Below are 57671 nucleotides of genomic sequence, written 5' to 3' on the forward strand. Positions count from 1 at the left end.
CTCTGTCTGGGATTGCCAAAGATCTCAATAAAATGAGCGCTAAAAGCTCAATCAAAATGCTGGTTGCCAGTGGCCAAGAAGGCACCTTGTTTAAATGGGTAGCGATACTAACAGGCTCTAAAAACGCCTTAAAAGGTGTGGGCTTCTTTTTAGGTGGTTTACTTCTCACATTAATGTCGTTTAAAGGCGCAATGCTTGCCATGGCTGCTACTTTGCTGGTGGTGTGGTGTTTTAGTATTTATGCACTTAAAAATGATTTAGGCAAAGCCAAAAACAAACCTAAGTTTAACGAGATATTTTCAAAAAGCAGTTCAATCAATATCTTGTCAGCCGCGAGGTTGTTTTTGTTTGGTGCGCGTGATGTTTGGTTTGTAGTTGCACTACCGGTGTTTTTATCACAAGCCTTTGATTGGGATCATTGGACCGTGGGCGCTTTTATAGCTGCGTGGATCATTGGTTATGGGATAGTGCAATCTTTTGCACCTAAAATCATTAAACTCAATAAGCAAACATCACCAAGTGCAGAAACAGTTAAGTGGGCATCATTGCTTGCTTTAGTCACCTTAGCCATTGCTCTTGCCATTGGTTTTGACTGGGCAGTAAAACCAATGCTGATAGGCGGGTTGATGTTATTTGGTGTGCTATTCGCGATTAACTCATCTTTGCACAGCTACTTAATTGTGAGCATGGCTGATGCTGATGGCGTATCACTTGATGTCGGGTTTTACTATATGGCCAATGCCATGGGTCGCTTAATTGGTACTGTGTTGTCTGGCTTAGTTTTTCAGGTGTATGGCTTAGCAGCGTGTTTAGCTATCTCACTGTTATTTATTGTTATTACCGCCGTTATTTCGACTAAATTACCAAAACAAATTTAGTTAAATCTAAACACGCCCTACAAAGGTAAGCATGCTTTCTTGCTTACCTTTATTCATGCATAGCATCAGAAATAATAAAATCATACCAATTCGCTTAATTAAGTAGTCTATTTTGAGGCAAAGAAACCTCGTTGATAGCAAGGCAAAAATTTCGTTATTTAGTTGTTCTAACTCAGAAATTTTTAACGCAGGTAGCGACAGGTTTAATCCCTCAAAATGATTAAGTATTATTGCTGATTGGTATCAGTCACCTTCAGGCTTGAAAAGCTCTTAGAGCATTGGCTGTGGGTTGTTTAAAAACGCCTTTGTAATTTGGTAATGCTCAGTATCCTCATAATTTATTTGTTCAATACCTTGTGCTCCCACTTGGTAGATCCTCGCACCCGGGTATGCCATTAAAATCGGTGAGTGTGTGGCAATAATGAACTGAGAGTTTTGTTCAATTAGTTGAAACATGCGACTTAAAACTGCCAACTGCCTAGCAGGAGAAAGTGCAGCCTCAGGCTCATCTAAAATATAAAGCCCATTACCGGAAAAGCGGTTTACCATAAGCGCTAAAAACGATTCGCCATGTGATTGGTGATGAAGGGATGTACCACCATAGGCATCTATCAGCTTAGATCCTCCAGAAAATCCCGAATCCAAGTCATCAATATTTGATGCAACGTTATAGAAGCTTTCGGCACGTAAAAAGAATCCATCTTTGTATCTCTTAAACGATTTTGAGAGTAGCAAGTACTTATGAAGCTCTGAATGCGAGTGCTGAGTTTGAAAGTTAAAATTTTTAGAACCACCTTCGGCGTTAAAACCTAAGGCGATAGCAATTGCTTCTAAAAGAGTCGATTTCCCAGAACCATTTTCACCTACAAATATTGTGACATGTTTTGAAAAGTCTATTTCAAAGAGCTGATTAACCGCAGGAATAGAGAATGGATATGTATCAAAAGAGAAAACGTGCTCTCGTTTGAGTGTCACCTTTTGTAGATACGGTAATGCGTCCATACACAATATTCCTAATAAAGACGAACTAGACCCTTAATAGGCTCTGGTAACTTTCTAACTTTAAGTTTTTCACCTGTTTAAAGCAAGCGAAGCGAAACCGCAGTTAAGCAGTGAAAATGGCTGTAATGAGCCTAAAGTTCATTATTCAGGCTCAAGATAGTAATTTAAATTTCTGTGACTTCAGGTAGCTTATATGTTCTGTCTAAAATACTTTCGCCAGGCCTGTAAACTCGCATGAGAAAGTTCCAGCCTTGAGTAATATCAGCTCTATTAGCTTGATCGCCACAAGCTTGTTCTGAGCCGAAAAATGCGGTGAATGTTCCATTTTCGTTTAGGGTAACATTACGATCATTAATTATGTTGTTCGTTGATTTCATGAAGCCATCATCACCATAAACAGTAATAGACCAAAACGCATCATTATCAGGTACTTCGTATGTTGCAGAATAGCACTTACTTGGATCGGCAGGGCCTGTATAGTTTATATAAACAGCGTCTTTTTCAGGAAATAGGCCCCAAGCACCTGCCACTGCTAAGTGGCGGCTTTGTTCGTTAACTTCTCCTTTTTTGCCCATCCAATCAGCTTCGTATTGTGCGAATTTTTGAAACTCTTTTTCATAATCGGCGCGAAGTTTAAGCATTGATGGCTTATCCCAGTCAGGCTTTGGAAAAGTGTCATTACTATTTGTAGAAATGATAATTTTCTTTTGTAATTCATTTACAAGAGCAACATCAGCAGGGTCATTTGGAGCAAGAAGCTGGATCCTTTGAATAACTGCCTGATACTTTGTTGTGTTAGGTAAAGCATGGGTTCCTGATTCATAAAATACCGCTGTTGCGTAGTGATCATTATCAACAACATAGACCGAGAAATATCGATCATCAGGAAACTCAGGAATTGTTACAGTAGCACCTCCTTCAGTATCTACTACAGCGCCTGCATACAGAGTATCTTTATTCATTCTCACTACACTTTGCTGATCCAGTGGCGTTGGTTCAGTGATGTAAAAGAACTCATTGATTTTACCGCCTGCTCTTAGTTGAAAGTCGAAAAATGAAAAGTCATCTTCAGCTCTTATGTAGTTTTCTGGAGTGACTAATTTTTGCGTGCTTTTAATAGTAGAACTTGCAGTTTTTATATCTTCAGAATTTGTTGTTTCTGTTTTATTATCGCCACAGCCAGCAAGGGTAAGACCGGCAATTATAAACATCGATGTATTGAGTATGAGGCGCATTCGATGATCTCCATATTTTGCATAAACTTAAGTAAAGGGATTATTTTTCGAACAAAAAATAATCTAGCAAGTTAATAACTTTAACTCAATGTTTGGGTACAAAGTTGTTAGTTTGTTTGATCGCCATCATGATTTTAGGCTGCCATATTTAGAAGTTTAGCTTCGCTTTTATTATTGTTTTCTTGTAACTTACTTAGCAACAAGAGTGATAAGTAGGTTGTTATGTCTGGGTATGCTTTTATTAGACAACGGAAAAAGCCACTTTTAACTGTGGCTATGGCATTAGTATGCGTAATATTTATTAACAGTTACGACTCTCAAAAAACTGCTCCATTAGCTACCAGTTCAGAACTATCGAATAATAAAATAGCTACGCAGCAAGTTGACGCACAAGTGAGCATGCCCGCTACCAAGCTTGAAACGAGTTTGTTAGCTGATGAATCAGCTGAGCAAGAGAGTGAAGTTAATGACAGCCGTGAACTTATTATCAAAAACACGCCAAATTGGCGTTTTGATGGCGTGTTTCTAGACCATTTTACAGAGCTAAAGCAACGTGCTCAGCAAGGTGATGTGGAGGCTAACTACCTCATCGCGCAAAACCTTAAGTATTGTTTTAATGCGCCTTTAGATGAACAGGTCCTGGAAGTAAAGTTGGCTGAAATCTATGAGTTTAGTGATGCTGGCGAGATACAAAGCCGTGTTTTAGATAAATATGAGTATTGCCAAGGATTAGATTTAGCAACGCGGCGTTCTTTTTACAGTTATTTGGCAGAGGCTGCAGAAAATGGCTCCGCTTATGCGCAGCAAACGTTTGCTGGGCTAACGCCCGAATTTTACATGAAGTCGCAATTTCCTGAGAAGTTGTCACGTGCAGAGTTCATCAAAAATCGTGATAGTTTTAAAGAGCGTAAAACCGTATTTTTAGAGCAAGCAGCGAAGCAGGGTAGTGAACAAGCGCTGATGAGTTTAGCGAGCATGTATTACAGCGAACAAGTTGGTGAGCATAGTGCAGCAAAAGCCTACGCTATAAATCGACTCATTATGGAAATCACGCAAAATAACGATGTGTATAATCGTTATGCGTGGTTTGAGCAAAGGCAATACCCGACACTTTCAGATGAAGAGCTGAGTATTGCGAACAATTTATTTGAACAATGGCTTTTGCAAATAAATAAAAATGGTACGTTATATCTAAAGCACTGAGTACCCAAAGAATTAATAACCCAAAGCAAGGATGGCAATGATGTTTGAACCAAACTATACAAGTTACACTCTTGAAGAGTTGTTAGATTGCAAAGCGAATATAGACGCACAAGCATGGCCCGAACGTCTAAAAAAAATCGAAAATGCGTTGAGTGTTTATGCTAGTCAATCTACTGAGCACGAAAAACAGTACAAACAAGCGGTGTTTGATGCTTATTGCGAGACGTTACGCCACGATCTAACCATCAGTATCGACGATAATATTCTTTGGTTTTTAAGACCGTTTTCTAAGCAAGTTAAAGATATTACCCCTAGTACTTTTATTGGCGAAGTTTGCCCACTTTGCAAAGGAGATATTAGCGCAACCACATGGGCTGCTGGCTGGCAGTTGAGCTGCGAACATTGTGAAGTAACAGGGATTGTTGTTGAAAAGTTTGGCTATTAAAAAGTTAGCTTATTGAAATTGCTGTGTAATTATTCACAGCAATATATAACAATTTTGATAATGCTATCAGGCTTTTTTAACAAATTTAGCGGTAACCATCATTTCACCAACGCCATCAACTTTACAGTCTAATTCGTGGTCTTTCTTATCTAACACGCGGCGGATCACGGCTTTGGTACCAATTTTAATCACTTGTGAGCTGCCTTTAATTTTTAAATCTTTCGCAACAGTCACTTTATCGCCATCGACCAATAAGGTGCCGTTAGCATCTTTCACATTGATCACATCATCGGTATCAACCGCATTAGGATCCCACTCATGAGCGCATTCTGGGCATACTAAATTGTTTTGATCTTCATACACGTATTCAGAGTTACATTGTGGGCAAGGAGGAAAAGACATAAATGGCACCATGGTTGATTTTAAAAGGGTATTTTAATGGCTAAGAGCAAACTATGCGAGTACAAGGCTTTTATTTTATGGCTCAGGCGTTTCGAGCGTTTTGGTAATAGAGAATATTCCTCTTAGATCACCAAGCCGATAGCCTGTGGCTAAATCATTTGGGTAATGTTCGTTGAGTGCTTGTTTTACTTCTGGCGCAATTGTTTGGCCATGACAATTGAGGCAAACTGGCGCGACTTTTATCGCTTTAGCAAAGCGAAATTGACCATCTTTATTGGTTGAAAAAGTCACATTGTCGATGCTCTCAGTGTTTCTGATCATATCGAGCAGCTGGGCGATTTTTTCAGCTTCCCATTCATCGGGTTGATTATTTGGATTACGGTTTTTAGTGCTTTTACGTGCTACCGTCCAACCATCAGTTGATAAGCTATCGCTAATGGCCGGGGCTTGCATTTTGCACACGTTAATTCCTTCGACTAAACCACCTTGCTTGATTGCGGCTCCTAAAGCTGATTTAAGCGTAGTGGCAAATTCAGTTGCTCGCTGCGCTGCTTGAGTTTCTAGAGTCGCTGATTTTGTTTCGGCATAAAGACTAGGTGAAAGTAACACAGTACAAATCACAATTGTTCTGAAGGAAAACATAGTAAAACCTTATATTAGATATATCTAATATAGTAGTTTGTTTTTACTTTACATGCCAATTTAACCTGCAAAAAATAACGATTCTTTGCACAAAGCCTGCTGGAGTGTTGTTGCTAAATTGGTTAAGGTGAAGAAAATATCTTGAGAACAAAAAAATGAAAAAACTAATTTATATCGCCGCTTTGTTATTTTCGGCCCTAACATTTGCAGACACAGCCCCATACAGTGGAGAGATAAGTCGTGATGACTTACTTAAAGACTACTCTTCGTTTAGTGAAGAGTACGATGAATACTCACCGAGCGAAGAAGAGTTAAGCACTATAAAAGCACTGCAAGGTAAGCAGGTTTTGGTGTTCTTGGGCACTTGGTGTCATGATTCAAAACGTGAAGTGCCTCGATTTTTGAAGCTTCTCGATACTGCAAAGGTGCAGTTAGGCTCACTTAAACTAGTGGCCGTTGGCTACGACAAGCTAGACCCTGCAGGGTTAGCAAAACAGCACGACTTAATGTATACACCAACCATTATTGTCAGCGATGGTGAAAAAGAGCTTTCTCGTATGATCGAAAAGCCTAAACAAAGCTTGGCTTTGGATCTTACGCAACCGGGTCAAACGCTATAAAATCATCAATAGATAAGGGCATTGAAATTAAGTAACCTTGAATATAATCAATGCCTTTATCACTCACCAATTGCCACTGCTCTGAGCTTTCGACCCCTTCTGCGGTAATCGTTAAGTCTAGTTGATGGGCTAAATCGCTCATCGTTTGTAAAAATAAACCATCTCGTGGGTTATCCACGCAGTTACAAATAAAGGCACGGTCAATCTTAACGTTATCTAGCGGAAACTGCTGAATTGACGACAGTGATGAATAACCCGTTCCAAAGTCATCAAGTGATAAATTAAAACCTGCTAATTTAAGTTCATGCATTAGGTTTATGGCGTACTGGGTATTTTGAAATAGGGCGGATTCGGTGATCTCAAGATTAATTTTTTGATTAGCCGGAAATAGCTTAGCTTTTTCTTTGCTTAGTCGTTTAACTAAATGCACATCAGAGAACTGTTTACGTGACAGATTGATCGACACTTTAATACTAATATTGTTATCAACCATGCGGTGGCAATCTTCAGCAACCTTAGCAACAATCCAACGAGATAATAAATTAATGAGCTCTGATTGCTCAGCGATGGCAATAAACTCCACTGGTGACACGAACCCTCTAACAGGGTGCTGCCAACGTACAAGCGCTTCACAGCCAATCAGTGTGCCATCTATAGTGTTTACAATTGGCTGATACACCATACTTAGCTGTTCGTTGGCAGCAAGCGCATGACGTAGATCACTTTCGAGGTTACTTTGTGCAATAAGCTTATCTTTCAGAGATTGGCTATAAACAGTAAATGGTTTTTGTGTACGGGGGCATTCATTCATCGCAATGAGAGCTGTATTGATTTGCTCAGCCGCATCGATGTTTTGTAAGTGTGGATAACCCACGCCAATGTATAAGTGGTAAAAATGAGCGCTACCAGCGGTTTCAATAATACCGCCGACCTGATGCTGTAATTTATCTAATAGGGCGGCGAGTTTTTCATCAAAAATGGCTTCTTTTAGTAATATTAAAAAACAGCCAGGTTTTATATGAGCGCAAAACGCTTGATGTAAGTCAGAAAATTCAATTAGCCGGTTAGCTATCGTTGTCTGTAGTTCATTTAAGTAATCTTGACCATAAATATCTTCTAATTGACGATAGCCTTTGATCTCGGCACACAATAAAGTAAGGCCGCTACTGTATTGGTCTTCAGGGCATAAACTAGCGATATATTTTTCGCTGTAATGGCGATTGGCAAGGCCGGTGACCGAGTCAAAATGTGCTTGCTGGTAAAGCTCATGTTGGCGTTGTTTTTCAGCACTTATGTCTTTAATCGTACCAACCAAGGTGTTAGTTTTAGGGTTCCATTCAGCGTGCTCATGAAACCAGCGTTTTTCTCCGTTGAGTTTAATCGTGTACTCAATTTCAGTTGGGCTACTAGGCTTAGTATGAATAAAATTTAAAAACGAATTTTTATAAAAGCTATCGATTTTTTCACAGACATCAGTAATTGATTGCGCTTTGCTTTGTTCTTTGAATAGCGATTTAGCTTGTGATGATAATTGCCTAATGCTTTTATCAGGCGACAGATGCCAACTGCCTACGCCACTGAGTGACTGAGCTTGTTTTAATTCAAGTGCCTGTTCAGACAGCTCTAAGGTTTGCTTTTGCACAAGTTTTTCGAGGTTTTGCTCATGCTCACGTAACCGACAAGTAATCGTAATCAAATAGCAGCTAACCGATGAAAGTAACAGAGCTATGAGTAGTAATACTAAAAATTCAACATGCGCTCGATAAGCAAACTCGTCTTTAATACCCACAACCCAATGTTGATTTTCAACATCGAGGTTGTAAGTTGACCAGTGGCTTTGCTCAAAACTGTGGTTATTTAAAAGCGGCGCGTAGCTATTCGCTGTTTTTTGCCAAACCTCATAGAGGTGAGGGTGTGAAGTAGTCTCAGGGCTCAAATTTGCTATAAATTCTGGAAAACGCAGCACCGCGATTGCAAACCCCCAAAACTCATTTTGATCAAAAATTGGTAATCGAGCGACTAAACCTTGACCACCTTGAGCCAACTCTTTAGGTCCATCGATTTGCATTTTTTGAGTATCAATGGCTGTTTGTAATGACTTTTCAATACTTTGCATCTTGAATAAGTCGACACCAATCACACTCTCGTGACTGGTTAGCGGGTAGCTGTATTGAATAACCCCTTTTGGTGCAAGTTGAATAGTTTGGCTACCATCACTATGAGTTAATATCTCAGTGGCAAGGGTTTCGAATTCAGTTTGTGTGTATGTAAAGTCACGCATCGCGGCGCGAACAAGGTAAGGACCAAGGAGTGCGCTATCAAGTGCTTTTTCAAGGTTACTGCTGTAACTGTTAAGTGCTGCATTTTGCTCAATTTCATGCATTTCTTGTCTATCGTAAAACACTTTTAGTGCGATCGCCGAAAATAAACAGAAACTGAGAAAAAAAGAAGTAAATAACAACGAAAAATATGTAATATTACGCAATGGCGTCTCTGAATTAAGTAGGTATTTAAGTGCTAATCTTGCTTTTAAAAATACTAGTTTAGGGTTAGCTGGTTGTCTAGCGAAGATCTAGAATTTTAGTTGAATTTTTAGCAAGTTAAAAAAATAATTGTACCTAAATACAATGAATTGCAAGCACAAGTAAGATTAAACACTATGTACCAAGCCGTTATAAAAGCGATAGATGCAGCGAATGCTGTCGACCCAAATCGTGTAAAACAAGATGATCAAGAGCTAGCAAAAGAGTCTTTATATGCAATGCGTATGACCGATATGCTAAACCGCTTTAATCCACAAGCCGATGAGTTGATGCATATTGCTGCGCGAGGCCAACATATTGAGCGTTGGCGCTCTCCTCGCAGTGATTTTCCTATGGGTAAGCAAGGTTATTATCAATGGCGTACTGCTTTATATGACTTTCATGCCGAGCGTGTAACAGCCCTTATGAAAACGGCGGGTTACGCGCCGGAAGAATGTGAGCGCGTATACGCAGCCGTTGCTAAAAAGAACATAAAACGAAACCCTGATAGCCAATTGATTGAAGACATTGCAAGCCTTGTGTTTATTGAGCATTACATGCTTGATTTTGCAAGTAGTAAGCATGATTACGATGAGCAAAAATGGTTGGGTATTATTCGTAAAACATGGCAAAAAATGTCAAACGAAGCACATGACTTTGTATTAGCTGGTAACATCAGCTTACCTGAGCCGCTTAAACCGTTAATTACAAAAGCGCTAAATTAATTATAAAACAAGGATGTACTATGTTTTGCCCGCGTACTAAAACAGCCCTTGAAGCAATAAGCATTGGCGACGTTAACGTGTATTTATCAAAAAGCGGTGGGGTATTTTTTGATAACCGACAAATATTTCACTTTAGCGATCCGAATTTAAAACCCGCGCAAGTGTTGGTGGCTCATTTACAAACCCTGCCAACAGAATGTGTTGATTTAGCAAAGCGAATTAATTGCCCGAATTGCCCTGATGTAGTGATGATGCGACGCTTTTTCACCCCACTAAAAGTGGTTGAAATAGACGAATGTCCAAATTGTGCTGCTATTTGGCTTGATCATGGTGAGCTTGAAAAGATCCATGAAAATCATTTAACGCCAAAAGAACGTGAAATGCTGCGTATTGATATGGCCAATAATCATGGTTTTATTCAAGTTAAGATCCCGAAAAGGCGCTACTCAGTTCATGCTGAAAAGCCTGAGTCTAATGCAACGTCATCATTAGAAAAACTAGCAGAACTTGCTTATTTATCGATTTTGAATGACTGAAAATAAGAAGCCTGTACCAATTAAGGTACAGGCTTTATTAGTTATTAAGTGTTAAAGCTTTACCAGCATTTTTCCTTTATTTTTACCTTCGAACAGGCCAAGAAATGCATCAACGGCATTTTCGATGCCATGGTATACCGTTTCTTCAGATTTAATTTTACCTTCGCCGATCCACGCGCCCATTTGTTCAATAAACTCAGGAAATTGATCAAAGTAATCAATCACGATAAAGCCTTGCATGGTGAGCTTTTTCGAGTTGATATAAAACAGGTTGCTTGGCCCAGGTTGTGCAGTGTCGTTATTGTAACCTGAGATCATGCCACATACAGGAATACGGCCGTAATCGTTCATTACATTGAGTGCGGCTTCAAGGTGATCGCCACCTACGTTTTCAAAGTACACATCAATGCCTTGTGGTGCCGCTTTTTCAAGGGCTTCTGTTAGGTTTGCTACCGTTTTGTAATTAATTACTGCATCAACACCCAACGCTTTAACCATTTGTGCTTTTTCGTCAGAGCCAACCGAAGCAATCACTTTACAGCCTTTTAGCTTAGCAATTTGGCAAACAACGCTACCTACAGCGCCTGATGCAGCTGAAACAAACACGGTATCGGTTTCTTTTAGGCTAATTACCTTTGTTAAACCTGCCCATGCAGTTAACCCAGTCATGCCCATAGTACTTAAAAACAGTTGGTCTGGTAATGGTACGTTTGGCAGTAACGTTAAGTCGCTGCCATCGCTAATGTGCATGGTACGCCAGCCGCTAATATGACTTACTTTGCTCCCAACAGGAAAGTCATCATTGCGTGATTCAACTACTTCGCCGATAGCACCGGCTTCCATCACTTCGTTTAAGTTAAATGGCGCGATATATGATTTACGATCAATCATGCGCGGGCGCATATAGGGGTCAACTGACATCCAGGTATTTTTAATTAACACTTCGCCGTCGTTCAAATCAGGAAGTGTTACGTCTACCTGCGCAAAATTAGCCTGTGTTGGTACACCCGTTGGGCGTGAAACTAAATGAATTTGTTGACTTGTCGCCATATAAACCTCGAATCTGCTAGATTAGAATCAATTAATGAGTTGCACAAAACATTTGCGCGCAAACTATTTGCAATCAATTTAATGATCTTTACTATAAAAGGCAATAGATCGTCGGAAAATAATTTGCGCGCAAACTAAATTAAGGCAATAATACGGCTGTATTTCAGTTTAGGGTAGCAGCATGAGCAACAAGTTATCAGACAATGTATGTTTCACTTTATACAGTGCAACAAATGCGTTGATCAGAGCGTTTCGACCAATCCTCGAAGCTTATGACTTAACCTATCCGCAATATATTGTGATGCACTCACTTTGGTATAATAACCAAGTGAGCTTAAAAGCACTTTCTCATGACACGCACCTCGATTCTGGCACCTTAACACCAATAGTTAAGCGCCTAGAAAGCAAAGGTTTATTGACTCGTCAGGTATCAAGTGAAGATGAGCGTAAAAAAGTAATTTCGTTAACAGAGCAGGGCATGCAACTTAAAGTTGATGCTGAAGAATTAACGGCTAAGTTAATGGCACGCTCAAATATGAGTGTGGAGCGAATCGAGTTATTACGCGAGTTAACCCTTGAGCTGCACACTGACCTTACAAAAACGGACCTTACAAAAGGCTAATCTTCTAATAAACACACTAAAGTGCCTTCAATAGCGCGAACATACGCATAATGCTGGGCGTCTTTTTTAGTTGGCGGGCACAATGGCTCAGCACCAGCAAGCACTGCTTTATCGTAACTTTCGACTAAATTATGGCAGCTGAATCTTAGCTCAAAACCAAGAGCAGGTTGCTTAGGATGGGCGCGAATATACCCTTGCTTAAAATATGATTGCGCGTGCGGGTGGGTTGCAAAAGCAAGTTTAACGGAACCTGTAACAAGTTCACCGTATTCGGCATCGTCACTGATATGGTTGGTATTTAAACCAAATGCTTGATAGTAAAAGTCGAGTACTTCTTCTACGTTATCGACGTAAATAACCTGACTTAAAAAGTCCATTTATGCTGCTCTATTTATTGTTCGTTTATTAAATAAAGCATAGTTTCAGCAATAAAAAAACCTTGTAAGTCATACTCACAAGGTTTTTTCAATACTTAAAGCTTAGCTGTAGAAATTACGACTTGTTGCGGTTTTCTTTCGCAAATGCACGAATTTTACGTTTTTGCGATAAAGTCACTTTATTAGTGCGACCCGCGTATGGATTATCGCCTTCTCTAAATTCAATTTTAATCGGCGTACCCATAATACCTAATGCTTTACGGTAGTAGTTCATTAAGTAGCGTTTGTAGCTATCAGGTAAGTCATGAACTTGGTTACCGTGGATCACGATACGTGGTGGGTTATAGCCACCTGCGTGAGCATATTTAAGTTTTACACGACGACCGCGAACAAGTGGCGGTTGGTGATCAGCTTGTGCCATATCCATGATACGACGCAGCATCGCTGTGCTAATACGCTTAGTTGCTGACTCGTATGCTTCGTCTACCGATTCAAATAAGTGACCTACACCTGTGCCATGTAAAGCAGAGATAAAGTGTAAACGTGCGAAATCGATGAAACCTAAACGACGGTCAAGCTCTGACTTAATACGTTCTTTAACGTAATCATCAAGGCCGTCCCATTTGTTAACAGCAACAACCAATGAACGACCTGCGTTCAAGGCAAAACCAAGTAAGCTTAAATCTTGATCAGAAATACCTTCGCGCGCATCAACCACAAGCAATACCACGTTAGCGTCTTCAATCGCTTTAAGGGTTTTGATCACAGAGAATTTTTCTACAACATCGCTTACTTTCTTACGCTTACGAACACCCGCAGTATCAATAAGAATGTACTCTTTGTCGTTACGTGTCATCGGAATATAGATAGAGTCACGGGTTGTACCCGGCATATCGTAAACGATTACACGTTCTTCACCTAAGATACGGTTTGTAAGTGTTGACTTACCAACGTTAGGGCGACCGATAATAGCAAGCTTTACTGGCTTGTCAGCAAAGGCTTGCTGGTTGTCTTCGCCTTCTTCATCTTCGCTGTAAAGATCAACCAATTCGTCATCACTTTCTTCAAGCTCTTCAGCTTCGCCTGCAAGTTCTGCAATAACAGGCTGTAGAGTTGTTTCAAGTAATTGCGTGATACCACGGCCGTGAGCCGCTGCAATGTGATGTACGTCGCCTAAGCTTAACTGGTAGAACTCTGCACAGTATGAATCTGCATCAATGCCATCCACTTTGTTTGCCACAACAAAACATTTCTTTTGTTGTTTACGAAGGTGGTTAGCAATCGCTTGGTCTGCGGCGGTCATACCTGCGCGGGCATCAACTAAAAATAGCACGATATCGGCTTCTTCAATCGCTAGTAGCGATTGCTCAGCCATTTCAGTTTCGATACCTTGCTCAGAACCGTCAATACCACCCGTGTCTACCACGATAAATTCATAGCCATCGTAATCAGCTTGGCCATATTTTCTATCTCGTGTTAAGCCTGGAAAGTCGGCTACGAGGGCGTCACGAGTACGTGTTAAACGGTTAAATAATGTGGATTTGCCCACATTGGGTCGCCCAACAAGAGCGATCACGGGAAGCATAAACTACCTCTTAAAAAAACAACAAAAGGCTTCGCCAAGCGAAGCCTTAGAAAAATAACGTTTACTATTAGTAAGTTAGTTTGGAATTTTAACCGCGCTAACTTCACCATCTCGGGTGTATAAAATTAACTTGTCACCGGCAACAACTGGCTCAATAAAGAAACCTGAGCTGTCAAAGTCTTCGCGCGATACAAGCTCACCCGTTTCTTTGTCTAACCAGTGTAGGTTACCTTCTTGGTCACCTAGTGCTAAATATTTACCAGCCACGGTAGGGCCTGTTAAGTACCAGCCGCGCAGTGCCGGTTGGCTCCAACGCTCAATACCTGATGTTTTATCTAGACCGTAAACAACACCATCGCTATCAACAACATAGATAGACTGGCTATCCATTGATAAATCACGGTAGCTGCTGTACTCACGTTTCCAAACAACATTACCAGAACGAATATCAACGGCTGCTAAGTTACCATTATAGGCGATTGCATAAGCATATGGACCGCTAATTAATGCTTGTGTATCTACATCAACCAAACGTTCAAACTCAGACGCACCTTTTGGAGAAGCAATTTCAGCACTCCACGCAGAGTAACCATTTTCAGAAATTAATACGCTTAATTTACCTGTTTCAAGGCCTAGCAATACACCACCGTTTGCTACAGTTGGTGAACTTTGACCACGTAATGTAAGTGGTGGCACTTCTTGTTCAAAGCTCCAGCGCTCTTCACCTGTATCTGGGTGTACAGCTAATAATTTACCTGAGCCTAGGTTTACAAAAATTAGGCCGTCGCCTGCAGCTGGTTTAGCAAGTACTTCGCCTGGCATCGTTTTACGCCAAACGATTTCACCTGTTTCACGGTCAAGAGCAGTTAAGTAACCATGCTCAGAACCAACGAAAATTTTGCCGTAAGCTTGTAAAATACCGCCCGATAACTTGGCACTTTCTGTGGTTTCCCAAGGCCAGAAGGCTGGGTTTTCACGCACATCGGTTTGCCATAGCGTATCGCCATTTTCAAGCGATAGGGCTTCAACTTCACCTTCGCGGTTTGCTACATACACAACATCGTTATGAATAGCCGGCGTTAAGCGCGAGAAATAGTGCTGAACACCATCACCAATTGATTCTTGCCAAACCACTTCTGTCTCAAATTGATTAACAATTTCAGGCAGTACCAGTTCTTCTTCGTCATCACTTGACGAACACCCAGTCAGGGTTGCGATACACAGAGCAAGTGTTGCCGCTGTTAACTTCTTCATCTTAACCCCTTACGCCGCTGGGCTAGTTTGTGCTAAGTCATCAAGTTTAATTTGTAATAACGGATTGTTTTCAAGGCCGCCATTATCAGCAGCAGCTTGGTATTGGCTGCGAGCTTGGTCTTTGTCGCCTTGTGCAGCATAAACATCGCCTTTTAATTCAGCGACTGCAGCAGCAAATGATGCTGGAAGCTGGGCGTTCAACGTTGTTAGCGCTTGCTCATATTGTTTTTGTGCAAGGTGAACACGAGCAAGGCGCGTTGTTGCCGTTGCTTTAAGCTCAGGGTTTTGCTCGTTGGTGATGATCCAGTTAAGCTTTTCGCTTGCTGCATCAAGGTCATTCTTTTCAACGGCTTCTTTCGCTGCTACAAATGCTGTTAGCGTGCTGTAGCTTGACTCGCCATTGTCTTTAATAAACGCATCCGCTTTTTCTAGCACGGCACCGCTTTCAACAAGTTGTGTGAAAGAGTCAGATGCTTTCTCAGCTGTGGTGATTTGGTTTTGGTTATAAGCTTTCCAACCATATAAACCACCTAAACCTGCAACAATACCAATTGCAAGTGCTAAACCATTTTCACGGAAAAAGCGTTTGATCGCTTCTTCTTGTTGTTCTTCTGTTGAATAAATTTCCATGCTTACCTCTGTTGCTAGCTGGGCTTAAATAAGCTCAGCTAGTAGCGTTTTCGCTTCTTCTAGTTTTAAGGTGACTTGTTCTTTACGTTCACGTAAGTACTTAATTGTCACAACGCCTTGTTCTAATTCATCTTCGCCGATAATAACTGCGACTAGCGCATCGCTTTTATCTGCGCGTTTTAATTGCTTTTTAAAGTTGCCACCGCCTGCGTGCACCATAACACGTAGACCTGCAACATCTTTACGTAATTGAGCGGCAATGATTGGCGCTTGAATGCTGGCTTTATCGCCCATGGCTGCCAAATATACATCAGCACTACGGCGGATGTCACCTACACTTTCTAGCGCTTGAAGTAATAACACTAAACGCTCAAGACCCATTGCAAAACCTACCGCTGGTGTTGCTTTACCGCCTAGTTGTTCAACTAGACCATCGTAACGACCACCGGCACAAACGGTTCCTTGTGCGCCTAGGCTATCGGTTACCCACTCAAAAACAGTGCGGTTATAATAGTCAAGGCCACGTACAAGCTTTTCATTTACCGTGTATTCGACGCCTGCAGCGTCTAAACGTTCACATAAATTTTTAAAATGTTCTTTTGATTCAGCGTCTAAGTGCTCAGATAGTTTAGGCGCATCAGTTAAAATAGCTTGTACATCAGGGTTTTTGCTATCTAACACACGTAAAGGATTAGTGTGCATACGACGCTTAGAGTCTTCATCAAGTACATCGACGTGTTGCTCTAAGTAAGCAACAAGTGCATCGCGGTAGTCTGCACGCGCTTCATTTGAACCTAATGAATTAAGCTCCAGACGAACGTGCTCACTGATACCAAACTCTTTCCATAATTGGGCTGTCAGCAAAATAACTTCTGCATCAATATCAGCAGTGGCAATGCCGAATGTTTCTAAACCAAATTGGTGGAATTGACGGTAACGGCCTTTTTGTGGACGCTCGTGACGGAACATAGGGCCCATGTACCATAAACGTTGTTCTTGGTTATACAGTAAACCGTTTTGATTACCTGCACGCACACATACTGCCGTACCTTCAGGGCGAAGTGTTAAGTTATCGCCATTACGGTCTGCAAAGGTGTACATTTCTTTTTCGACGATATCGGTTACTTCACCGATAGAGCGCTTGAATAGGTCGGTTGATTCAACAATTGGAAAACGAATTTCTTGATAACCAAACGATGAAACTGTTTCACGTAAAATGTCTTCTACTTTCTGCCAAATTTGCGTATCGCCTGGCAGACAATCGTTCATACCACGAACTGCCTGAATTTGTTTTGCCACTGATAAATCCTAAATACTGTACTTGCGCTGAAAAAATCGCGCCTCAAGAAAAACTAAAAAATTGACCCGTCATTATACCGTCTAAGCGGTAAAGGTAAACGGCAAACCCAAGGGTTTGCCGAGTATATGCGAATTATTCAACGATTTTGATGTCGATTGGCGTTTCTTTCTCTTTCTTAGCGATAAAGTCGCGCACATAGCCTTCAAGTTGGTCGACAATATTATCGTTATCGATACGCGCTTTTTGGCGCTCACCATTGATGTATAAGCCAGAGCGACGGTTGGCACCAGCAAGGCCGATATCACTAACCAGCGCTTCGCCAGGTCCATTTACTACACAACCAATCACCGACACTGACATAGGCTCAACCACGTCTTCAAGGCGCTCTTCAAGTTGGTTCATTGTGCTTACCACATCAAACTCTTGGCGTGAGCAGCTAGGGCAGGCAATAAAGTTAATGCCGCGTGAGCGAATGCGTAATGATTTTAAAATATCAAAACCCACTTTGATCTCTTGTACCGGATCGGCAGCAAGTGATACGCGTAGCGTGTCACCAATGCCTTCGGCAAGTAGCATACCTAAACCAACAGCTGATTTAACAGAACCTGAGCGCATACCACCTGCTTCGGTAATACCTAAATGCAGTGGCTGGTCAATTTCTTTGGCAAGTAAACGATACGCACCAACCGCTAAAAATACATCTGACGCTTTAACGGATACTTTGAATTGGTCAAAGTCTAAACGCTGCAAGATCTCAACATGGCGCATAGCTGATTCAAGAAGTGCTTCTGGTGTTGGTTCACCGTATTTTTCTTGTAAGTCGCGCTCTAATGAACCGCCATTAACACCAATACGAATCGGAATGTTATGCTCACGTGCAGAGTCTACAACGGCACGAATACGCTCTTCGCTACCAATGTTACCCGGGTTAATACGTAAACAATCCGCACCATACTGAGCCACTTTTAATGCAATACGGTAATCAAAGTGAATATCTGTTACCAGCGGGATAGTGACTTGTTCTTTAATGCTTTTAAATGCTTCAGCTGCTTCCATGGTTGGTACAGACACACGCACAATATCGGCGCCGGCATCTTGAATAGCTTGAATTTGTGCAACCGTTGCATCGATATCTAGGGTGTTGGTGTTAGTCATCGACTGAACGGCAATTGGCGCACCATCACCAATTGGCACGTTACCTACGTTAATACGGGTCGATTTTCTGCGTTTAATAGGAGATTCTGAAAACATTGCGGTTACTCTGATAACGGTAAAGTAAATTTAGCTAAGCGATTTTTGGCAAAATGTGAGGTATCGACGGCTTGACCTTGAAAAGTGATATCGACTACTTGGTGCTTGCCTAATACTACATTAAACGGCTGTGGGCCGGTTACTGTCATAATGTAACCTGCTTTTTTAACACCAAAAGCGATGCGATCGCCGTTGCCATCGTGAATTTCTACCCAGCTATCTTCATTGAAGTGCATCACCACTTCGCTGTGCTCAGGATCTGCCTTTTCAGTTTGTGGCTGAGCAGCAGATTGGTTTTGTGATGCAGCTTGATTTTGTGCTTCGTTGCTGGTCGTTGGGGCATCAGCTTCAGGCTGAGCGATTTCTTGCTCGCCTTCAGCGAGTGGTTGAATGGTTTCTTCAGCTGGTGCTTCTACAGTTAAGTCAGGTGAAATATCACTGCTTTCAAGTTGATTTGGCATCGCAGTCGTGACCGGCTCTTCGATATTCTGGTTGCTATTTTGCCACCACCAAAACACAGACGAGCCAATGATCACCGCTAAGATAAAGTAGCTAAACAGCATTAAACGGCTGTCATGTGCTTCTTTTTCTGTGCGGCGAGAAAAGCTCTGCATTTTTGACTTTTTCTCAGGCTCAACGTGCTCAGGCAGTAATTCAAGCATGGCTTGGCTATCGATTTTAAGCTCACGGCAATAGCTTCTGATATAACCTTTTACGAAGGTCGCAGGGCCTAGTAGTTCGTGCTCGTCGTTTTCTAGTCGTTGTAACTGTAAAACTGATAACTTTAATGCACCAGCAAGTTGCTCAAGGCTCATTCCTGCGTCTTCGCGGCGCTTTTTTAGCGCTTGGCCAAGCGTTTCTTGTGGTTGTTCTAAATTGTTTTCTTCATTCATAATGCGTATGAGTCTGGATCTACCAATAAGAGTCTATGCCCAGGTTCTAGGGCGACATCTGGGCTCAATTTGTTCCAGCGCATTAACTGATCGATCAATACGCTATGCTGTGTGGCTATGCTAAAGAGTGTGTCGCCATCATTGATGTCGTGATAAATGTTCGGATCGTTCAAATAAATGCGAGTACCGTTTTGTACACGATCCGATTCTTTTAAGCCATTCCACAGCAAAATCTTCTGTAGTTTAACATTGTATCGCACCGAAATGCTAAAGAGGTTTTCACCATTTTCAATAATATGATACGGGATATTCAGCGCCGGTACATTTGCGTTCAGCATGGGTAAGTTAAGCGGCTCGTTTGTCACGCTAAAATCAGTGCTATTTGCGGTTGACGCCGTTGTTTGACTGCCACTAAATACGTTTTCGTCTTTTTCTGCTTCGTAAAACACCACAGTGCTGGCATCATTTTTGGTATTTTGCGAGTTTGCTGGCGTTTGTTGTTGAACGCTTGGCGTTTGCGGTGCACCAAATGACACTATGGTCACTTCATCATTACTTTGCACTGGTGTTTGCGCGTCTGTTTGCTGCTTTGCAATAACTGGAGTTTGTTCAACTTTACGAGAGGAAACTGTTTGGAAACCTTCGTCAGTTTGCTTTGTGAGCGTCTCTGGCGTTGTATCGCTCGTTTGTGAAGAGGCTAAAGTCTCTGTTACGGGCTTTTCTTCGCTGTCTGAGTTTACCTCAGTAGGCACCTGCTTATTACTTTGCGCTACAGTTTGTGGCTCGGGTTGAGTTTTGTTTACAGTTGGCTGCTCAACTAGAGAAGTTTGTTCATAAGTTGTTGGAACATTTGTGGTCTTTACAAGGCTTTGCCCGGTAGCAGCCACTGACGCCTGTGCAACAACAGCTTGTTTAGCAGGCGCTTTTCTTTTCACGATGCGAATTTTTGGCTGATCTTTGCTAACCGTGCTGTTATCGCTTGAAATTTTCAGTTCTTCAAGCTGCGCTTGACGGTATTTTTCTCGTAGAACTTCAAATTCTGAGCGTTTAGTTTGCCCAGATGAAATGGTTTTCGCTTCTACTGAACCTGGATAGGTTTGTAGAATAATACCTGCCGTTGTTTCAGCTTTTTCAATATGGCCCATGCGTTGCTGAATTAAGTAGCTGAGCATGAGTGCTCGAGGTGTTACTCGGCCTAAAGATTCGTATTTTTCAATGATATCTTCAGCTTTATGAAGATCGCTTTTTGCGTAATACAAACCAGCAAGGCTTATCATTGAAGAAGGACGCTGTGAGCTGTGATTTAGTGCTGACTTAAGGTATTTTTCTGCGTTTTCAAAATCATCAAATTCAATCGCGCACAAGGCTAAGTTTTCGTAACTTTCAGCTACACGGATATAGCTAGGAATTGAAATCGCCTTAAGAAGCTCTTCTGCTGCGCGGTCGTATTCGCCAATGCCACACAAAAATACACCGTAGTTATTTAAGGTGTTCGGATCATTAGGGGCGATTTTTAGTGCGCGTTGATAGGCTTTATCTGCTAGCTCAGGTTCATCAACCTGTTGATAGTAATAAGCTAAAGAATAGTGTACTTCAGGAAGGTCAGGGGCAAAGTCTGCGGCACGTTCTAGATTATATTTTGCTTGCGAGTTGTTGCCTGTCTTTAAGTACTGTAACGCAAGGGCGATACGAGTACGAGCAGCACCGGTATTATTAATCTTTTTTTCAACAACGGGTCTGTCGCTACCATTGTAGCTGTTTTCTGTAACACACCCTGTTAATGCTATTGCACTAACAGTAATGGCAAGTATAGAACGCATTACCTAATCTCTTCTTTGATTCCGTATGCCTATCTTACCGAAAAGCCTTTGTGTTGCATCTATTATTTTAAAAATAACGAGTTTGTCACAAAGGCTTATCTTTAAAAGTTACGCTTATGCTTGGTGAACATTTACCGCAATAGCGTTATCTTCGCGCATTTTCTTTTTCGCTAAACGTTTAGTACGGTCTACAACATCACCCACTAATTGCCCACAAGCTGCGTCAATATCATCACCACGGGTACGGCGAACAATACAGGTAATTCCCGCTGCTTGTAATACTTTAGAGAAGCGGTCGATGCGGCTGTTGCTCGAACGGCCATATTCATTACCTGGGAATGGGTTAAACGGAATTAGGTTCACTTTTGAAGGTGTACCTTTAAGAGTTTTAACCAATTCGTGTGCTTGATCTGTGCTGTCGTTTACACCTTGTAGCATAACGTATTCGATAGTCACATCTTTGTTTGCTTTAGAGCCATCAATATAACGACGACACGCCGCTAAGAACTCTTCGATAGGGTACTTTTTATTAATTGGTACCAGTACATCACGTAGTTCGTTGTTTGGCGCGTGAAGTGAAATAGCCAGCGCTACGTCAATTTTCTCTTTTAATAAATCAAGAGCAGGTACCACACCTGAGGTACTTAAAGTAACGCGACGCTTTGATAAACCAAAACCCCAGTCGTCCATCATAAGTTCCATTGCTGGTACTACATTTTTAAGGTTTAGTAATGGCTCACCCATACCCATCATTACCACGTTAGTAACTGGTCGCTTAGTGCTATCGCCATCTAAACCAATGTCTTTTGCAACACGCCATACCTGACCGATGATCTCAGATACTGATAAGTTACGGTTAAAGCCTTGTTGTGCTGTTGAGCAGAAAGTACATTCAAGGGCGCAACCTACTTGTGATGAAACACATAAAGTTGCACGGTCTTTTTCTGGGATCCAAACAGCTTCTACTTCTTGGCCACCTTGTAGCATCAGAGCGTATTTGATGGTGCCATCACTTGCTACTTGCTTAACTGAGATTTCAGGAGCAACAATTTCACATTCAGCTTTTAGTTTTTCTTTTAGCTTTTTGTTGACGTTTGTCATGTCGTCAAAATTGTCTACGCCAAAATGATAAATCCATTTCATCACCTGATCGCCACGGAATGGCTTTTCACCGAATGATACAAAAAGCTCACGCATTGCATCTCGGTTTAAATCTAATAAGTTAATCTTTTTTTCAGTGGTCATGAAACAACCTCAATCAGTGACGGTGGTAAGTAGTTTGGGTGCGCGATTGTACATTATTTAATCGACTTAGTCATTAGCTAAACATATTTACAATAAGCTTAGCTAATGACTAAAAAAGGGCCCGAAAGCCCTTTTTCTTCTGCATCACAGACTTAGCTGTGAACTCGAAATTAACGAGTACGTGGGCAGATTTCTTCGTCAGCGAAGAAGTATGCGATTTCACGTGCAGCTGATTCAACAGCGTCAGAACCGTGAACAGCATTTTCGTCGATGCTGTCTGCGTAGTCAGCACGTAAAGTACCAGCTAGTGCTTCAGCAGGGTTAGTAGCACCCATGATTTCACGGTTTTTAAGAACTGCGTTCTCACCTTCAAGAACAGTAACCATTACTGGACCAGATGTCATGAACTCAACTAAAGCACCGAAGAAAGGACGCTCGCTGTGCTCAGCGTAGAAACCTTCAGCTTTTTCTTTTGAAAGGTGAACCATTTTAGCTGCAACGATTTTAAGACCCGCAGTTTCGAAACGGTTGTAGATAGCACCGATGTGGTTTTTAGCAACTGCATCAGGTTTTACGATTGAAAAAGTACGCTCTAAAGCCATCTTTATGCTCCAATAATTTTAAATTTAAAAGGTTAAATATTAACGGGCGCGAATTATACGCGCTTTACGTGAAAATTCCTAATTTAATTAAATAGTCATTTGATGGCATTTTCATGAACCCTAACCATGTATAGCAACACGGGTATAAAGTGTGAGCGAATTTTAGCAGTTAAGTACTTGTTGTGGTCTATTTTATGGGCAATTATTAACTCAGGAAATGATAAAACTAATAAGGACAATAATGAAAAATCTTTTACTGGTCACTCTACTTGCAAGCTGTTTAGCGGGCTGTAATTCAGACTCAAACGATGAGCTTGAGTGCTCTCCTTACCCCATTGCAATCGATATTAATAATTATGTTGTAACCCCAGAGCAAAGCGAAGCTAATACAGCACTTGCTTATGATGCCTATACCATTAAATTAGGTGGTATTGGTGAAGGTGTTTATAGTGAAGGAAATGAGCCCGACCCTAATAAAGAGTATGCTGAGTGTGCTGAGTGTGCTATCCCTGCAGTGGTACTAGGGAGCGCGAACACCATTACAGCGATTAATATATACTCAAGCGCTGATTACAACAATGAACTCACTGCGGGTATGAGTTTAAATAGTGTGTTTGATATTACGGAAATGTTTGTTACTGATTTTGATTATTACAGTGATGGCAACTATGCCAATGTAGAAGACTTCACGAGCGTATTACCCACTACAGCACCTATATTTATTGAACTAAAACCTAACCAAGCTCCTGAAGTTGAGAGTAGTCATATTTTTTATATCGATATAAGTTTTGCAAATGGCAAAACCTTTGCGCTTGAAACTGAAGAAATTCAGCTGTTTTAGTTTACTATTCTTCACTTAATGTCAGCGGGTTTCTCTGCTGACATACCCAATCTCTACTCGCTTAGAACGTGCTCACTTAGCTAAGCTAATTGCTATTAATTTACCATTTCCATAATGCATCTTAAAAGTGTAAAAACATCAATTGTCATTGTTAACCTTTTGTTCACTTTTGTACGGGTAAGCTAATTTTCGATGATAAATTGGGGGTATTTTAAATCATTTAAAATCAATAATATCTGCTTTTAATTTAAATCTTTAATCTATCTTTTCAGAGAAAAATAGCAACAATAAAACTGTAATCGAAATGTTGAATTTAAGTGTACAAAACGCTACATGTTTTTTCGTGAATTCCTGAACTTATTCAATCATAAAATATTAGTGAATTGATTTTTTATAAACCAAAAATCTTACTTCCATTTTTATTTTGAATAATCAAAGGAGAGAACAATGAAACTACGCAGTGCACTTTCTAAGTTGTCATGCGCGTCAGCTTTTGCACTTGGCACCATGCTGACTTTGAGCCCCGCAGCCAATGCAATGAAACTAAAACAACAAAACTTAAAAGAGATGGCTGTTGAGTCACAGAGCATTATTGCTGGCCAGGTGGTAAGCGTAACAGATGGTTTTGATAATAATCGTCCCTATACCGAAGTGACTATTCAGGTTTCGTCAGATGCAAAAGGCAAGTTAAAAGACGATTCAAATTACACTTTTCGTCAGTTTGGCTTGATCAAGCCCCGCTCTATGGGCAATGGCAAAGTGTATTTAGGTGCAACACCAGAGGGCTTTTCTAAATGGCGTGAAGGCGAACAAGTGATTGCCTTTATGTATAAGCCAGCATCAATCACAGGGTTTCAAACGACCGTTGGTTTAGCTCAAGGTAAATTTGTAGTGCGCAATGGCAAAGTAGAAAACATTTTTGCTAACAAAGGCGTTTTTGAAGGGTTAGATACCAGCAGCTTATCAGCAGAGCAACAAAATCTCTTAACCACACCAGGTGCAGTCGATGTGGGAGTTTTTATGGATTTAGTAGGTGAACTGTCTGGAGTAAAACAATAATGAAATTTTCTAAAATCGCAGCAGCATTAACCCTTGCAACTATTTCGACAGGTGCGTTAGCCGGTGGCCCACTTTATATTCATGAACCGACAATGCAGCCATATAAATGGGACACCTCAAAAGGCAGTATTCCAGTGTGGACAGATGGCGGCCAACTTATCAAAGATAAAGACGGTAACGATGTCGAAACCTTCACTGTACTTGAAAAAGGCACTGTATTTAACGTTGATGTTACCTTACCTGATGGCACAGTGATCCCTGCATACACTGAACTTGACCGAGATTATACGTTTTTAACGATTGAGCAAGCCAACAAAGTAACGGCGAATGCTGTGAAAGAGTGGTCTGATGTAGAAACGTCGACTTTCGAGATGTCAGTACAGGGCACGATTTTTGAGAAAACAGGCATTGCGGATGTGACAGCAGAAAATGTTGATCAAATTTATGGTGTTGAAAACGGTTATGGCTTTTGGGTCAATTACGACACTGATGGTGGCATTTTAGAAAACTATTTTGGTGTGCCAAGAAGCGCTGTTTTAGGTATTGCATTCCCTGAATGGGCCGATGAAGAAACTGGCGAAATTATCGAAGCGACAGCTTTAATGAATGGCTGGTTTGTTGATATCAGTGATACCGATGGCACGCAAGTTGGTGGGGTATTCACCCATGAATTTGGGCATGCGATCAATATGTCTCACTCGCAAGCAAATGGCCATTTAGTGTATATGTCGGCAAGCTATAGTCCGCAATACGACGGTGTACCAGGTTGTGAGGGTGTCACTAAATTTACCAGCTCTAGTATGTTGGATTATTCTGCCATTGAGACCATGTTTCCGTTTATTAATGTGCGCGGCAGTGCTGGTGCAAATCAACACACCATTAATGTGAAAGATGACATCGTTAATATTTCAGATCTCTATCCTACCAGTGAGTACAAATCACAGTTTGGCTCTATTCAAGGTAAGCTTTTAACAAAAGAGGGAGTAGAGTACTCAGGGGTGAATTTAATAGCGCGTAACCTTGATAACCCTTACGAAGATGTGATCAGCCAACAGTCAGGTAACATGACACAAGGCCGTATCGGCCCAGATGGCTCATTTACCATTAATGGCTTAACGCCTGGGGCACGTTATGCTCTTTATACTCAAGAGATCAATGCCGGTGGTTATCCAACTCAGCAAACGAATATTCTTTCTGAAGCTGAATATTGGAATGACAACGAAAGTGCAAACCCGGGAATAGATAATGCCTGTGCGATGACAGAGATAGTTGTTTCAGCGGGTGAAACTAAACAAGTTGAGATGTTCTTCAACGGTTATCAAGATGGTATTCAATATACGCCACTGATTTCAGCGTTTGTAATGGATCACGCTAAAAACGGTAAAAAAGCACTTGGAACAACCTCTTCGGGTATTCCTTTCTTATACGACAGTGCGACTAATTCGTTTGATACTTTAGTAAGCCCTGATGGCTACGCTTTATTAAGCTCTACAAGCACAGCAATGAACAAAACAGCCACTAAAGCTGCTATTACCGCACACTTTAATGATAATGGAGTGATGCAAGGCGGCGTCTGGGATATAAACTCTGGCAAAGTATCAATGCTTGAAGATTTAACGGGGAATAGTTGCTCGCTTTCAAGTCAGCAGGGGCAAAGCTCACATAGCATCTGGGATATGGATGATGATGGTAAATTGATTGTTGGTACAACACGCTTCCCATACGATGGTTCAAATCGCTGTGCTGAAGGCGAAGCTGCGCGTTCAGTTGGTATGCCTACTGTTTGGGATGCAAACACGGGTAAAGCAAGCGTTTTACCTGGCACCCAAATGGTTGACCGTTCTTATGGTAGCGGTAAAGAAATCGCTATTATGAATGGCGATGAGCAAATTCGTCGTACGGCATGGGCACGAGCAGATCGTATCTCTGGTAATGGCGAAACCATTACAGGTTCAACGAATGGCTTTACGCAAATTGCCTGGGTAAATGGCGAGCTTGTTGATACCTACACGGAGTTTGGTGCAATCGACAATTCAGTTATTTCTGAAAATGGTCGTTATGTCGCCTTTGGCGCCATCGAAAACCGTCGTCCTGCTGGCGTTAAAGTATGGGATACAGTAACCAATACAACTCAAAAAATTGGTAGCTTACGTTGGTGTGACAACATTCCTGCGATAAGTTTCTGGACCAACTATTGCGACCTAGGCTACAGCCATGAAGAATTAGTTGAACTAGGATTTGGCTTACCTTCAGTGATGGTTCTTGATGCAAATGAGGACTTATCGATGATCACCGGACGCGCTGGTAGCCCTCTATCTGGCGGTTTTGTTGGCGCTATTTATTTAAAAGGTATTGGCTGGATGTCATCAGCAGAGTTCTTTGCTAAGCAGGGGGTTACTGAAGCAAAAGGCTTGCTTACCGATAACATGTTTGGTCTAAGTGCTGATGGTTCTGAAATCATGGCTGGCATTGCTGGCGCAGTTTTATCAATAGAAATTGACGCGAATAAGGCATTTGTATGTGATAACGGCCGCGACCGTGAACTTAGCTTCCCTAAGCAAGTGGTTGATGCGGTGTCGGCAGGTGCTGAATTTGGCCGCTGCGCACATATTAATGACTAATACCATTTTGTGTTAAGCGCTTAAAGGTCCGGCTAGGTGGCTGGGCCTTTATTTCAATATCTTTGTAACAAAGGCCTGCTAATGTATAAAAGTTCATTAATAACAATAATATGGTTATGTATTCTAAGCTTTATTCCTGATCAAGCTAGTGCGCAAACCCATCAAGCTGCAAGCTCAACCAACAAAGGGTTTAATGTTCCTGAAGAGCTATTGACCACATGGGAGCTAGATGAAGCGGCTTCAATGGAATACGCAAAAAAGTCTGCGCACTGGAATGAACATATCGCTAATTTGATGCCGAAACTAATCGCAACAAATAAACAAATTAAGTACCGCTTTAATCAGGATGAAATGGTCACCATTCAGGCTGCAAAAGAGCACGAGCTTGCCATTAGTTTGATTAAGAAAACACTGACGTCATATAAATTCAAATTCGACGATAAGCCAAAGCAATTGCAAGTAATAAAAGCCGCAGGTGGGCGGATCAATATTCAGGCCGATGGCCTACTTGGTTATCAGTTCTTATTGTGGAAAAAACGCCGAAAACGCTTAACTGGCGTATAAAAATATCAATGTTAAGGGCTTTGCTGTTAACATTAGCAAATCAAAACCAATTACCCTGGATAGTTAATTGAGTTTGATCTAAAAAGGTGGCCATAGGATTGGTCACCTTTTTTCTTTTCTGTATAAGTCCTCACTTAGTTTAATTTCTGTGGTTCTAAAGTGCTAGTTTTTGTCTGTGTTTATAATATTTAAGTGCTTGATTACATTTTGGTACAGACTGATACACTTTTATATTGTGTAAATATGTTTTTAATACATTGTTAATTAAGGTGTTTTTTTACAGTAAATTTAATCGTTTTTCTTGCCATGGTTTTTACCCTTTTTAGTGTGTTGAATTCTCATTTTACTTCCTCTATTACTTGTTTTGTCACTCATAACTAATTGTATAAATTAAATATATTTTATTATTGAGTGGTTTTAGCTGTTTTTAATAAAAACAAACAACAAGGAATTAATATGAAAAAAGCGCAGTTAGGTTTGTTAATCACATCATTCGCTATTATGGGTGGATGTGCAAAGTTAGACGCTCAAGTTAACGCTGGCGGCACTCTTAATTCAAAGGGTGGGGCTGGAAAAGCTGTGTTTACAGCACATGCAGCTCGTTGTGATGGAGAAGTAAGCGGAAAAGTAAATTACAAAGATGTAACTGCATTAGATTGGCAACAATCTGGAGGAGTATCATTTAACGCACAGGTTTATGGTGCAGGCTTATGTAGTGAAGATCCAGTATCACCTGATGGGGCTGAGTCTGGTGATGAGCGATTATTTTGCAAACAAGATATTTGCACTGAGGGGATGTATCAAGTTGAGTTTAATTATAACTCAACCAATCCTAGCCTGCCTGGAGAGGGGGTTGGCTTTGCATGCATGATGGATATTTCTGAAGGTATTAAATCTGGATTTGGTGCAAATGGGTTATTGAATGTGATGTTACTCGAGTCTGGTCCATACCAAGGCTATAACAATGCCGGAACAATAAGTGGCAATGTACAAGTGAAAGATTGCCCAAGTAGCAAAAATGACGACAACGCAGAGTAGAGAAGGAGTTTAATGATGATAAATAAAAAAACAGTTTTAGCGGCAAGCATTGCTCTTGCTTATAGTTTTCCTTCTTTAGCTGATCAATCAATGCGAATTGTTCTAGAAGCAAATAGTAATAAAGCCTCAGCGCTTAAATCTGAGTTGTTATCAAATAATATTAAAATAGAAAAAGAGCTTAGTTCACTAGAAAGTTTTGCAATTTCGATTAATAAAACTCAGTTAGCCAATGTTTCAGGGCTTACAAACCTAAAGACTTTTTACCCTGACGTACCAAGAAAGTTAATGTCTGAAGGCGCTTCGCAATATATTCCGTATGGTTTATCGATGGTTCAAGCTGATCAAGTTCAATATCAAGGCGGACAAAAAGTGTGTGTAATCGATAGCGGTTATGCCTTAGAGCACCCAGATTTGCCGAGTGCTGGTGTTACAGGCTCAGACGATGGTGGTGCTGGTGTGTGGTATCAAGATCCATTTGGTCATGGCACTCACGTTGCTGGCACGATTGCCGCAATCGACAATGAATTTGGTACGACAGGGATTGTCGATGATCATTCCCTTGATATGCACATTGTGCGTGTTTTTGCAGGTAATGGTAGCTGGGCTTACGCTTCGGATTTAGCCGGTGCGATTGATGAGTGCCAGCAAGCCGGTTCAACGGTTATTTCAATGAGCCTTGGTGGAAAATACTCAAGCCCGATTGAAGAAAAAGCGTTAGATAAAGTTGCTCGTGCAAATATATTAATGGTTGCGGCAGCAGGAAATGCTGGTGAAGCTTCACATAGCTACCCTGCCTCTTATGACAGTGTGATTTCAGTTGCAGCGGTTGATAGCACTAAAAATCATGCAAGCTTTTCTCAGCGAAGCAGTCAAATTGAACTATCAGCGCCAGGCGTTAATATTTTCTCAACTGTGCCTGTTGACCGCGCGCGCTTTTCAAAATTTAATGTCACGCAAGATACTGTTAATTTCCAATATTATGGTATGGATGGCTCGCGTTTTGGTACTGTGACAGGGGAGCTCGTTGATTGTGGTTTAGGTACTCAGAGCTGTGGAGATGTAACAGGAAAAATCTGTCTAATCGAACGAGGGGAAATTCCGTTTTATAAAAAAGTAGAGCAGTGTGAAGCGGATGGCGGTGTGGGAGTTATTATTCGTAATAATAACCAAAGCCAGCTAATCGGCACTATTAACCCTACTTCTATGATTGCTGGCTCTGTGACAAGAAATGAGGGTCTTAATTTAATGGACAACCTCGGTAAGAAAACCACAATAACAGTCGCTGAGTTTTCAGATCATGACTTTAAATCAGGTACTTCGATGGCAACCCCTCATGTTTCCGGCGAAGCTGCATTGGTATGGAGTAATTATCCTGAGTGTTCTGCGAATGGTATTCGTTTAGCACTGAGGGCATCTGCCGATGATCAGGGGGATATGGGTTATGATCATGCTTACGGCTGGGGCATAGTGCAAGCCAAAGCGGCTGTTGATTATATCGCTGAAAATGGATGTAAAGCATCTAATAACGTATTACGTGGCGGAGATGGCTCAGCCCACTAACTACTCCCCTATATTGTTGTTATGACCAAAGCGCTTATGGCGCTTTTTTCGTTTGTCACCTACTCAACAATAAGCTCTATGAATCAATCATGATCTAGATCAATAAAATTACTGGGCAGGTTATTATACTGCCGCCATGATCTAGATCAATAAAATTACTGGGCAGGTTATTATACTGCCGCGCTTCATTATCGTATTAATTCATGCAACCGACTTGTACTCGGTTCGATGTGTGGAGCTTTCATGTCGTCACCTATTTTGACCCCTCGTCCTTTTACGCCTGAGTTGTTATCACCTGCGGGTAGTTTAAAGAATATGCGTTATGCCTTTGCTTATGGTGCAGATGCCGTTTACGCTGGCCAACCTCGTTATAGCCTTCGTGTGCGTAACAATGAGTTTGACCTAGATAATCTGCAAGTTGGTATCAACGAAGCCCATGCGCAAAATAAAAAGTTGTATGTGGTGTCGAACATTGCTCCTCATAATGCCAAGGTAAAATCGTATTTACGCGATATTGAGCCAGTCATTGAGATGCAGCCAGATGCGCTGATCATGTCAGATCCTGGGCTTATCATGTTAGTGCGTGAAAAATGGCCAGATATGCCAATTCACTTATCTGTGCAGGCCAATGCGGTGAACTATGCCACAGTGAACTTTTGGGCTCAGCAGGGTATTGAACGAGTCATTTTATCGCGCGAATTATCGCTTGAAGAAATCGCTGAAATTCGTGAACTATGCCCTAATACAGAACTTGAAGTGTTTGTTCACGGTGCACTTTGCATGGCGTATTCTGGCCGTTGTTTGCTATCAGGTTACATTAATAAGCGCGATCCAAATCAAGGAACGTGCACTAATGCATGTCGCTGGAACTACGATGTGAAACCAGGCACCGAAAATGAAACCGGCGAAATGGTACATAAAATTGACCCTAAAGCGGTGATCCCAACCCTAGGTGATGGTGCCCCAAGTAATGAAGTATTTATGCTTGAAGAGCAAGGGCGCCCAGGTGAGTACATGCCTGCTTTTGAAGACGAGCATGGTACTTACATTATGAACTCAAAAGATTTACGTGCCGTTCAATATGTTGATCAACTAACGAAAATGGGCGTGCATAGTTTAAAAATTGAAGGCCGTACCAAGTCTTTCTACTATGTTGCTCGTACTGCACAAGTGTATCGTAAAGCCATTGATGATGCCGTTGCTGGTCGTCCATTTGACGCAAACTTATTTAAAACTCTTGAGAACTTAGCGCACCGGGGCTACACCGAAGGGTTCTTAAAACGCCATGCACATCAAGACTATCAAAACTATGAGTACGGTCATTCGGTATCAGATAAACAGCAGTTTGTCGGTGAAGTATTAGGCCGCAACGATAATGGCTTAGTTGAAATTGATGTGAAAAATAAGTTCTGTACTGGTCATTCACTTGAGCTTATGACACCAAAAGGTAACATCAACTTTAAGTTGGATTTTATGGAAAACAAAAAAGGCGAAGCCATTAGCGATGCAAAAGGCTCAGGTCATATTGTTAAAATTCCTCTGCCAGAAGATATCGATTTAGATCACGCAATTTTGATGCGTAATCTAGATGCCGACCAAGATACCCGTAATCCATTCAATAAAGCCTAATAGAAGATGCGCTAAGTCATACTTAGCGCATTGCTCTCATCTTTTTTTGGTATTTCACTGTCGTTACTAGTTATTTTTACTATCCTTTTTTCTAAGGGTGTTAATTAAACATAGTCAAAAATTATAGTGAAATACGTTGTTCATCCATCACATCAAAAAGAGCTTTTACACACAGTACCTTATGTTGCGGTAGGGGTATTGCTGCTGGCTGTTGTCTTACTACTTGAGCGATTAGGGCTTATTGCTGCTATTCCTTTTTATGTAGCAATGCATACGAGCGTCGAATTATTCTCAGTTGTGATCTCGTTTTTAATTTTTGCAATTGGTTGGAATACTTGGCATTTCACCAATAACTACAAACTGTTACTGCTCTCTTGTGCCATGTTGTGCGTTGCTATTTTTGATTCATTGCATTTCTTGGCTTTTGACAGCATGCATGAAGGCAATGCAGACATGAACTTGGTATTAAGTTTTTGGCTCATTGCTCGGTTATTTAATGGAGCTGCTTTTTTAATTATTGCAGCAGGGATTTGGGTTAAATATAAACCGTTAAATGCGCGCGCTTTACTTACCTCTTTGTTGCTTGGTAGTTTGTTCATCGCAAGCACATTCTTTTACTTTCCTGATTTACTGCCAGAAATACACATCGAAGGAGTAGGCGGTAGCCATATTAAGTTTCTAATTGAGCTACTTGTTTTGGCGCTATACGGTGCCGCTGTTTTGATGTTTTCGACACAACTTCGTAAGCCCAGAACAAATTTAAATATTGCCGGTAAAACATTAGTTTGCCTATTAGCTATTTTAAGTGAGGCCTGTTTTGTGGTGTCTAATGATGTCTCACACACCACCAACACCTTTAATTTTTTTGGGCATGTGTATAAAGGGCTCACCTACTTTTTACTGTATAAAATCCTCTTTGTTGAAACCGTCACTAAACCTTATGCAGCACTCGATAACTCCTCTAATCAGTTAAAAGCAACACTTACCGCACTGCCAGACTCGGTTTTTGAGCTTGAAAAAGACGGTACTTTTCGCGAAGTCTTCAGTGATAACTCCGATAGCCATGTGTTTACTAAAGAGATGGTTGGGCAAAATATTAGCTGTATGTTTGAAAAATCTGATGCGCAAGACTTTATGCGCACGCTAATGGAGGCAAAAAAATCAGCTGTGTGTTTGGTCAATACCTTACCCATTAGCGTAAATGGTTGGGTTATTCATTTTGAATTTTCGATTACCTTGTTTGAGCACGATAATGATGGCCCAACGTATTTAGTGAACGCCCGCGATGTGTCAGAAAAAGTTGGGCGTATGGCGGCACTTGCTCAGCAAAGTAAATTTAATAGGGGTTTATTACAGCTAACCGAAATTTCGTTTCAAGACGATCAAGATGTGTTGTTGAATTATGCTGTTAATCAAGCCCTCGACATTACCAATTGCGATGGCGCAGCCTTGTTTATTTGTAACGAACAAAAGCAACATGATTATCGAGCCGAGAAAGGTAATGTTTTTGATGTGTGCACTGAAAAGTTACAAGGCAAGATAGCGGCTGGGCAAGCTGTCATTGTTAACCGAAAACATGCGAAAGAATACGGGTTACCTGGCGACTCTAACTCATTGTTAGTGGTGCCCGTGATACGCCATAGTCAGTGCCATATGGCTATTATTTTACAGCATCAAACTAAGGTGTTTAGTGTGCAAGATAAAAACATGCTAACGGTTTGGGCTGAGTCAGTGTGGCAATGGTTTCATAAAATTACTCTAAACAAACGCATGCACATACTGTCTCAAGCGGTTGAGCAAAATCCACACCCCATTATGTTTACCAATACAGATGCAAAAATTGAGTATATGAATCGCGCTTACCTCGATATGTGCCAGTACGAGTATGACGAACTAATAGGTCAAAGCCCACATAAAATCAGTGCCGGACAAACTGAACCGGCTGTTTACCAAGCAATGTGGGAGCACTTAAAAAATCGAAAAGCCTGGGTGGGTGCTTTGGTTAACATGACTAAGCACGGTAAAGTGATTGTTGAGCAAACTACCATTTACCCATTAAAGGATCAGCAAGGGAAGGTGAGTAACTACATTTCGTTTCAGCATGATGTAACTAAAGAAGTCGAAAGTGAAACCCTTATACATCAACTTTCTTATTTTGATCAGCTAACGGGGCTTGCAAACCAAGACAAGTTGCAGATGGAATTTGAACAAACTATTAAGCTTCAAGCAGATACTAAAGCAGCCTTTATTTTAATTGGTTTAGACAACTTTAAGATTCTCAATAAAGCATTGGGGATGGCAAGTTGCAACCTAGTGTTACAAAGCTTGAGTGCGCGAATTTGTAACTTTATGGGTGAGGATATTATGGTTGCACGGCTGCAAGGCGACCGCTTTGCATTTATTACGCCTTATACCTCCACCGGCGCTATAAATAAGAGCAGCCACGATTTATTAAAAGTGATCAGTGAGCCACTGACGATTAATGATGAACTCATTGTTGTTACAGCATCGGTCGGGGTTTCCCTGTTTCCGATGGATGGCAAAGAATTTGAGCCGCTATTGCAGATGGCCGAGTCAGCGATGTTTGAGGTTAAAAGGCAGGGTAGAAACAATGCGTTATTCTACGCCGAAGAAATGAATAAATCTGGGCTTAGGCAATTACAAATCATCAATGCCCTTAATTATGCCCTTGAAAATAATGAGCTTTATTTAGTTTTTCAACCACAAATAGATATTGCATCAGGCGCTGTGGTGGCTGTTGAAGTATTAATACGCTGGCACAGCGAAACATTAGGCAATGTATCACCTGCTGAGTTTATACCTATTGCTGAAAGCAGTGGCCGCATTAGTGAAATTGATGACTGGGTATTCGAAAATACCGTTAAAACAATTCGCCAGTGGCAAGACGACAACATGCCACCAATTACCTTTGCAATAAATCTATCTGCAACGAAGTTTGTCAAAAAACAGCTACTTGGCGATTTAATCTCTGTATTACAAACTTACTCTATAGAGCCTGAGTGTATTGAACTTGAATTAACGGAAACCATTGCCATTGGTAATCCTCAGTTTGCTTTAAGTACGATTACAAAACTGCGTGAAGCAGGGTTTAAAATGTCGATTGATGACTTTGGCACAGGCTATTCGTCAATGAATTATTTAAAAGATTTTGCTCTCGATAAGCTCAAAATCGACAAATCATTTATTGATGATTTAGAAAACCCCAGCGACGCTGACAAAGCAATTGTTAAAGCTATGATTGATTTAGCCAGCGCGTTAAATATGGAATCAATTGCTGAAGGCGTTGAAAGCGAGCAGCAACTGAACATACTTAAAGAGCTTGAGTGTTCTCAAGTACAAGGCTATTACTTCAGTAAACCCCTGCCAATTAAAGTGCTGTACGAATTTGTGACCGGTAAACAATCTAATTTGGCTTCAATTAGCAAGTTATAACAAGCTTATTTAAATCTGTTGTTGTCTTAACCTTTGCATATCTTTTTGCGGAGGCAGGCCAAATAAACGGCTGTACTCGCGACTAAATTGCGAAGGGCTTTCGTAACCAACCACACCACTTGCTTGACCAGCATCAAGACCATTGATCAGCATTTGATCGCGAGCTTCTTGTAAGCGTAAGGTTTTTAAATACTGCAATGGGCTGGTGCCAGTAATCGTTTTAAAGTGCTGGCGAAATGTTGATGAGCTCATATGCGCTTGTTTTGCTAACTCTTCAATTTGCACTGGGCGCATAAAGTTGGTTTTAAGCCAGCTCACAACTCTAACTATATGACTACTTGGTGACCCCTCTGATGCCAACTTTCTAAGGTGAGGTCCATGAGGCCCCTGTAAAAGGCGAATAACAATTTCTTTCATGAGTAATGGCTGTAAGCCGTCGCGAAGTGCAGGATTATATTCAAGCTCAAATAACCGAGTGAGTGCATCAGTTAAGCCTGCATCGATATTATGAATAGAAATCGGCTCAAACGTTTCGTTGCGTGATTGTTTTGGCAGCTTAAGCTCTGCGGCCGTTTGCAAAATTAAGTTGTAATCAAGCTTTAGAACCATGGCAACAAATGGCTGGTGGCGTGTTGCTTCGGTCACATGGGATACTACAGGTAAGTCGAAAGTGGTTAACATGGTTTGTCCACCAGAGCAGGGCAGTACACTGTTTTCAACTGAAAGCATTTTTGCACCTTGCAGCACCACCGCAAGGCTTAATGTGTAAATACAATGCAAGGGGTCGGTTGGTGCATTACGAATGTGCAATGTGAGCTCTGGTGTATGAGAGGTAATATCACCCGCTTTATTAGCGAATAACATAATCTTTTGCGCGAGTGGCTTAGCAATCTCTTGATGGTTGGTGTCTATCATGTTTAAAACTCACGGTTAGTTATCTTGGCTGTCAAATTTATCAAGCATATCTTGGCTACTAATTTGAGAGCCCATACGGCCACGATTCACGTACCTGTGAGAAAACGTTTTTGCGCCATTTGCCCGAACCAGCTTTTCAAAATCATCAATAAAATGCTGTTCGAACTTACTATTAAAGGTATTAAATAAAATCACATTTTTACCTGAAAAGTCATTATTTTTTGCAAACTGCCAAATCGGTGGGGCAGGGCTATAAAGCCAAATAGGCGAGCCTAAATAAATGGTGTGATACTTTTCAAGGTTTATATTGCTCGGGGTAATTGTTGCTATGTTGCTTCTGGCATCATTGAGAGCAGCTATCCAACCAGGAATACCTAGTTCGTAATCGGTAGCCGTTATCTCAAACAGCTCCGCGTTATGCTTTTGCGCTATGTGATCTGCTAAAACCCCAGTATTCCCAGAGCGAGAAAAAACCACGACGGCTGTTTTGGCATCAAGCGTGATTCTCGGCTCCGCATTGTGTAGACGTAAGCTGTTTTTAGCATGCTGTAATTTTTCGGTTTGTGTGACCCAAATGGCAAGAGATAAAAGCCCTAATATTACAACTGCGAGTATTATAAATAGCCATTTAATCATTGTGTTAACTCCTAAAATCACAAATTCAAATCAACAACAAAAGTAAGTTAGGCCAAGCATGAGGCCTAACTTCTTTGCTTTATGCATGCTCAGCTTACAAGTGCCTTTTTATAAATGCTTGGTTAAAAAAGGCAGTATTTGCTGCATCGCTAACGCAACTGGTTCAGGCTTATCGTACAGGTCATAGTGCGACCAATCTTCTAGTTCAACGAGTTGTCTGTCTTTTGATGCAAATGATTTTCCGTAAATTTCTTTACCGTCACGGTATGCACCAAATGCCCCTACTTTTTGACCAATTACAGCCATCATAGGTTGAGTCATTAATGTTTCGGCAAACGCGAAAGCATCCCAAGTGAGGGTTTTTTGTGCATGAGAAAATAACATACGTGTTGCGCCACCTTCGCTTTGACCACGCGGTGTTTTGTAGTAATCAGTCGCTTCGAAAACATCACGTTCAGTCAGGCCATTGTCGCGGGCAAACTCAATGCTTGGTGGGAGTAATTCGTTAACTTGTAAATCACCACCAAGTGCTTCAGCAGTTCGTTGTGCCGCCATCGCTTCAAGTGCGCCAAGCGGGTTAAACTCGGTGAATGCTTCTCTAAATAAACGACCTAAATTAACTGGTGTGATGCCGACCACGGCTTTTACGCGTTTTTCAGTCAGTGCAGAGTTAAATACATAAGCACCCCCACCACATACCCCAATGCTACCAATGCGCTCGTTATCGACATAAGGGAGTGTCACCGCATAATCAATAACATGGCTAATATCTTCAACACGTTGTGATGGGTTTTCAATAAAGCGAGGTGTACCGCCAGATTGACCTTGATAGCTGGCATCGAAGGCAATAACCACATAACCCGCTTCAGCAAGTGCTTTACCATATACACTACTTGAGGTTTGTTCTTTACAGCTACCAAATGGGTGAACACTGATCATGGTTGGGTAGGTTTTTGACTCATCAAAATTAGCAGGTGTTAAAACAAGTGCTGAGATAACCCATGCCATATCGTGGTTTTTAATACTAACTGTTTGAATTTTCATGTTTTTCTCCTAAATACCGTTTAGGTTTGAGCCCTGTGTGGGCTCATACGGATTAATAATTACAGGTTGCTTGTAAAGAAAGGGGCTAATACGCTGATGGCTTCAGTGATTTCACTTTCGCCATCGTATAGGTCCATGTGGTTTGCACCTTCAACGATGTACATTTTTTTGCTGCTTGATGCTGCACGTGCCATTAGGTCATCGCTCATCCACTTGCTGCCTGCATTGCTGCCGACGACGGTCAGTAATGGTTGCGTTAAAAATGCCTCAGCTTTAAAGAATGCATCATAAGTGATGATTTGATTTAAGCTGCGTGCAGTCGCAAAACCCGGTGCCGTGCAATAAGCTGCGCGGTCTGTGTGGTAGTATTCCCACGCTTGGCGAAGTTCTTCGTTTGGTGCATCTTCTTCTTTCAGCGGTGCCATTGGGATGGTCGCAATGTCGTTACCACTTGCATCCGATGTGCGAGAATCAGAGCCAGCTTGGATATATGGGATAGCGTCGCTGTCTTTTACATTGTTATCCCAGCCATTACGGAACATTTGGCCAATATTTACCATGCTTACTGTGCCAACGGCTTTAATACGACGGTCGTTAATTGCAGCATTTGCGGTGTAAACCTGCCCCTGCACAGATACCCATTGCGCCAATGCGATCATTATCTACATAAGGTAAGGTCGTTAAGTAATCGATTACTGCACTCACATCCTCGGTACGAACATGTGGGTTTTCAAGTTGGCGTGGCTCGCCAGTGCTTTCACCTTGGTAAGATGCATCGTATGCAATAGCGACAAAACCTTGCTCAGCTAGTTTACGTGCGTAAGTCCCTGCTGTTTGCTCTTTAACACCACCACCTGGGTGCGATACGACAACGGCTGGGTATGTTTTCGTTTCATCAAAATCAGCAGGTAAATTTAATAAGCCAGCGATAGTAATATCTAAACCGTTAGTGTTTGGAAAAGTAACTTTGTTCATGAGCGTAAATCCTCTTTGGGTTAATAAGTAAGGACAGAGACTATTCTCGATTGCAGAGCTGTTTGCTTTGCGTCCTTGATTGAGATTAAGTATAGAAGTCGGCTGAAACGAATGTTTGCCTAAAATGACAGGGTGTTTGTCTAAAATGCCGAAAAAGCCCTATGGCAGGCAATCGGAAAATGACCAGAATAGATTAAGAATTTACTTAATCGCTTGAAATGGTGGGTTTGCGGGGGGGTTAGAGTGCTTGCTCTATATGATGGCAGTGATGGAATTGTATTTCTAAAAACGAAATACTGCTTGCTTTATAAGTAGAAAGCTCGCTATGAAGCTATTATTGCCTATTTTTATTGCTGTAAGCCAATTAATAGGCAGTGTAACGACGTTTATTTTTTAAATTGGCTGGCAAGCTCTGCAAGCGACACTTCAGCAAAACGTTTTAATAACAGTGCTTCTGCATCATCCATTGCGTTTTGCAGGGCGCTGTTCACTGCATGCTCGATAGGGCAGTTGCTGTGCTCATCGGTTAGACCAATTACAAAACAGGTTCTTTTCGCCAAGCGCTTGGTGAATATCAAATAAAGTGATGTCAGTTAAGGGAGTGGCCAGTAAGCCAGCCGCCATTGTGACCTTTGATTGCCGATACATAACCTGCTTGGCGCAGTAACGCCATAGTACGGCGCACAACCACAGGGTTGGTCAATAACATGTTTGCTAATGTCTCTGATGTAACAGGGTGGCTGTAACTGTTTAAATGGATCAGCACATGTAAAACCCGTGATAGTCGGCTGTCTTTTCTCATCTCAAATCGTCAATATGCGTTTTTTGCAGTGTATCACGAACTGCTTAATATTGACCGTTTGAATTACCAAACTAACGCTCACTAAACCAATTCCCAGCCAGCCAATTTGCTGAAATTGCTCATTTAAAATCACAATAGCCAGTACGGTGGCGATAATAGGCTCAAGTAAAGTAATGAGCACGGCTTGGCTAGCCGCTATGGTTCTTAAGCCAATACTAAATAGCCAATAACCGAAAAACATCGGTACTATGGCCATGTAAAGCGCCCACGCTGGTATTGGTAGCTGTGGCAAAAAGCGCATCTCCAGTAATTAATAACGAAGGCAATAGCACACATGCAGCGCCGCCAAATAGGCTTGCCATGGTCGCTCTTGAATGAATGCCGTAGCTAATTAAGCGTTTGGCAACCCATGAATAACCCGCATAGGTAAGTCCTGCAATTAAGCCAAGTAAAATGCCGATGTTTTGGCTAAACAGCCCCTTAGCAGCAAGGTTATGCTCTTTACCTAATGCGATTAAGCCAATGCCAATAGCACCAAAGCAAAAGCTGACTAGCCAGCGAGTTGCAATGGGCTTTTTCTCAATTAAGTATTCTAATAAGACGGTAAATAAAGGCGCGCTGGCAATCGAAACAACAGTGCCAATTGCCACACCTGCGCTATTCATAGAGGTATAAAATGCCAGCGGATAAATAGCAACACAAGCTGAACCTAGTAGGGTTAGGGGGTAGTGCTTTCGCAGTGTACTAGCATTGTTTATTAGCTGTTTTATTGAGGTTAGGCAAAGTAATACGCCGCCAAATCCCATCGCAAACGCACCTATCGCAAAAGGGCTAATGTCTGGTGCAAAGCTTGCGGCTGTGCCTGTTGTGCCCCAAAAAACACTGGCAACTAAAACGGCAATGGTCGCGATGGTATGGTTCATTGATGATTCGCTTTAAATTTAAGATATCAAAAGCATAATCAAAATTGATGTGCAGTTTTTGACAAAAAGGACGGTTTTGTTGGCGTTTAAAACTAAAGTTACTTTTTGAATTTACTCGGTGATAAGCCAAAGTACTTTGAAAAACTGCGGCTAAAAGATGAAAGCTCATTGTAACCAACTAACTCACTAATACGTTGTAACGGATAGTCGGTATGACTGAGTAAGGCTTGGGCTTTTTCCATTCGCTGTTTGGTTACATAGTTCATGACAGTCAATCCGGTTTGTTGCTTAAACAGCAGCTTAAATTGCGTTGGGCTTAAACAGGCAATGCTGGCAAGGTGTTTGATTTGAAGAGGAGTACCTAAGTGACTGTCAATATAAAGCAGGGCCTCGCTAATACGGCTGTCGACCTTAGGCTGCATAATTTGCTCAGCTAACAGCAAATTGAAGGTGTTAAACATGGCAAGTTCTAATTCACGATTAACCGCTTGCTCAAGTTGCTTTGCCACAAACTGCAAAAATGCCCAAAGTGATTGATTAATTGCAAACACGCAGCGCTCAGCAGTGGCTAGGTTACCTGGTAGCTTTGGCATATCGGCCACCACAAATCGCGCCTCTGGCATTGCGGTAAACAGGTGTGTTTGCGAGGCTTTGACAACCACGCATTCACCGGGGGCGACTTTACCTTGAAAATCACCGACACTAATAGCAATCACACCTTTTAAGGGCAGTACAAGTTGATGATAGTCATGGCTATGACTAACAGGCTTAGTACTGTAAGAGCGGATAGATAGATTGCCTTGCATCATTTTGTGATAACCGTTTGCTGAATAACGCTATTATGCCTGTTTGCGAGGGATGATCAATTTTAGGCCATTAACGGGGTTAGCACATGCTCGTAGGCAATCATTAGTGCGACATAAACCAACAAAATAGCCATCAGCTTATTAAACATGTTAAAAACACCCGGCCGTGATACTTGCTTGCCAAGCATTAAGCCCGCTAACGAGTAACTTGTAGGCGCACCAAAGGCAAGAATGGCTAAAATAAGAGACCAAAATACGATTGCAGCGCCGGTAATATCTGCGCTTGGGAACTGAATCGTAGCAATTGGCAAAGTGGCCACCAAGGCTTTTGGATTTAATAGCTGCATAAACAGGCCATCGAAAAAGCTAAGTGAGGCATCCGCTGAGGTATCACTCACCTGTACTTTTGCTTTTGCGACCTTCCAAGCAATATACAAAATATAGCCGCAACCAATTAAGCTCACATAAGGCAAAAACTGCGGGTTGATAACTTGTAAGCCAAGGTAGCCAAGTAGCACAAATAAGATAAACATCGCGCTACCCACGCCAATAAAAAATCCAAGGTGTGAACGAGTTTGTTTATTTAAGCCACTACTTAAGCCGAGCAAATTGATTGGCCCAGGGGTGTACATAATGCCAATAGCATATGCAAAAATATCTGCCATAACAGCTCCAAATCAGTAATTTAGCTCTATCTATGAGCCCATTGCAGTTGAAATTGTTTTGGTGTCATACCGAATACTCGTTTGAAGTTACGATTGAGGTGGCTGGCATCTGCAAAGCCAGATTCAACCGCTACGCTGGTGGCATCGCGGCCAACTTGTAACGCTCTACGGGCATAATTAATACGACAGTTCAAAACATATTGATGTGGAGTAATACCGAAGTGCTCGCGAAAGCGGCGGATAAAATGATACTTCGACATAGTGGCAGCATGGGCAATGTCATCAATAGCAATGTCATTGTCGATATTTGCCAAAATGTAGTCTTTTGCGCGCAGAAGTAAGCTATCAACTCGGGTGCTTAAAGCCGGTAAATCAAGGCTACCGTTTAGCCTTACTAAAGATTGCGCCATTTGCAATACTGCAGCTTCTCGCTCTATTTTGCTGGTGCTATTGGTTTGTAAAAGCCTTGATAAGTGAATCACTTGATTACGCAGTAATGGATCAGCATACAAGGTGTTTGCCATACGTAATGTACAATCTTGCTGATATCCTAGCGCTTTGAACAAAGGCTGAAATTCATCGGGATGAATATACAGCATTAGATACTCTAGGTTTTGCTCAGTGCCAGAGTGACCATCGTGAATATCTTCAGGGTTAAACAAAATAACATTGCCAGGTACGCTTTTATAAAACGCATTACGACAAAAGAAATCTTGCCGCCCCTGTAGAGTAATGCCAATTGAATACTCTTCGTGAGCATGCTTTGCATAGGTAAAATCACTCATAGTCGCAGTCAACATCGAGATGCTCTGATGCTGTTCGTTGTTGATGTACTTAAAGTGATTGTCTTTGCTCACAGATGCTCCAGAAGGTTGTGCGCTTCGTTATTATTCCTACGCCAATATAGCGAAGCAGGCAACCTAAAAACTTGAACAAAATTGCTGATATTTAAAAAAAGAGGTTTATTTTTTGCCTAAATAAAATCAAGCAGTGTCGATTCTTTTCATAATTTTTCAATGGTTTATAAAAAATGACTATCAGAATTTTCTTATATTTTAATTCAGTGTGAATGTTTTTATCCCTAACTGAGGTCTTTTAAACAAGCAGTAGAGAGGGGTTTAAATGAATTTACGTACATCAAATAATTTAGTGATTGCACTTATCACCATCAGTTTTTCGTTATTGGGTTTGTCTTTTATCTTGGGAGCAAACCCCAATGCCATTGGCAGTATTTTTTCGTTCTATAAATTAGACGCTCAGGTGCCAGCTCACATCATGAGTATGATCGCAGGCTTTGCTTTTTGCTTTGTTGGCATTACCAGCCTTCATTCACATTTGGGGTTTATCAATAGAGCGCTTCCGACCATCACTGCATTTGCTATATCAATGCTCTGTTTGATTACGCTGTTTGGCGCTAATCGTTGGCTTGCAAGTGAAGGAGGCTTTCCTGTGATTGGTTCAGGGCAGGGGATCATTAAGTATTTTGCTGTTATTCCACTGTTTTTATTTGTGTTTTACAAAGAGGCTTTAAGTGATAAAGCGCATATTGCTTTAAATTATGCATCGGTGGCATTAGTGTTGGTTTGGATTGGCGCCATGAAGTTTTTTGCTTTTGAAGCGAAGGGGATTGTAACACTTGTCGAAACATCGCCGTTTATGTCGTGGTTATATCAGGTTTTTAGTGTGCAGGGTGCATCGAATGTAATTGGTGTGTTTGATATTGTCAGTGTGCTGTTGCTTTGTGTTGGCTTGTTGATTAAAAACAACAAATTAATAGTATTGGCAGGGCTTGCCTGTTGCGCTGTTTTTATCATGACGCAAACATTTTTAATTACCGCACCGAATGCGCTTAGCAGTTCGACGGTTTTAGCAGGACTTGGTCAATTTGTGATTAAAGATCTGTGGTTTATTGCAAACTTAGTGATTATTTATCACCTAGCTGTAATCAATAATACAGCCAACGAAACAGTCGCATAAAATAAAAAAGGCCTCAGAAGAGGCCTTTTAAATGATCACTAAACAACTACAACGGCTTTTTGCTTTTGAACTTTAGAAAACTCAAGGGCATCGTTGAGATTGTTAAATTCAAAGTCTGTAGGTTCTTCAACATTTAAAGTACCCGACGCAATGTCATTAAGGAGCTTTTCGCCATCACTTACAAGACGTTGCCATTGCTGTGTATCACCATAATCGTGTAATGCACCAAGGGCAATTTCATGATAAGAAATAGTGCGTGTGAATGGCTCATCGACTGGGGTTTCAATACGCCCTAAAATACTGATCACATGACCATTTGCTTGTAGGAGTGGCACTAACTTTTTAGCTTCTTCAGGGCCATTAGCATCAAAGAGTGCAAAGTAGCCACCCTCAGAAGGCGCGTCGCGTAATACTAACTTAACGCCAAGCTTTTCTGCTTGCTCTGAAGTTAAGCTTTTTGATAATGCATGAACTTCAAAGCCACTGTGGTTCAGCATTTGCGTCAGCAGTTTATTAACAGCTCCCATGCCGGTAACTAATACTTTTTCGCCTTTGCGTAGTGGTATTTTGCTAAAGGCTTGCCACGCAGTAAGCAGTGGGCAAGGCAATGCAGCAGCAACATTAGCAGCTAACTCTTTTGGTAATTGCATAACACGTTCAGCATAAAGAACCGAGTGCTTAGCAAAGCTGCCGTTTTCACTTAAGCTATGATGATAAGCGACTGTTTTACCAATTAGTTTGGTATCTACGCCATCGCCTACCTGCTCAACAACCCCAGCACCGTCTACGCCAGGTGTGTGTGTATCTGGCCAATTAATAGGATCAGCTTGAATAAACTTCCAATCAACTGGATTGATACCAATCGCAAGGTTACGAACTAAAATTTGCCCTGCTTTAAGTGCTGGTACAGCTTTTAATTCCAAAGCGAGCGCTTTATCAGCACCTTGAAATTGCCAAGCGCGAGTTGTTTTTACTTCATCATGATCCCAGTCAGGAGCAAAATCCGGGTTTGCTTGCCTGTCGCCGCAGCTAAGGGCATCAATTTGATTAATCTCGTCTTGGCTTAAGCTAAGCGAAAGGGCTTTTAAGTTGGTAGCCATATTTTCGCGTTTGGTCGATGACGGTATCGTCACCATGTCATGCGCTAATTCCCAAGCAATGACCACTTCAGCAGTGCTTACTTGGTGTTTGTTTGCAATCGCTTTAATGGTTGGATCTTTAAGTACTTTACCTACCGCAAATGGCATATAGCCGGTAACGAGAATGTCGTTTTGCGTACAAAAATCACGTACCTTTTGGTTGGTTAGGTAGGGGTGTACTTCTACTTGATTGGTAAATAACGCGCCTTTTGGCAAAATACTTAAGGCTTCTTCCATTTGTGCAATGGTAAAGTTTGAAACACCAATTTCTTTAGTCAAACCAAGCTCTTTTGCTGATTGTAACTCGGTTAAATACTCATCCATGCTTTCGCCATTGGCAGGGCTTGGCCAATGAATAAGCAGTAAATCGACGTAATCTAGTTGTAGTTTAGTCAGGCTCTCTTTTACGCTGTTAATAAAGTCCGTTTTATTTAACTTATCATTCCATACTTTGGTGGTAATAAATAACTCACCACGTGCAACACCACTGTCTTTAATCGCTCGGCCAACAGCTTCTTCATTACCGTATATTTGCGCGGTGTCGATGTGTCTAAAGCCCTCTTCAATAGCTGTTAGCACACTTTGATATGCAACTTCGTCTTGTAATCTAAATGTACCAAAACCCAGTTTTGGCATAATTGATTGTGACATCATAACTCCTTAATTATGGAACTTGGGCAAAACATGTTCGCCGATGTGCTTTAATGCCCATTCGATGGGTAATTCGTTACGTCTAAAGTGCAGGCCAATGTGATTCACACCGGCATTTTTCATTGCCTTTAGTTATGACATGAGTCCGTTAATGCTTGTTTCAACCCCTAAGAAGGGATGATTGAATAGCGATATTATTGCTAGGAAAGTCTTTGCGAAAAACAGCAGGGATAACAAAACACCTTTGTCATTTTTGCAAAGGTGTTTTAATCGTTATGAATTAGCTTCTTCTTTTGAAAGGGTAAAGTATGCGCGAGTGACTGGGTAGGCAATTTGTGAAATCAGTGCTGTGCCCCAAAGTAAGTTGCCAATGAGCGAAGGTACATGGGGTAAAATGAGAATGGTAACTAAAGCGAGTATAACGCCAAACATTCTTACTTTAGCTGTTGCAAAACGATGGGCTACGCGGTGTTCGATCATTAACTGGATCCACAATAAACTCAATAAGTAGCCTGCTAACCCTACACAGCCAATGACACCATATTTAAGTGGGTAAGGTTGCCAAAACCCAGCTTTCACTTCGCCGGCGAGTGCAACGCCAACCATAACTGCACATAACATTAAAAATAGGTGTGCTAACCACCAACTTACGAGTGTCCATTTATGCTGATTTTTAGGTTTACCATTGCCAACAAAGTCAAAGTAAATCCAGCATTGCACAAATACTGCAATACCGCCAAACATAAAGTTAGCTAGTACAGAGGGGTCGACTTTATAAATTCCTTTTTCTGATAAAGTAATCACCAATTTAAAGAAACCTTCGCCTACGACAATGAGCAGTAAAAGGGCAAAGCGCTCAGACATATGCCCAAGGCGTGGTAAAAAACGTTTATTTTCAAGTACACCAATTTTTGGAGCCATATATAAAACTTGGATAGCGGCAATCGCAGTGCCAAATACCCAATAACGATAGGGTGCAGGCATAAAAGCTGTGGTCGCAAAGATAATGGCAAGAGCAAAGTAGTTACGGCTCACAGTGCGTGCTAATTTTGTTGATTCGATCCCCAATTGATTGGTGCGATGAAATAAATACGCTGTAATAAGTCGGTTTGCGGCATAGGCCAATGCAAAATATGTCCAGCCTTTGTCAAGTACATGGGGAATAGAGGCTGCCATAACCATGGCGGTGACAATTTTGGCAGGCCATGATCAGCCGATGTTTTACATCGGTACTGACATAGAGTGAGTTAAAAACGCTGGAGTCAGCCCACGCGAACCATACGGTGATGAATAAACCTGCAAAAGTAAGAAAACCACTTAAATGTAAGTGGTCGCTTAAAAAATTACCTAGCAGAAAAATGATTACCACATGGATAAGGTCATAAAATAATTCAACCCAATGAACATGGTCATGTGAACTTTTTAAATCTAGGTGATGCTTAGGTAAGCGCCACATTGGGTGGTTTTCTAATGCCATAATTGATCCTACCTATTTCCTTTCGACAATAATTGCAGTGATGGTGGTTTCACCCTCATTTTTGACTTGATGAGTCCATGCGTCATGCCACATCACATAGCCATTTGGGATCTCGAGTGTTGTTTGTGACTCTTTAGTACTGATGGTCGCCTTACCACCTGTCTCAAAATAGACAGTTTCGGCATTATGCGTGTGCCAATTATCTTGCTCACCTGGTGCTAAAGTCATACGCAAAACAAGTACTTCACTGTTATCTAGCAATACTTCATAGTGATTAGGTGAAGCAATATGTGCATGGGGAAGCTGTGCTGAAAAAGCATGTGGTGAGCACATCATTATGCTCACCAAGCCAATCAGCAAAGTTGTAAATTTGCTCATGGCTACTCTCTACTTATGCATACCGCGAATTGGATAGTTATTTTTTGGGTCGCGTATCCAGCTAAGCCCACTTACCAAGGTTGCTAAATCAGGTCTTACAAATGGGTTATTAGAATAATCAACCACATGTACATTACCTTGCTCGTTAACCACAAACAGAGCAGGCTCTGCGAAAGGGTGATCTGTTTCTTGCGGTGAACGGGGATCAGATATGTAAGTACCTAATGCTTGCATTTGCTCTGAAGTCAAACCGTAAGCAAGTGGAAATGACACAGATAACTGCTCTAAATGCGCTTCTAACTGCTCTTTGCTATCGCCTGAAACAGCAATTAAATCAACACCCGTTTCTAATAGCGCAGCTTTGTACTGCTCGAGGCTATTTAAATAGCGAGTACATAAAGGGCAATGCTTACCACGATAAACAACAACAAGCTGCCAGCTTGCACCGTGTTGAGGTTGACCAAGAACAGCCTCTTCACCATTCAATAGTGCAGCACTAATACTAGGAAAAGCACTGCCCGGATGAAGTTTATTGCTATAAATAGATTCGTTACTCATGAGTGCTCCTTAAAAGTTCTCGTTTAAGTGTTTTTCAAAGCGCGCAAAGTCGCTGTCGATGTCTGCATTTTTCATCACGTCATAACAGGCGAAAGTAGGTAACGCTTGCATACCGAAAAACTTAAAGTTCATATGCATTGGGAAAACAAGGTCATCAACACTTTTACCTTCAAAAAAGTCAGTGGCATCTGCAAATGATTCTGCAGGTGCATTTAAAGTCAGCGACATCATATATTGAGTGTTATTTAAGGTTCCGCCTTTACCGTAATTGGCTTTTGGATTGTCTTGATGGCGACCATCACCATGGCAAAGCGCTCCACCCATGCCCGCGGTGTACACTTCATCCATGTATTTTTTGAATGACCAAGTCATGCCCATCCAATTAATAGGTGATTGCAAAAAGACGATATCTGCCCATTGATGGTTCTCAAGTTCAGTTTCTACATCAAATTCGTCTTGTGTATTAACCACACGAGTTTGATAGCCTTTTGCTTTAAAAAAAGCGTCGGCTTTTTCGATTAAAGCAGCATTTAACTTACCTTCAGAAAAAGGGTAATAGTGATGTGCGTTAAGAATTAATACGTTTTTCATAGTTGAGTATCCGTTTGCTAATTACTTTATCGTGTTCAAAATGTATTCTGTGGTATATAATAGTAACCTGGATTATTTAATCAACCAGTCACCTTTTTGTAACTAGTCTGAAAAATGCGAGGATGTTTTGGAAAGTTCAGTAGAAACAGATAGTAAGGGTAGAAAAAAAGTTTTAAATGCTTGCATGGAGCCGTGTGCAATTGAAAAAGGCATGCGTTTGATTGGCGGTAAATGGACGGGATCTATTATCTATCATTTAAAAGATGGCCCTGTGCGTTTTAATGATTTAACGCGTATGCTGGGTGGTGCAAGTAAAAAAATGATCGACCAACGTCTAAAAGAGCTTGAAAGTAGAGCGATGATCACCCGTCATGTTATTAGTACGCGTCCGATAGCGGTGACCTATGAGCTTACTGACTTTGGCCGCTCAGCACTGCATATACTCGATGAGTTACGGGTTTGGTCTGAATCAAATGAGATTTAATTAGCTTAGAAAGGGCAGGGAATGCATAAGGCACAATTTGGAGAGGTTGAATCAATTAAAAAGCCACCTCATTATGAGGCGATTCATCAACTTGCGCTTGATATTGTTAATGCTCCAAATAAACAACAAGAGTGGGCGGCGTACAATAAAATAAAAGAAATATGCGACAAGTTTGCAGGCACACCGCTTGATCATCCGTTTCAATGGGAAACACTCGCTGACTTTACCTATCAAAAGCCAGAAGTTGCACTTAGCTATTATTTCAAAGCGCTAAAGCTAGCAATGTTACTCGAACTAGAGGATTATTTAGCGTCGATTAATTTGGCGATTGCAGAGAATTACCTAGAGAAAGCTGATAAGGCCCAAGCGCTAAACTTTGCCAATACAGCTTTAACTTTCGCGGAACAAGCAGCAGATGATGAATTACAGTTAGAAATTAACGAACTGATTCTCGAAGCTAACTCCTTGCCATAAAATTATTTATAAAAAAGCCAGCGCTATGCACTGGCGTTTATCAATTATGGAAAAGAATAGCGCACAATCCGTTTTACAACAGAAAAGTACTGGCGAAAGAAGCCGCCGGTATTGTAGTGAATACCGTGCTCTTTAAAGATAGCTTGCACCTTAGGGGCAATTTCGCGGTAGCGTTTTGCGGGTAAATCAGGGAATAAGTGATGCTCTATTTGATAGCTCAAGTGCCCAGTCATTACATGAAACAGGTTACCCCCTTTGATATTTGATGAACCCAACGCTTGGCGGTAATACCACTGACCTTGTGATTCATTTTCGCAGTCTTGCTGGTTAAATGTTTCAACTTCACCGGTAAAATGCCCGCAAAAGATAATGGTTGAGGTCCACAGGTTACGTAATAAATTAGCCGCTAGGTTGCCCGCCAAAACCCACAAAAATAGAGGCCCAGCAAGCAACGGAAAGAACAGGTAGTCTTTCACTAGCTGGCGTGCACCTTTACTAAAAAAGCGCTTTTTCAGTTCGCTGTGCGGTACTTTGTAATCGCGGTCATCTTTTTTCTTGCCAAAAAATACTCGCTCGGCTGCCATTTCATGGTACGACACACCCCATTGAAACAGCACACTGAGCAATAAGTAAGTGACAAATTGCCACAGGTTTTTTACTCGCCAACGAAAGTCATTCGATAAGCGCAGTAATCCATAACCGAAGTCGCGATCTTTACCAATAATATTGGTATAGGTGTGGTGCTCGTAGTTGTGAACGCGGTTCCAACTAGCCCCATCGCACGCTATATCCCACTCGTAAGACTTTGAATTTATGTATTTATCATTCATCCAGTCGTATTGGCCATGCATCACATTGTGGCCAATTTCCATGTTATCGAGGATTTTTTGCTGTGGCTAAACTAAGCACACCCACGAGCCATAAAACAGGCTGGAATAAAGCCTAGCATTAATAAAATTCGGCCACTCCATTCAAACACTCGCTGGCAAACAATAACGCGGCGAATGTATTTCGCGTCTTGGCTCACCGAGCCTTGATTTTACATCTGCTTTAACACTATCGAGTTGAGCTGCTTAATTTTTCAAAATTGACTGTTTTTGTTGTCTTCATGCTGATAACTCCACGTCACTGACTGGTTGCGATATACAAAGTTGAATTAACTGCTCTGAGCTATCAGAGAGCTCACCGGTGCGAATATCACGTACGATGCCTTGCTTTTTAACGCATTGGCATTGATGGCAAATTCCCATACCACAGCCAACTGTTACAGGTTGCTTATTCGCTTGTAAGTGGGACAGTAAGGTTTGTTGGTTATCAATAGTGAATGTTTTGCCCTGATGATGGAGTGTTAATTCGTGCTTATCAGAGGTTGCTAAAACAGCAGGGACTGCACTGAAATGCTCACTGTCGATAGGCGTATCTAATTGCTTAGCTAAAGCGGCTGCTTGCTTATACAAAGCAGCTGGGCCGCACACTAACCAGTGTTTATGCGCATTTGTTGTCAGCCATGTCCGTCGCATCGCCATCTTTGTTGCGCTCAAGTAAGTGATAATCAAAATTGCTCAGTGATTGCTTTAGTTGCTCAAGCTCATCTTTAAGCCAGTGGCTGTTCGGCTTTGGCATAGTAAAAGCAGGGTTATAGTGTGTTTGCTATCTGCAGGTAAAGATTTTAAGCATGGCTATAAATGGCGTAATGCCTGAGCCACCGGCAAGCATGATTAAAGAGGCGCGCGGTATTTGGTATAACAAACTGGCCTTTAGGCTCAGAAATATTAAGCCATTGCCCTGGCCTCAAATTTATTAGCTTTGATGTAAATGCGCCGAACTCTTGGCTGCGGATCAATAAACGAATTTGTCGCTTCTGCCTTGCCAATTGTGGTTCTCTTGCGATGGTAAATACACGCGTTAGCATTCGACCATTCGTTTGGATTGTTAACGCAATGTGCTGGCCTGCTTGATGAACTGGCCATGATTTTTCTGGCTCAATAATCAACTCAACGCATTGTTCAGCAAACACCTGTACATGTTTTACTTGTGCACGAAAATAGCCTTCGCGCCAACCTGGTTTAAAGCACTGAAGCACAGGCTCCCAGTATCCTGCCCATGACTGATGATGCAATAAATGTTTTGATAATGAATTTAATAACGCTCTCATTTTTCGCCTTTAGCTTACAAGTGTACGCCCATTTGGCGCACAAGTGTAAGCTGAAAAGTGATAATTGCAAGCCTAATTTGAGTATTAGCTCTAAATTAAAAGGGCTTAACCTTGCTTTTAGGGGGTTATATTTAATGAAAAAAGAATGGATTAATTTTCTTTTTTTTATTTAATTCAAGGTTATATGTTTATTTTGTTTAGTTTTAATTGCCATGCATCTAGGGGAGGGAGTTTTGAGCTCTTTTACAAGAAGTATTAAAAGGGCTTGTTAATTTCGGCTAATAATTAAAAATAGCTTTAGCCTTTTTGCTCTGAAGCTCTGCCAACGGCTCTAGTGGCAAAGCTTAATTTACAGTTCGAGGTGTAATATGGGGATATTCGTTGGTTTGTGAGCCAATTTAACCTAGTTAATTCCTAAGCAAACATTATCCCATCTGAATCTTGTTTAAAGTTATTCTGACTTTCAACTTTACGCCACACTTTTTCGTGAAAGTAAAACGCAACAGTGTTTACAGCTGGCTCAACAATAGCAACCAAGCCACCAATTAAAAAACTACCTGTTAAAAAATAAGTCACTGTAAAAGCGATTGCGAAGTGCATCATTGCAAAAGTAACTGTCTTAATCATTTTGAATACCCTAACTCTCATAATTTGATGAGTTTAGTATTGCTCATTATTTTCAGTCTTTAAAATGGAATAAAAAGATTGTATTGATTGGTTAAATAGAATGGCTGTGTGTCAGTGTTGCTTGTTAGTTTTCAACTCAATATGCGCTCCTGACGAAGACGTTTAGAGCAGTTCGCAAATTTACTTCTCTAATGTGGTAATGCGAAAGCGTATTGCCAATGATAATGTAAGGCTCTGAACTAGAAAAAGTGATCTTTTATAATCATCGAGCAGTAAATAAGCTCTTTGTAAACTATGTTTGGAGCTTAGAGTTAACTTACATGGTTTCTAACTTCTCTTTGTACCCATTCATCTTAAATGTACTATTAATAACCAATTATATTTGTATGATGATAAAAATTACTCAAATCTTGAGTTCATAATCCAAAGGAACATACCTAATGTGGTTTACTAATCGCAAACTGTTATCCGAAAATATTTATTTAAAAGAGCAGGCTGCTGAATACGAAAATATAAAGCATGAGCTCAAAGAAGAGATGTTGTATTTTCTGCTGAACAAAAATAGCACCATCATTGAAGTAAATGAGCGATTTGCAGCAGCGCTAGACCTTCAAGCGAATGATCTAGTTGGTAAAAACTTAAATGATTTGCTCTTAAAAAAATCAATTAATAAACCCCACACACAAAAATTACTCTCGGCAATAAATAAGTTAAACCATTGGCACGGCGCCTTACAATTACAAACTAATACAGGTCGTGAACTGTGGCTCAGGAGCATTTTACAACCAATAAATGGCGAACTTGCCGTGTATTCAGCTGAACTGACAAGAACTATATCTCAATCAAGAGAGAAAGAAGATATGCTTACTGCTCTCAGTCGCTCTTCTGCTGTGATTGAATTTAGCCTGGATGGCATAATACTCAATGCTAACGATAACTTTTTGAAAGCCATGGGGTACTCTCAAAATCAAATATTAGGAAAGCACCACAGCATGTTTTGTGATCCACATGAAGTTGAATCGAGTGCTTATAAACAGTTTTGGTCTGAGCTGAAGCAAGGGCGCTTTATTTCAGACCGTTTTAAAAGGATTGATAGCCACGGTAATGAGGTATGGCTTGAAGCCTCATATAACCCAATTCATGACGACAATGGTGATTTATATAAAGTTGCTAAGTTCGCGACTGTCATTACAGAACAAATGAAAAGAGAGCAAGCAATCTCACAGACTGCAGAGATTGCTTACGATATTTCAAAGCAAACAGACGCAGATGCAGAAAACGGTTTAGAAGTTGTTAAGCAAACAATATCAACGATGAAAGCCCTCTCTAAGAAACTCGAAACAGCCAGTGAAGGTATCAATAAATTAGATGTACAGTCAGCTAAAGTAGCTGACTTGGTCGATAGTATTAAAGGTATTGCAGACCAAACTAATCTTCTTGCTCTCAATGCTGCAATAGAAGCTGCAAGAGCTGGAGAGCAAGGACGCGGTTTTTCTGTTGTGGCTGATGAAGTGAGGCAGCTTGCTTCAAGAACGAGTGCCGCTACTGAGCAGATAATAGGTGTCGTGACGGAAAATAAAGTACTAACACAAGATGCGGTAACTCAAATTGAATCTAGTCTAGTAGAAGCAAAAGATGCATTAGAGTTATCTAATAGCGCAGGAAGTGTAATCGATGATATTCAAAAAGGTGCTAAAGAAGTGGTTGAGGCCGTCAGTCAATTTAAAACGAATCTTTAGTAAAGGGTTATCGAATAAAGGAGTAGTTGTTCAGGGGAAGATCACTATAAAATTATATTCACATGAAGGTTTAGGGTGTCTAATCAATGTATAAAAGGATTTTGAAAGGACTCTTGTTTGGCATATTAGGCTACACAAGTACTATGTTTGGAATGTCATATAGAAGTAGTGAGCAGTTCATTTTAGCTCAAAAACGCTGCTTAAATGGCATCTTAGAGTCTTGTTTATCAGATAGTGATAAAGCCACACTACTTGCTAGTTGGTCACCTTATAATTTGTACTATTTAATTGTTTTAATCATTAGCTTTGCAATACTAATATTGCTAGATGACATAATGAAATTTGTGTCACTTGCATATAGCAAGGCAAATCAAAAGCGCTGACAAAACCAGTTGCTTTGTTCTTGCCTGACAAACCGCATGTCACAAAGACTTGAATATCACGTAACTTAAGGAATCTGAACATGGATGACCCTATTGAGAACTTAGATAAAATCGATATCGTTGGAGAAAGAAAAGATGGTGGTGTCGATTTGGTTATTGTATTGTCAAGTGCACTAAGGGATTGTGAGTATCACGAACAACTTCTGAAAACTAAGATTCAAGGCTATACGGATACCATCTTCTCCGATGAGTGGATATCCAAGTATGGTCAGGGTAATAGCGATATTTATATCAAAGCTCAAGTAATGCCTGAGCAAGAAATTATTAATCTAATAGGTGCAATTAAAAAACACCTAAAGGAATTCAATATTGATTTGTGGTTGGAAGTTGCATAACAAATTAAAGCTGCCTATTGCTATAGCCTTTTCGTATTCCGAATAAGCAGAAAAATATGTAACTCGCACGATTAAATTCTTATGCATCTATGGACAGACCAAATGGACGCAGACATTGAACTTAATATCAGCTTCAGATTCTTGGCTCTTTCAGGAGAGTTAGTAAGCGAAGCTAAATTAAGCCTTAAAGTCTCTTCAGTGCTGATATAACAACTAAAGAGTATAAACGTAGTTGCTTTAAATCACCATTTGGGTAAAAGTAGCCCCAAGAATCTAATAAACAAGGACAAAAAACAGTTTGCTGTTTTGGCTCCTCAACATTTAGCAAACAATTTTTAGCCCCTTATCGGCGCGTTGATACTTATGGAAGATTTCTGCACTTGCCTCGAAAATTAAAGTTTGTAACTGCAATATCACAGATGACTGAAAATGGTGCTTCCATTTATGGTGGTTTTAATCATTTCAGAGGTGAGGCTATATTCACGTCCACTTTGAATACCTGTTATTTCGAAGACAAAACTCTCGTAAAGGTCAAAGGCGGGGGGGTAAATGGTAGCAACTATAAATGCTCTAGTACTGGTGAGTTTTACAGAGTAATGAAATTTGATAGGTTGTACTAAACACGTACTTAACAAAAAAATTATGCCGCCCGCAAGCTGATTAGGACACAAGGAAAGTATGAAGATTGTTTTTAAGTTTATTGGATTGATTTGGACTATTTCTTTCCTTTCGTTTTTTGTTCTATTCATCTACGTGGGAAGTGGAGGTGAAATACCTCCTTTAGTTCAAGAGTATGTGATCTACTCTCAGACAGTTTTATCGTCTTTTCTCACTTCAAACTGGTTTTATGTTGTTTTTGTAGTTGGTTGGTTTGGAGTTTGTTATGGACTAGGAAAAGAAAGTGGCTGGCAAAACTTAGCTAAAAGATACAGAAAAAATAATGACTGGGGTTTAGAAGAAAGCTTCCGAATTGGAAGTGGGTATATTGGTAAAATACGACATAACGGAATCTTAAAGGTTGCAGCAAATAACAGGGGGCTTTATTTAAGAGTGCTTTTTCCCTTTAAGTTTGGTCATAATAACCTGTTTATTCCCTGGCAAGAAATCTCGGCTGTTACATTAGAAAGTGGTTTGTTTTCAGAAAATACTCCGAGCTTTCTCAAGCGTATGGCTAAACCAGTTTCAAAAACTGAGTACTTAAATATTCAACTACATGAGTTCCCAAAAGCAGCGTTTAACTATTCAAAGTTCTGAACAATTAATTCGCTATATTCCAAAAACCTTGAGAGATAGCGCAGAGCAAGCGGTTAAAAAATAACCTCTTTAGTCGCTCATTAGTGCTCGTTGGGAAACAAACACGCAGGCTCCCTTCGCTCCCTTTCGTATTATAGCCTGCGTATTTGTGCCCCAAGTGGGTGTTATGTATTTAGGAGTATCAATTGGCAAATCGTTCTTATCTATTTTCATCTAATATAAAACCTAATGATAGTAACTCACTAGTATTAACTGGTTTGTCTGAATGGAATTCAGAAATCCCTTTTCTATATAAAATACTTTTTTCAGGAGGGAAAGCTGAGGAATGTGAATCTTTAATCTGGAATTTAGATGAACCTCTAGCACTATCTATCAGTTATGAAACAGCAATAAAAAATATTTGCTATTTTAACGAAATTGTTTCATCTGTTTATGAATCAGATGTAATTAAGTCAGCAATTAAGTTTTTATTAAAAGATGAAAATCGAGGTGAATTTTTATTTTTAGAACCCTATGAAATCTACCTTTTAAATGATGAAGTTGAGCTTGTACAGCAACGAGACCTCTTAGCTGAACTCCATTTGTTGGACGTAAAAAAAACTGCGGAAGATTTCATCCAGAGTAATCACAAAAAGAATAAAAAAAGCTTTAAATCAATTTTTAAGAAAAATTCGATAGATTTTAGGCAATTTGAAGAATCCCTTATTCTTTTGGGCTTTAACGAGTGGGGCAATCATTTATGCTACGCGCCTTATCCTCCTGAAGAAAAAGTTGATACACCCAGTTATGAATATTCTAAAATTGTTAAGTTTGAGCTCAGTAACCTTAATTCTTATGCTTGGTTCAAAAGTATTGAAATTAACAGAGATTCTAAGCAAGTTCATCTTGTAGAACATCGAAATAGACGAGAGTTTATAGCTTTATTAGTTGATGAAAATCGAGATGTAAATGACAGGCTGAATTTTAGGTTTAATATAGAGCCTAAAACAAAACATGATCTAATGCATGTTTTTAGTTTT

At 40.9% G+C, this 57671-nt stretch carries 60 protein-coding genes and 2 pseudogenes (2 of these 62 only partly in view); 22 read left to right on the forward strand and 40 right to left on the reverse strand.

The annotated features are described in order from the left end of the window. Nucleotides 1-878, forward strand: the 3' portion of a protein-coding gene (arsJ, locus tag J8Z28_RS19065) for an organoarsenical effux MFS transporter ArsJ (protein WP_250660790.1). 331 nt of this gene lie to the left of the window's left edge; only the last 878 of its 1209 coding nucleotides appear in the window; the start codon falls outside the window, past its left edge; the stop codon is at nt 876-878. Nucleotides 879-1148: 270 nt separating this feature from the next. Here arsJ and J8Z28_RS19070 read toward each other — a convergent pair whose 3' ends face one another. Both J8Z28_RS19070 and J8Z28_RS19075 read right to left on the reverse strand, forming a co-directional pair. Beyond that, a complete protein-coding gene (locus tag J8Z28_RS19070; RefSeq protein WP_250660791.1) occupies nt 1149-1880 on the reverse strand; it encodes an AAA family ATPase in 732 nt (243 codons plus the stop codon). 164 nt (nt 1881-2044) lie between these two features. Beyond that, nucleotides 2045-3115, reverse strand: coding sequence for a DUF1214 domain-containing protein (locus J8Z28_RS19075; RefSeq protein ID WP_250660792.1), 1071 nt, complete (start codon nt 3113-3115; stop codon nt 2045-2047). A 222-nt stretch (nt 3116-3337) separates the two neighbouring features. On the opposite strand from J8Z28_RS19075, the gene J8Z28_RS19080 reads away from it, so the two are divergent. After that, the gene (locus tag J8Z28_RS19080) at nt 3338-4318 is read left to right on the forward strand and encodes a hypothetical protein (protein WP_250660793.1); all 981 of its coding nucleotides are present in this window, start codon (nt 3338-3340) and stop codon (nt 4316-4318) included. A gap of 37 nt (nt 4319-4355) precedes the next feature. Further along, the gene (locus J8Z28_RS19085) at nt 4356-4763 is read left to right on the forward strand and encodes a hypothetical protein (RefSeq protein WP_250660794.1); all 408 of its coding nucleotides are present in this window, start codon (nt 4356-4358) and stop codon (nt 4761-4763) included. Between the two features lie 66 nt (nt 4764-4829). On the opposite strand, the gene J8Z28_RS19090 is transcribed toward J8Z28_RS19085, so the two are convergent. Further along, the gene (locus J8Z28_RS19090) at nt 4830-5165 is read right to left on the reverse strand and encodes a zinc ribbon domain-containing protein YjdM (protein WP_055199035.1); all 336 of its coding nucleotides are present in this window, start codon (nt 5163-5165) and stop codon (nt 4830-4832) included. Between the two features lie 75 nt (nt 5166-5240). Continuing rightward, nucleotides 5241-5807 carry a Tll0287-like domain-containing protein gene (locus J8Z28_RS19095; protein WP_062565872.1) on the reverse strand — a complete coding sequence of 189 codons (567 nt, stop codon included), beginning with the start codon at nt 5805-5807 and terminating at the stop codon, nt 5241-5243. Nucleotides 5808-5962: 155 nt separating this feature from the next. On the opposite strand from J8Z28_RS19095, the gene J8Z28_RS19100 reads away from it, so the two are divergent. Further along, nucleotides 5963-6427 carry a TlpA family protein disulfide reductase gene (locus J8Z28_RS19100; RefSeq protein ID WP_250660795.1) on the forward strand — a complete coding sequence of 155 codons (465 nt, stop codon included), beginning with the start codon at nt 5963-5965 and terminating at the stop codon, nt 6425-6427. On the opposite strand, the gene J8Z28_RS19105 is transcribed toward J8Z28_RS19100, so the two are convergent. Beyond that, a complete protein-coding gene (locus J8Z28_RS19105; protein WP_250660796.1) occupies nt 6402-8831 on the reverse strand; it encodes a bifunctional diguanylate cyclase/phosphodiesterase in 2430 nt (809 codons plus the stop codon). The genes J8Z28_RS19100 and J8Z28_RS19105 overlap by 26 nt on opposite strands. 255 nt (nt 8832-9086) lie before the next feature. Between J8Z28_RS19105 and J8Z28_RS19110 the strand changes: the two genes are divergently transcribed. Both J8Z28_RS19110 and J8Z28_RS19115 read left to right on the forward strand, forming a co-directional pair. After that, on the forward strand, nt 9087-9674 hold the full coding sequence (locus tag J8Z28_RS19110) for a DUF4202 domain-containing protein (protein WP_250660797.1): 588 nt from the start codon (nt 9087-9089) through the stop codon (nt 9672-9674). A 20-nt stretch (nt 9675-9694) separates the two neighbouring features. Further along, entirely contained in the window at nt 9695-10210 is a 516-nt protein-coding gene (locus tag J8Z28_RS19115) for a TFIIB-type zinc ribbon-containing protein (protein ID WP_250660798.1), read from the forward strand. 51 nt (nt 10211-10261) lie between these two features. Here the strand turns inward: J8Z28_RS19115 and J8Z28_RS19120 are convergent, their stop codons facing one another. After that, nucleotides 10262-11260 carry an NADP-dependent oxidoreductase gene (locus J8Z28_RS19120; RefSeq protein WP_250660799.1) on the reverse strand — a complete coding sequence of 333 codons (999 nt, stop codon included), beginning with the start codon at nt 11258-11260 and terminating at the stop codon, nt 10262-10264. A 181-nt stretch (nt 11261-11441) separates the two neighbouring features. Between J8Z28_RS19120 and J8Z28_RS19125 the strand changes: the two genes are divergently transcribed. Then, nucleotides 11442-11882 (forward strand): MarR family winged helix-turn-helix transcriptional regulator, encoded by a 441-nt coding sequence (locus J8Z28_RS19125; protein WP_250660800.1) that lies wholly within the window; start codon nt 11442-11444, stop codon nt 11880-11882. On the opposite strand, the gene J8Z28_RS19130 is transcribed toward J8Z28_RS19125, so the two are convergent. From J8Z28_RS19130 to ndk, 10 genes are all read right to left on the reverse strand, one after another. Next, nucleotides 11879-12259, reverse strand: coding sequence for a VOC family protein (locus J8Z28_RS19130; protein ID WP_250660801.1), 381 nt, complete (start codon nt 12257-12259; stop codon nt 11879-11881). The genes J8Z28_RS19125 and J8Z28_RS19130 overlap by 4 nt on opposite strands. A gap of 115 nt (nt 12260-12374) precedes the next feature. Beyond that, the gene (gene der / locus J8Z28_RS19135) at nt 12375-13844 is read right to left on the reverse strand and encodes a ribosome biogenesis GTPase Der (protein ID WP_054553521.1); all 1470 of its coding nucleotides are present in this window, start codon (nt 13842-13844) and stop codon (nt 12375-12377) included. 75 nt (nt 13845-13919) lie between these two features. Continuing rightward, nucleotides 13920-15098: an outer membrane protein assembly factor BamB gene (gene bamB, locus J8Z28_RS19140; protein ID WP_062565865.1), complete on the reverse strand. Its 1179-nt coding sequence runs from the start codon at nt 15096-15098 to the stop codon at nt 13920-13922. Nucleotides 15099-15107: 9 nt separating this feature from the next. Further along, a complete protein-coding gene (locus tag J8Z28_RS19145) occupies nt 15108-15728 on the reverse strand; it encodes a YfgM family protein (protein WP_250660802.1) in 621 nt (206 codons plus the stop codon). Nucleotides 15729-15752: 24 nt separating this feature from the next. Then, nucleotides 15753-17027 (reverse strand): histidine--tRNA ligase, encoded by a 1275-nt coding sequence (gene hisS / locus J8Z28_RS19150; RefSeq protein WP_175082888.1) that lies wholly within the window; start codon nt 17025-17027, stop codon nt 15753-15755. Between the two features lie 133 nt (nt 17028-17160). Continuing rightward, the gene (ispG, locus tag J8Z28_RS19155) at nt 17161-18279 is read right to left on the reverse strand and encodes a flavodoxin-dependent (E)-4-hydroxy-3-methylbut-2-enyl-diphosphate synthase (RefSeq protein WP_054553525.1); all 1119 of its coding nucleotides are present in this window, start codon (nt 18277-18279) and stop codon (nt 17161-17163) included. Nucleotides 18280-18284: 5 nt separating this feature from the next. After that, on the reverse strand, nt 18285-19172 hold the full coding sequence (locus J8Z28_RS19160; protein WP_250660803.1) for a RodZ domain-containing protein: 888 nt from the start codon (nt 19170-19172) through the stop codon (nt 18285-18287). Beyond that, nucleotides 19169-20992: a type IV pilus biogenesis/stability protein PilW gene (pilW, locus tag J8Z28_RS19165; RefSeq protein WP_250660804.1), complete on the reverse strand. Its 1824-nt coding sequence runs from the start codon at nt 20990-20992 to the stop codon at nt 19169-19171. The genes J8Z28_RS19160 and pilW overlap by 4 nt, the downstream gene beginning before the upstream one ends. 114 nt (nt 20993-21106) lie before the next feature. Next, complete coding sequence (rlmN, locus tag J8Z28_RS19170) at nt 21107-22237, reverse strand: dual-specificity RNA methyltransferase RlmN (protein ID WP_250660805.1); 1131 nt, start codon at nt 22235-22237, stop codon at nt 21107-21109. Nucleotides 22238-22407: 170 nt separating this feature from the next. Beyond that, the gene (gene ndk, locus J8Z28_RS19175; RefSeq protein WP_036972405.1) at nt 22408-22839 is read right to left on the reverse strand and encodes a nucleoside-diphosphate kinase; all 432 of its coding nucleotides are present in this window, start codon (nt 22837-22839) and stop codon (nt 22408-22410) included. A 241-nt stretch (nt 22840-23080) separates the two neighbouring features. On the opposite strand from ndk, the gene J8Z28_RS19180 reads away from it, so the two are divergent. From J8Z28_RS19180 to J8Z28_RS19215, 8 genes are all read left to right on the forward strand, one after another. Next, nucleotides 23081-23680 (forward strand): hypothetical protein, encoded by a 600-nt coding sequence (locus J8Z28_RS19180; RefSeq protein ID WP_250660806.1) that lies wholly within the window; start codon nt 23081-23083, stop codon nt 23678-23680. A gap of 447 nt (nt 23681-24127) precedes the next feature. Beyond that, nucleotides 24128-24739 carry a hypothetical protein gene (locus J8Z28_RS19185; RefSeq protein WP_062565860.1) on the forward strand — a complete coding sequence of 204 codons (612 nt, stop codon included), beginning with the start codon at nt 24128-24130 and terminating at the stop codon, nt 24737-24739. Then, nucleotides 24739-27360: a zinc metalloprotease gene (locus J8Z28_RS19190; RefSeq protein WP_250660807.1), complete on the forward strand. Its 2622-nt coding sequence runs from the start codon at nt 24739-24741 to the stop codon at nt 27358-27360. The genes J8Z28_RS19185 and J8Z28_RS19190 overlap by 1 nt, the downstream gene beginning before the upstream one ends. An 81-nt stretch (nt 27361-27441) precedes the next feature. Further along, a complete protein-coding gene (locus J8Z28_RS19195) occupies nt 27442-27924 on the forward strand; it encodes a hypothetical protein (protein WP_250660808.1) in 483 nt (160 codons plus the stop codon). A 456-nt stretch (nt 27925-28380) separates the two neighbouring features. Then, nucleotides 28381-28962 carry a hypothetical protein gene (locus J8Z28_RS19200; RefSeq protein ID WP_058584534.1) on the forward strand — a complete coding sequence of 194 codons (582 nt, stop codon included), beginning with the start codon at nt 28381-28383 and terminating at the stop codon, nt 28960-28962. Between the two features lie 12 nt (nt 28963-28974). Then, on the forward strand, nt 28975-30522 hold the full coding sequence (locus tag J8Z28_RS19205) for a S8 family serine peptidase (RefSeq protein ID WP_250660809.1): 1548 nt from the start codon (nt 28975-28977) through the stop codon (nt 30520-30522). 243 nt (nt 30523-30765) lie between these two features. Further along, on the forward strand, nt 30766-32151 hold the full coding sequence (gene trhP, locus J8Z28_RS19210) for a prephenate-dependent tRNA uridine(34) hydroxylase TrhP (protein WP_055197422.1): 1386 nt from the start codon (nt 30766-30768) through the stop codon (nt 32149-32151). A 126-nt stretch (nt 32152-32277) separates the two neighbouring features. Then, nucleotides 32278-35604 (forward strand): EAL domain-containing protein, encoded by a 3327-nt coding sequence (locus tag J8Z28_RS19215; RefSeq protein ID WP_250660810.1) that lies wholly within the window; start codon nt 32278-32280, stop codon nt 35602-35604. 9 nt (nt 35605-35613) lie between these two features. Here J8Z28_RS19215 and J8Z28_RS19220 read toward each other — a convergent pair whose 3' ends face one another. The 12 genes from J8Z28_RS19220 to J8Z28_RS19270 form a co-directional block, all read right to left on the reverse strand. Beyond that, a complete protein-coding gene (locus J8Z28_RS19220) occupies nt 35614-36519 on the reverse strand; it encodes an AraC family transcriptional regulator (RefSeq protein ID WP_250660811.1) in 906 nt (301 codons plus the stop codon). A 15-nt stretch (nt 36520-36534) separates the two neighbouring features. Next, nucleotides 36535-37155, reverse strand: coding sequence for a flavodoxin family protein (locus tag J8Z28_RS19225; protein ID WP_250660812.1), 621 nt, complete (start codon nt 37153-37155; stop codon nt 36535-36537). A gap of 108 nt (nt 37156-37263) precedes the next feature. Beyond that, nucleotides 37264-38199 (reverse strand): alpha/beta hydrolase, encoded by a 936-nt coding sequence (locus J8Z28_RS19230; RefSeq protein ID WP_250660813.1) that lies wholly within the window; start codon nt 38197-38199, stop codon nt 37264-37266. 59 nt (nt 38200-38258) lie between these two features. Beyond that, a complete protein-coding gene (locus tag J8Z28_RS19235) occupies nt 38259-38858 on the reverse strand; it encodes an alpha/beta hydrolase (RefSeq protein ID WP_250660814.1) in 600 nt (199 codons plus the stop codon). Next, the gene (locus J8Z28_RS21980; RefSeq protein ID WP_250660815.1) at nt 38794-39174 is read right to left on the reverse strand and encodes an alpha/beta hydrolase; all 381 of its coding nucleotides are present in this window, start codon (nt 39172-39174) and stop codon (nt 38794-38796) included. Before J8Z28_RS21980 ends, J8Z28_RS19235 begins: the two co-directional genes overlap by 65 nt. Before the next feature lie 386 nt (nt 39175-39560). Next, complete coding sequence (locus J8Z28_RS19245; RefSeq protein WP_250660816.1) at nt 39561-39734, reverse strand: helix-turn-helix domain-containing protein; 174 nt, start codon at nt 39732-39734, stop codon at nt 39561-39563. A 29-nt stretch (nt 39735-39763) separates the two neighbouring features. Next, entirely contained in the window at nt 39764-39976 is a 213-nt protein-coding gene (locus J8Z28_RS19250; protein ID WP_250660817.1) for an Rrf2 family transcriptional regulator, read from the reverse strand. Nucleotide 39977: 1 nt separating this feature from the next. Beyond that, the gene (locus J8Z28_RS21940) at nt 39978-40232 is read right to left on the reverse strand and encodes an EamA family transporter (RefSeq protein WP_350338398.1); all 255 of its coding nucleotides are present in this window, start codon (nt 40230-40232) and stop codon (nt 39978-39980) included. Continuing rightward, the gene (locus tag J8Z28_RS19255; RefSeq protein ID WP_350338399.1) at nt 40192-40899 is read right to left on the reverse strand and encodes a DMT family transporter; all 708 of its coding nucleotides are present in this window, start codon (nt 40897-40899) and stop codon (nt 40192-40194) included. The genes J8Z28_RS21940 and J8Z28_RS19255 overlap by 41 nt, the downstream gene beginning before the upstream one ends. A gap of 98 nt (nt 40900-40997) precedes the next feature. Further along, complete coding sequence (locus J8Z28_RS19260) at nt 40998-41708, reverse strand: helix-turn-helix domain-containing protein (protein ID WP_250660818.1); 711 nt, start codon at nt 41706-41708, stop codon at nt 40998-41000. A gap of 59 nt (nt 41709-41767) precedes the next feature. Further along, nucleotides 41768-42370: a LysE family translocator gene (locus tag J8Z28_RS19265; RefSeq protein WP_250660819.1), complete on the reverse strand. Its 603-nt coding sequence runs from the start codon at nt 42368-42370 to the stop codon at nt 41768-41770. 26 nt (nt 42371-42396) lie between these two features. Continuing rightward, the gene (locus J8Z28_RS19270; RefSeq protein ID WP_250660820.1) at nt 42397-43227 is read right to left on the reverse strand and encodes an AraC family transcriptional regulator; all 831 of its coding nucleotides are present in this window, start codon (nt 43225-43227) and stop codon (nt 42397-42399) included. A gap of 265 nt (nt 43228-43492) precedes the next feature. On the opposite strand from J8Z28_RS19270, the gene J8Z28_RS19275 reads away from it, so the two are divergent. Continuing rightward, complete coding sequence (locus tag J8Z28_RS19275; RefSeq protein WP_250660821.1) at nt 43493-44347, forward strand: DUF417 family protein; 855 nt, start codon at nt 43493-43495, stop codon at nt 44345-44347. Between the two features lie 38 nt (nt 44348-44385). On the opposite strand, the gene J8Z28_RS19280 is transcribed toward J8Z28_RS19275, so the two are convergent. From J8Z28_RS19280 to J8Z28_RS19310, 7 genes and pseudogenes are all read right to left on the reverse strand, one after another. Continuing rightward, on the reverse strand, nt 44386-45270 hold the full coding sequence (locus J8Z28_RS19280) for an alcohol dehydrogenase catalytic domain-containing protein (RefSeq protein WP_250660895.1): 885 nt from the start codon (nt 45268-45270) through the stop codon (nt 44386-44388). 60 nt (nt 45271-45330) lie between these two features. Next, nucleotides 45331-46137, reverse strand: a pseudogene (dkgB, locus tag J8Z28_RS19285) (2,5-didehydrogluconate reductase DkgB); the annotation flags it as partial. A 273-nt stretch (nt 46138-46410) separates the two neighbouring features. After that, nucleotides 46411-47313, reverse strand: coding sequence for a low temperature requirement protein A (locus tag J8Z28_RS19290; RefSeq protein WP_250660822.1), 903 nt, complete (start codon nt 47311-47313; stop codon nt 46411-46413). Further along, nucleotides 47285-47614: a low temperature requirement protein A gene (locus J8Z28_RS19295; RefSeq protein ID WP_250660823.1), complete on the reverse strand. Its 330-nt coding sequence runs from the start codon at nt 47612-47614 to the stop codon at nt 47285-47287. Before J8Z28_RS19295 ends, J8Z28_RS19290 begins: the two co-directional genes overlap by 29 nt. Nucleotides 47615-47626: 12 nt before the next feature. Next, nucleotides 47627-47992, reverse strand: coding sequence for a cupin domain-containing protein (locus J8Z28_RS19300; protein ID WP_234003601.1), 366 nt, complete (start codon nt 47990-47992; stop codon nt 47627-47629). Nucleotides 47993-48001: 9 nt separating this feature from the next. Further along, nucleotides 48002-48550 (reverse strand): redoxin domain-containing protein, encoded by a 549-nt coding sequence (locus J8Z28_RS19305; protein WP_250660824.1) that lies wholly within the window; start codon nt 48548-48550, stop codon nt 48002-48004. Between the two features lie 9 nt (nt 48551-48559). Further along, a complete protein-coding gene (locus tag J8Z28_RS19310) occupies nt 48560-49141 on the reverse strand; it encodes an NAD(P)H-dependent oxidoreductase (protein ID WP_250660825.1) in 582 nt (193 codons plus the stop codon). Nucleotides 49142-49268: 127 nt separating this feature from the next. On the opposite strand from J8Z28_RS19310, the gene J8Z28_RS19315 reads away from it, so the two are divergent. Then, nucleotides 49269-49625 (forward strand): winged helix-turn-helix transcriptional regulator, encoded by a 357-nt coding sequence (locus tag J8Z28_RS19315; protein WP_054553546.1) that lies wholly within the window; start codon nt 49269-49271, stop codon nt 49623-49625. A 21-nt stretch (nt 49626-49646) separates the two neighbouring features. Further along, entirely contained in the window at nt 49647-50099 is a 453-nt protein-coding gene (locus tag J8Z28_RS19320) for a hypothetical protein (protein ID WP_250660826.1), read from the forward strand. A 44-nt stretch (nt 50100-50143) separates the two neighbouring features. Here the strand turns inward: J8Z28_RS19320 and J8Z28_RS19325 are convergent. From J8Z28_RS19325 to J8Z28_RS19345, 5 genes and pseudogenes are all read right to left on the reverse strand, one after another. Then, nucleotides 50144-51209: pseudogene (locus J8Z28_RS19325) on the reverse strand (fatty acid desaturase family protein). Continuing rightward, entirely contained in the window at nt 51206-51619 is a 414-nt protein-coding gene (locus J8Z28_RS19330; RefSeq protein WP_250660827.1) for a 2Fe-2S iron-sulfur cluster-binding protein, read from the reverse strand. Before J8Z28_RS19330 ends, J8Z28_RS19325 begins: the two are co-directional and overlap by 4 nt. After that, a complete protein-coding gene (locus tag J8Z28_RS19335; RefSeq protein WP_250660828.1) occupies nt 51585-51722 on the reverse strand; it encodes a hypothetical protein in 138 nt (45 codons plus the stop codon). Before J8Z28_RS19335 ends, J8Z28_RS19330 begins: the two co-directional genes overlap by 35 nt. Nucleotides 51723-51768: 46 nt before the next feature. Continuing rightward, nucleotides 51769-52254 carry an FAD-binding oxidoreductase gene (locus J8Z28_RS19340; protein WP_250660829.1) on the reverse strand — a complete coding sequence of 162 codons (486 nt, stop codon included), beginning with the start codon at nt 52252-52254 and terminating at the stop codon, nt 51769-51771. 414 nt (nt 52255-52668) lie between these two features. After that, nucleotides 52669-52881, reverse strand: coding sequence for a DUF2061 domain-containing protein (locus tag J8Z28_RS19345; protein WP_175078744.1), 213 nt, complete (start codon nt 52879-52881; stop codon nt 52669-52671). A 440-nt stretch (nt 52882-53321) separates the two neighbouring features. Between J8Z28_RS19345 and J8Z28_RS19350 the strand changes: the two genes are divergently transcribed. The 4 genes from J8Z28_RS19350 to J8Z28_RS19365 all read left to right on the forward strand — a co-directional run. Continuing rightward, the gene (locus J8Z28_RS19350) at nt 53322-54620 is read left to right on the forward strand and encodes a PAS domain-containing methyl-accepting chemotaxis protein (protein WP_062565836.1); all 1299 of its coding nucleotides are present in this window, start codon (nt 53322-53324) and stop codon (nt 54618-54620) included. 463 nt (nt 54621-55083) lie between these two features. Next, nucleotides 55084-55398 (forward strand): DUF6572 domain-containing protein, encoded by a 315-nt coding sequence (locus J8Z28_RS19355; RefSeq protein WP_250660830.1) that lies wholly within the window; start codon nt 55084-55086, stop codon nt 55396-55398. A 678-nt stretch (nt 55399-56076) separates the two neighbouring features. Next, entirely contained in the window at nt 56077-56652 is a 576-nt protein-coding gene (locus J8Z28_RS19360) for a hypothetical protein (RefSeq protein WP_250660831.1), read from the forward strand. A gap of 185 nt (nt 56653-56837) precedes the next feature. Continuing rightward, on the forward strand, nt 56838-57671 hold the 5' portion of the coding sequence (locus tag J8Z28_RS19365; RefSeq protein ID WP_250660832.1) for a DUF7822 domain-containing protein. The gene runs 24 nt beyond the window's last position; only the first 834 of its 858 coding nucleotides appear in the window; the start codon lies at nt 56838-56840; the stop codon falls past the right edge of the window.

It is taken from the genome of Pseudoalteromonas sp. SCSIO 43088 (assembly GCF_023650795.1).
GTDB lineage: Bacteria > Pseudomonadota > Gammaproteobacteria > Enterobacterales > Alteromonadaceae > Pseudoalteromonas > Pseudoalteromonas shioyasakiensis.

Bases quoted from the DNA above. Each gene is read 5' to 3' on its own strand.
- J8Z28_RS19190 (WP_250660807.1), top strand. From the start codon at position 24,739: ATGAAATTTTCTAAAATCGCAGCAGCATTAACCCTTGCAACTATTTCG.
- J8Z28_RS19320 (WP_250660826.1), top strand. From the start codon at position 49,647: ATGCATAAGGCACAATTTGGAGAGGTTGAATCAATTAAAAAGCCACCT.
- J8Z28_RS19085 (WP_250660794.1), top strand. From the start codon at position 4,356: ATGATGTTTGAACCAAACTATACAAGTTACACTCTTGAAGAGTTGTTA.
- J8Z28_RS19360 (WP_250660831.1), top strand. From the start codon at position 56,077: ATGAAGATTGTTTTTAAGTTTATTGGATTGATTTGGACTATTTCTTTC.
- J8Z28_RS19100 (WP_250660795.1), top strand. From the start codon at position 5,963: ATGAAAAAACTAATTTATATCGCCGCTTTGTTATTTTCGGCCCTAACA.
- J8Z28_RS19220 (WP_250660811.1), bottom strand. From the start codon at position 36,519: ATGATAGACACCAACCATCAAGAGATTGCTAAGCCACTCGCGCAAAAG.
- J8Z28_RS19095 (WP_062565872.1), bottom strand. From the start codon at position 5,807: ATGTTTTCCTTCAGAACAATTGTGATTTGTACTGTGTTACTTTCACCT.
- trhP (WP_055197422.1), top strand. From the start codon at position 30,766: ATGTCGTCACCTATTTTGACCCCTCGTCCTTTTACGCCTGAGTTGTTA.
- J8Z28_RS19110 (WP_250660797.1), top strand. From the start codon at position 9,087: ATGTACCAAGCCGTTATAAAAGCGATAGATGCAGCGAATGCTGTCGAC.
- J8Z28_RS19330 (WP_250660827.1), bottom strand. From the start codon at position 51,619: ATGCGACGGACATGGCTGACAACAAATGCGCATAAACACTGGTTAGTG.
- J8Z28_RS19305 (WP_250660824.1), bottom strand. From the start codon at position 48,550: ATGAGTAACGAATCTATTTATAGCAATAAACTTCATCCGGGCAGTGCT.
- J8Z28_RS19290 (WP_250660822.1), bottom strand. From the start codon at position 47,313: ATGGCAGCCTCTATTCCCCATGTACTTGACAAAGGCTGGACATATTTT.
- der (WP_054553521.1), bottom strand. From the start codon at position 13,844: ATGCTTCCCGTGATCGCTCTTGTTGGGCGACCCAATGTGGGCAAATCC.
- J8Z28_RS19250 (WP_250660817.1), bottom strand. From the start codon at position 39,976: ATGAGAAAAGACAGCCGACTATCACGGGTTTTACATGTGCTGATCCAT.
- J8Z28_RS19255 (WP_350338399.1), bottom strand. From the start codon at position 40,899: ATGAACCATACCATCGCGACCATTGCCGTTTTAGTTGCCAGTGTTTTT.
- J8Z28_RS21980 (WP_250660815.1), bottom strand. From the start codon at position 39,174: ATGAACAAAGTTACTTTTCCAAACACTAACGGTTTAGATATTACTATC.
- J8Z28_RS19075 (WP_250660792.1), bottom strand. From the start codon at position 3,115: ATGCGCCTCATACTCAATACATCGATGTTTATAATTGCCGGTCTTACC.
- J8Z28_RS19195 (WP_250660808.1), top strand. From the start codon at position 27,442: ATGTATAAAAGTTCATTAATAACAATAATATGGTTATGTATTCTAAGC.
- rlmN (WP_250660805.1), bottom strand. From the start codon at position 22,237: ATGACCACTGAAAAAAAGATTAACTTATTAGATTTAAACCGAGATGCA.
- J8Z28_RS19225 (WP_250660812.1), bottom strand. From the start codon at position 37,155: ATGATTAAATGGCTATTTATAATACTCGCAGTTGTAATATTAGGGCTT.
- bamB (WP_062565865.1), bottom strand. From the start codon at position 15,098: ATGAAGAAGTTAACAGCGGCAACACTTGCTCTGTGTATCGCAACCCTG.
- J8Z28_RS19345 (WP_175078744.1), bottom strand. From the start codon at position 52,881: ATGATTAAGACAGTTACTTTTGCAATGATGCACTTCGCAATCGCTTTT.
- J8Z28_RS19180 (WP_250660806.1), top strand. From the start codon at position 23,081: ATGAAAAATCTTTTACTGGTCACTCTACTTGCAAGCTGTTTAGCGGGC.
- J8Z28_RS19300 (WP_234003601.1), bottom strand. From the start codon at position 47,992: ATGAGCAAATTTACAACTTTGCTGATTGGCTTGGTGAGCATAATGATG.
- J8Z28_RS19120 (WP_250660799.1), bottom strand. From the start codon at position 11,260: ATGGCGACAAGTCAACAAATTCATTTAGTTTCACGCCCAACGGGTGTA.
- J8Z28_RS19090 (WP_055199035.1), bottom strand. From the start codon at position 5,165: ATGTCTTTTCCTCCTTGCCCACAATGTAACTCTGAATACGTGTATGAA.
- J8Z28_RS19185 (WP_062565860.1), top strand. From the start codon at position 24,128: ATGAAACTACGCAGTGCACTTTCTAAGTTGTCATGCGCGTCAGCTTTT.
- J8Z28_RS19265 (WP_250660819.1), bottom strand. From the start codon at position 42,370: ATGGCAGATATTTTTGCATATGCTATTGGCATTATGTACACCCCTGGG.
- J8Z28_RS19130 (WP_250660801.1), bottom strand. From the start codon at position 12,259: ATGGACTTTTTAAGTCAGGTTATTTACGTCGATAACGTAGAAGAAGTA.
- J8Z28_RS19310 (WP_250660825.1), bottom strand. From the start codon at position 49,141: ATGAAAAACGTATTAATTCTTAACGCACATCACTATTACCCTTTTTCT.
- J8Z28_RS19350 (WP_062565836.1), top strand. From the start codon at position 53,322: ATGTGGTTTACTAATCGCAAACTGTTATCCGAAAATATTTATTTAAAA.
- J8Z28_RS21940 (WP_350338398.1), bottom strand. From the start codon at position 40,232: ATGGCCATAGTACCGATGTTTTTCGGTTATTGGCTATTTAGTATTGGC.
- J8Z28_RS19340 (WP_250660829.1), bottom strand. From the start codon at position 52,254: ATGAGAGCGTTATTAAATTCATTATCAAAACATTTATTGCATCATCAG.
- J8Z28_RS19160 (WP_250660803.1), bottom strand. From the start codon at position 19,172: ATGAATGAAGAAAACAATTTAGAACAACCACAAGAAACGCTTGGCCAA.
- ispG (WP_054553525.1), bottom strand. From the start codon at position 18,279: ATGTTTTCAGAATCTCCTATTAAACGCAGAAAATCGACCCGTATTAAC.
- ndk (WP_036972405.1), bottom strand. From the start codon at position 22,839: ATGGCTTTAGAGCGTACTTTTTCAATCGTAAAACCTGATGCAGTTGCT.
- J8Z28_RS19335 (WP_250660828.1), bottom strand. From the start codon at position 51,722: ATGCCAAAGCCGAACAGCCACTGGCTTAAAGATGAGCTTGAGCAACTA.
- J8Z28_RS19115 (WP_250660798.1), top strand. From the start codon at position 9,695: ATGTTTTGCCCGCGTACTAAAACAGCCCTTGAAGCAATAAGCATTGGC.
- J8Z28_RS19205 (WP_250660809.1), top strand. From the start codon at position 28,975: ATGATGATAAATAAAAAAACAGTTTTAGCGGCAAGCATTGCTCTTGCT.
- J8Z28_RS19200 (WP_058584534.1), top strand. From the start codon at position 28,381: ATGAAAAAAGCGCAGTTAGGTTTGTTAATCACATCATTCGCTATTATG.
- J8Z28_RS19125 (WP_250660800.1), top strand. From the start codon at position 11,442: ATGAGCAACAAGTTATCAGACAATGTATGTTTCACTTTATACAGTGCA.
- J8Z28_RS19080 (WP_250660793.1), top strand. From the start codon at position 3,338: ATGTCTGGGTATGCTTTTATTAGACAACGGAAAAAGCCACTTTTAACT.
- J8Z28_RS19145 (WP_250660802.1), bottom strand. From the start codon at position 15,728: ATGGAAATTTATTCAACAGAAGAACAACAAGAAGAAGCGATCAAACGC.
- J8Z28_RS19355 (WP_250660830.1), top strand. From the start codon at position 55,084: ATGGATGACCCTATTGAGAACTTAGATAAAATCGATATCGTTGGAGAA.
- pilW (WP_250660804.1), bottom strand. From the start codon at position 20,992: ATGCGTTCTATACTTGCCATTACTGTTAGTGCAATAGCATTAACAGGG.
- J8Z28_RS19230 (WP_250660813.1), bottom strand. From the start codon at position 38,199: ATGAAAATTCAAACAGTTAGTATTAAAAACCACGATATGGCATGGGTT.
- J8Z28_RS19275 (WP_250660821.1), top strand. From the start codon at position 43,493: ATGAATTTACGTACATCAAATAATTTAGTGATTGCACTTATCACCATC.
- J8Z28_RS19295 (WP_250660823.1), bottom strand. From the start codon at position 47,614: ATGGCATTAGAAAACCACCCAATGTGGCGCTTACCTAAGCATCACCTA.
- J8Z28_RS19235 (WP_250660814.1), bottom strand. From the start codon at position 38,858: ATGATCGCATTGGCGCAATGGGTATCTGTGCAGGGGCAGGTTTACACC.
- J8Z28_RS19070 (WP_250660791.1), bottom strand. From the start codon at position 1,880: ATGGACGCATTACCGTATCTACAAAAGGTGACACTCAAACGAGAGCAC.
- J8Z28_RS19260 (WP_250660818.1), bottom strand. From the start codon at position 41,708: ATGATGCAAGGCAATCTATCTATCCGCTCTTACAGTACTAAGCCTGTT.